This is a genomic window from Lactobacillus melliventris (assembly GCF_042679465.1).
GTDB lineage: Bacteria > Bacillota > Bacilli > Lactobacillales > Lactobacillaceae > Lactobacillus > Lactobacillus melliventris.
On sequence record NZ_JBHTMT010000009.1, the window covers coordinates 1 to 57,671 of the forward strand.

At 36.3% G+C, this 57,671-nt stretch carries 54 protein-coding genes (1 of these 54 running past the window's edge); 17 read left to right on the forward strand and 37 right to left on the reverse strand.

All coding sequences use genetic code 11. From position 1 onward, the window contains the following. Nucleotides 1-421: 421 nt before the first annotated feature. Nucleotides 422-1,546, forward strand: coding sequence for a serine hydrolase domain-containing protein (locus ACFQ32_RS09240; RefSeq protein ID WP_379907139.1), 1,125 nt, complete (start codon nt 422-424; stop codon nt 1,544-1,546). A gap of 106 nt (nt 1,547-1,652) precedes the next feature. Here the strand turns inward: ACFQ32_RS09240 and ACFQ32_RS09245 are convergent, their stop codons facing one another. From ACFQ32_RS09245 to ACFQ32_RS09260, 4 genes are all read right to left on the reverse strand, one after another. Beyond that, on the reverse strand, nt 1,653-1,742 hold the full coding sequence (locus ACFQ32_RS09245; protein ID WP_084619498.1) for an SLAP domain-containing protein: 90 nt from the start codon (nt 1,740-1,742) through the stop codon (nt 1,653-1,655). A 35-nt stretch (nt 1,743-1,777) separates the two neighbouring features. Then, the gene (locus tag ACFQ32_RS09250; RefSeq protein WP_046324090.1) at nt 1,778-2,029 is read right to left on the reverse strand and encodes a hypothetical protein; all 252 of its coding nucleotides are present in this window, start codon (nt 2,027-2,029) and stop codon (nt 1,778-1,780) included. Nucleotides 2,030-2,225: 196 nt separating this feature from the next. Then, a complete protein-coding gene (locus ACFQ32_RS09255) occupies nt 2,226-5,066 on the reverse strand; it encodes a DUF3427 domain-containing protein (RefSeq protein ID WP_046324089.1) in 2,841 nt (946 codons plus the stop codon). A gap of 117 nt (nt 5,067-5,183) precedes the next feature. Continuing rightward, nucleotides 5,184-6,011 (reverse strand): exodeoxyribonuclease III, encoded by an 828-nt coding sequence (locus ACFQ32_RS09260; protein WP_046324088.1) that lies wholly within the window; start codon nt 6,009-6,011, stop codon nt 5,184-5,186. Nucleotides 6,012-6,336: 325 nt separating this feature from the next. Here ACFQ32_RS09260 and ACFQ32_RS09265 point away from each other — a divergent pair, with 325 nt between their 5' ends. Then, a complete protein-coding gene (locus ACFQ32_RS09265; RefSeq protein ID WP_046324087.1) occupies nt 6,337-7,347 on the forward strand; it encodes a D-2-hydroxyacid dehydrogenase in 1,011 nt (336 codons plus the stop codon). Nucleotides 7,348-7,445: 98 nt separating this feature from the next. On the opposite strand, the gene ACFQ32_RS09270 is transcribed toward ACFQ32_RS09265, so the two are convergent. The 3 genes from ACFQ32_RS09270 to ACFQ32_RS09280 form a co-directional block, all read right to left on the reverse strand. Then, complete coding sequence (locus tag ACFQ32_RS09270) at nt 7,446-8,213, reverse strand: pyrroline-5-carboxylate reductase family protein (RefSeq protein ID WP_046324086.1); 768 nt, start codon at nt 8,211-8,213, stop codon at nt 7,446-7,448. A gap of 14 nt (nt 8,214-8,227) precedes the next feature. Continuing rightward, on the reverse strand, nt 8,228-9,091 hold the full coding sequence (locus tag ACFQ32_RS09275) for an aldo/keto reductase (protein ID WP_046324085.1): 864 nt from the start codon (nt 9,089-9,091) through the stop codon (nt 8,228-8,230). A 63-nt stretch (nt 9,092-9,154) separates the two neighbouring features. Continuing rightward, nucleotides 9,155-9,865 carry a YjjG family noncanonical pyrimidine nucleotidase gene (locus tag ACFQ32_RS09280; protein ID WP_046324084.1) on the reverse strand — a complete coding sequence of 237 codons (711 nt, stop codon included), beginning with the start codon at nt 9,863-9,865 and terminating at the stop codon, nt 9,155-9,157. Nucleotides 9,866-10,502: 637 nt separating this feature from the next. Here ACFQ32_RS09280 and nrdJ point away from each other — a divergent pair. The 5 genes from nrdJ (at nt 10,503) to ACFQ32_RS09305 (ending at nt 14,683) form a co-directional block, all read left to right on the forward strand. Continuing rightward, complete coding sequence (gene nrdJ / locus ACFQ32_RS09285; RefSeq protein ID WP_046324082.1) at nt 10,503-12,737, forward strand: ribonucleoside-triphosphate reductase, adenosylcobalamin-dependent; 2,235 nt, start codon at nt 10,503-10,505, stop codon at nt 12,735-12,737. A gap of 23 nt (nt 12,738-12,760) precedes the next feature. After that, entirely contained in the window at nt 12,761-13,147 is a 387-nt protein-coding gene (locus ACFQ32_RS09290) for a DUF4430 domain-containing protein (RefSeq protein ID WP_046324081.1), read from the forward strand. Between the two features lie 79 nt (nt 13,148-13,226). Then, the gene (locus ACFQ32_RS09295; protein ID WP_046324080.1) at nt 13,227-13,619 is read left to right on the forward strand and encodes a DUF4430 domain-containing protein; all 393 of its coding nucleotides are present in this window, start codon (nt 13,227-13,229) and stop codon (nt 13,617-13,619) included. Between the two features lie 6 nt (nt 13,620-13,625). Continuing rightward, nucleotides 13,626-14,144: an ECF transporter S component gene (locus ACFQ32_RS09300; RefSeq protein WP_046324079.1), complete on the forward strand. Its 519-nt coding sequence runs from the start codon at nt 13,626-13,628 to the stop codon at nt 14,142-14,144. After that, nucleotides 14,141-14,683 carry a cob(I)yrinic acid a,c-diamide adenosyltransferase gene (locus tag ACFQ32_RS09305; protein WP_046324078.1) on the forward strand — a complete coding sequence of 181 codons (543 nt, stop codon included), beginning with the start codon at nt 14,141-14,143 and terminating at the stop codon, nt 14,681-14,683. The genes ACFQ32_RS09300 and ACFQ32_RS09305 overlap by 4 nt, the downstream gene beginning before the upstream one ends. Nucleotides 14,684-14,759: 76 nt before the next feature. Here ACFQ32_RS09305 and ACFQ32_RS09310 read toward each other — a convergent pair whose 3' ends face one another. Then, complete coding sequence (locus ACFQ32_RS09310; protein WP_046324077.1) at nt 14,760-15,623, reverse strand: NAD(P)-dependent oxidoreductase; 864 nt, start codon at nt 15,621-15,623, stop codon at nt 14,760-14,762. A 682-nt stretch (nt 15,624-16,305) separates the two neighbouring features. On the opposite strand from ACFQ32_RS09310, the gene ACFQ32_RS09315 reads away from it, so the two are divergent. Next, the gene (locus ACFQ32_RS09315) at nt 16,306-18,051 is read left to right on the forward strand and encodes a 1-deoxy-D-xylulose-5-phosphate synthase (protein ID WP_046324076.1); all 1,746 of its coding nucleotides are present in this window, start codon (nt 16,306-16,308) and stop codon (nt 18,049-18,051) included. 31 nt (nt 18,052-18,082) lie between these two features. Beyond that, complete coding sequence (locus ACFQ32_RS09320; RefSeq protein WP_084619496.1) at nt 18,083-18,949, forward strand: alpha/beta hydrolase; 867 nt, start codon at nt 18,083-18,085, stop codon at nt 18,947-18,949. A gap of 5 nt (nt 18,950-18,954) precedes the next feature. On the opposite strand, the gene ACFQ32_RS09325 is transcribed toward ACFQ32_RS09320, so the two are convergent. Then, nucleotides 18,955-19,308: a MerR family transcriptional regulator gene (locus ACFQ32_RS09325; protein ID WP_046324075.1), complete on the reverse strand. Its 354-nt coding sequence runs from the start codon at nt 19,306-19,308 to the stop codon at nt 18,955-18,957. 292 nt (nt 19,309-19,600) lie between these two features. On the opposite strand from ACFQ32_RS09325, the gene ACFQ32_RS09330 reads away from it, so the two are divergent. Continuing rightward, nucleotides 19,601-20,479, forward strand: coding sequence for a LysR family transcriptional regulator (locus ACFQ32_RS09330; RefSeq protein ID WP_046324074.1), 879 nt, complete (start codon nt 19,601-19,603; stop codon nt 20,477-20,479). 80 nt (nt 20,480-20,559) lie between these two features. Here ACFQ32_RS09330 and ACFQ32_RS09335 read toward each other — a convergent pair whose 3' ends face one another. The 12 genes from ACFQ32_RS09335 to ACFQ32_RS09390 form a co-directional block, all read right to left on the reverse strand. Then, a complete protein-coding gene (locus tag ACFQ32_RS09335) occupies nt 20,560-21,339 on the reverse strand; it encodes an ABC-2 family transporter protein (protein ID WP_046324073.1) in 780 nt (259 codons plus the stop codon). After that, nucleotides 21,339-22,109 carry an ABC transporter permease gene (locus ACFQ32_RS09340; RefSeq protein ID WP_046324072.1) on the reverse strand — a complete coding sequence of 257 codons (771 nt, stop codon included), beginning with the start codon at nt 22,107-22,109 and terminating at the stop codon, nt 21,339-21,341. The genes ACFQ32_RS09335 and ACFQ32_RS09340 overlap by 1 nt, the downstream gene beginning before the upstream one ends. Next, on the reverse strand, nt 22,106-23,053 hold the full coding sequence (locus tag ACFQ32_RS09345) for an ABC transporter ATP-binding protein (protein ID WP_046324071.1): 948 nt from the start codon (nt 23,051-23,053) through the stop codon (nt 22,106-22,108). Before ACFQ32_RS09345 ends, ACFQ32_RS09340 begins: the two co-directional genes overlap by 4 nt. 134 nt (nt 23,054-23,187) lie before the next feature. Next, on the reverse strand, nt 23,188-24,081 hold the full coding sequence (locus ACFQ32_RS09350; protein ID WP_046324070.1) for an EamA family transporter: 894 nt from the start codon (nt 24,079-24,081) through the stop codon (nt 23,188-23,190). After that, on the reverse strand, nt 24,078-24,239 hold the full coding sequence (locus ACFQ32_RS09355; RefSeq protein WP_167334228.1) for a hypothetical protein: 162 nt from the start codon (nt 24,237-24,239) through the stop codon (nt 24,078-24,080). The genes ACFQ32_RS09350 and ACFQ32_RS09355 overlap by 4 nt, the downstream gene beginning before the upstream one ends. An 824-nt stretch (nt 24,240-25,063) precedes the next feature. After that, nucleotides 25,064-26,287: an ABC transporter permease gene (locus ACFQ32_RS09360; protein WP_046324069.1), complete on the reverse strand. Its 1,224-nt coding sequence runs from the start codon at nt 26,285-26,287 to the stop codon at nt 25,064-25,066. After that, nucleotides 26,280-27,176, reverse strand: a complete 897-nt coding sequence (locus ACFQ32_RS09365) for an ABC transporter ATP-binding protein (RefSeq protein WP_046324068.1) — start codon at nt 27,174-27,176, stop codon at nt 26,280-26,282. Before ACFQ32_RS09365 ends, ACFQ32_RS09360 begins: the two co-directional genes overlap by 8 nt. A 220-nt stretch (nt 27,177-27,396) precedes the next feature. Next, entirely contained in the window at nt 27,397-28,074 is a 678-nt protein-coding gene (locus ACFQ32_RS09370; RefSeq protein ID WP_046324067.1) for an NAD(P)H-binding protein, read from the reverse strand. A 106-nt stretch (nt 28,075-28,180) separates the two neighbouring features. Next, entirely contained in the window at nt 28,181-29,626 is a 1,446-nt protein-coding gene (locus ACFQ32_RS09375) for a glycoside hydrolase family 1 protein (protein WP_046324066.1), read from the reverse strand. After that, on the reverse strand, nt 29,619-29,963 hold the full coding sequence (locus tag ACFQ32_RS09380; protein ID WP_046324065.1) for a PTS lactose/cellobiose transporter subunit IIA: 345 nt from the start codon (nt 29,961-29,963) through the stop codon (nt 29,619-29,621). Before ACFQ32_RS09380 ends, ACFQ32_RS09375 begins: the two co-directional genes overlap by 8 nt. An 8-nt stretch (nt 29,964-29,971) precedes the next feature. After that, on the reverse strand, nt 29,972-31,198 hold the full coding sequence (locus tag ACFQ32_RS09385; RefSeq protein ID WP_046324064.1) for a PTS sugar transporter subunit IIC: 1,227 nt from the start codon (nt 31,196-31,198) through the stop codon (nt 29,972-29,974). Between the two features lie 12 nt (nt 31,199-31,210). After that, nucleotides 31,211-31,531, reverse strand: coding sequence for a PTS sugar transporter subunit IIB (locus ACFQ32_RS09390; RefSeq protein ID WP_046324063.1), 321 nt, complete (start codon nt 31,529-31,531; stop codon nt 31,211-31,213). 197 nt (nt 31,532-31,728) lie between these two features. On the opposite strand from ACFQ32_RS09390, the gene ACFQ32_RS09395 reads away from it, so the two are divergent. Then, on the forward strand, nt 31,729-33,624 hold the full coding sequence (locus tag ACFQ32_RS09395) for a BglG family transcription antiterminator (RefSeq protein WP_046324062.1): 1,896 nt from the start codon (nt 31,729-31,731) through the stop codon (nt 33,622-33,624). A gap of 104 nt (nt 33,625-33,728) precedes the next feature. Here ACFQ32_RS09395 and ACFQ32_RS09400 read toward each other — a convergent pair whose 3' ends face one another. Beyond that, the gene (locus tag ACFQ32_RS09400; RefSeq protein WP_046324061.1) at nt 33,729-35,708 is read right to left on the reverse strand and encodes a glucose PTS transporter subunit IIA; all 1,980 of its coding nucleotides are present in this window, start codon (nt 35,706-35,708) and stop codon (nt 33,729-33,731) included. 207 nt (nt 35,709-35,915) lie between these two features. On the opposite strand from ACFQ32_RS09400, the gene treR reads away from it, so the two are divergent. Together treR and treC are read left to right on the forward strand one after the other, a co-directional pair. Then, a complete protein-coding gene (gene treR, locus ACFQ32_RS09405; protein ID WP_046324060.1) occupies nt 35,916-36,647 on the forward strand; it encodes a trehalose operon repressor in 732 nt (243 codons plus the stop codon). Continuing rightward, entirely contained in the window at nt 36,644-38,296 is a 1,653-nt protein-coding gene (treC, locus tag ACFQ32_RS09410) for an alpha,alpha-phosphotrehalase (protein ID WP_046324059.1), read from the forward strand. Before treR ends, treC begins: the two co-directional genes overlap by 4 nt. Nucleotides 38,297-38,382: 86 nt before the next feature. On the opposite strand, the gene ACFQ32_RS09415 is transcribed toward treC, so the two are convergent. Together ACFQ32_RS09415 and ACFQ32_RS09420 are read right to left on the reverse strand one after the other, a co-directional pair. Continuing rightward, nucleotides 38,383-38,874, reverse strand: a complete 492-nt coding sequence (locus tag ACFQ32_RS09415) for a PTS sugar transporter subunit IIA (protein ID WP_046324058.1) — start codon at nt 38,872-38,874, stop codon at nt 38,383-38,385. Between the two features lie 297 nt (nt 38,875-39,171). Beyond that, the gene (locus tag ACFQ32_RS09420) at nt 39,172-40,065 is read right to left on the reverse strand and encodes a LysR family transcriptional regulator (RefSeq protein WP_046324057.1); all 894 of its coding nucleotides are present in this window, start codon (nt 40,063-40,065) and stop codon (nt 39,172-39,174) included. 120 nt (nt 40,066-40,185) lie between these two features. On the opposite strand from ACFQ32_RS09420, the gene ACFQ32_RS09425 reads away from it, so the two are divergent. Then, entirely contained in the window at nt 40,186-41,991 is a 1,806-nt protein-coding gene (locus tag ACFQ32_RS09425) for an FAD-dependent oxidoreductase (protein ID WP_046324056.1), read from the forward strand. Nucleotides 41,992-42,385: 394 nt separating this feature from the next. On the opposite strand, the gene ACFQ32_RS09430 is transcribed toward ACFQ32_RS09425, so the two are convergent. Further along, complete coding sequence (locus tag ACFQ32_RS09430; RefSeq protein WP_046324055.1) at nt 42,386-43,351, reverse strand: NAD(P)H-dependent flavin oxidoreductase; 966 nt, start codon at nt 43,349-43,351, stop codon at nt 42,386-42,388. A gap of 113 nt (nt 43,352-43,464) precedes the next feature. Between ACFQ32_RS09430 and ACFQ32_RS09435 the strand changes: the two genes are divergently transcribed. Next, on the forward strand, nt 43,465-44,019 hold the full coding sequence (locus tag ACFQ32_RS09435) for a TetR/AcrR family transcriptional regulator (RefSeq protein WP_052724606.1): 555 nt from the start codon (nt 43,465-43,467) through the stop codon (nt 44,017-44,019). A 142-nt stretch (nt 44,020-44,161) separates the two neighbouring features. On the opposite strand, the gene ACFQ32_RS09440 is transcribed toward ACFQ32_RS09435, so the two are convergent. From ACFQ32_RS09440 to ACFQ32_RS09455, 4 genes are all read right to left on the reverse strand, one after another. Further along, nucleotides 44,162-44,866, reverse strand: a complete 705-nt coding sequence (locus tag ACFQ32_RS09440) for an ATP-binding cassette domain-containing protein (RefSeq protein ID WP_046324054.1) — start codon at nt 44,864-44,866, stop codon at nt 44,162-44,164. Nucleotides 44,867-44,881: 15 nt separating this feature from the next. Beyond that, entirely contained in the window at nt 44,882-45,640 is a 759-nt protein-coding gene (locus ACFQ32_RS09445; protein WP_046324052.1) for a hypothetical protein, read from the reverse strand. 399 nt (nt 45,641-46,039) lie between these two features. Beyond that, the gene (locus tag ACFQ32_RS09450; protein WP_046324050.1) at nt 46,040-46,318 is read right to left on the reverse strand and encodes a DUF2087 domain-containing protein; all 279 of its coding nucleotides are present in this window, start codon (nt 46,316-46,318) and stop codon (nt 46,040-46,042) included. Then, nucleotides 46,308-47,906 (reverse strand): ABC transporter ATP-binding protein, encoded by a 1,599-nt coding sequence (locus tag ACFQ32_RS09455; protein ID WP_046324049.1) that lies wholly within the window; start codon nt 47,904-47,906, stop codon nt 46,308-46,310. Before ACFQ32_RS09455 ends, ACFQ32_RS09450 begins: the two co-directional genes overlap by 11 nt. Before the next feature lie 141 nt (nt 47,907-48,047). Between ACFQ32_RS09455 and ACFQ32_RS09460 the strand changes: the two genes are divergently transcribed. Beyond that, nucleotides 48,048-48,893, forward strand: coding sequence for a helix-turn-helix domain-containing protein (locus ACFQ32_RS09460; RefSeq protein ID WP_046324047.1), 846 nt, complete (start codon nt 48,048-48,050; stop codon nt 48,891-48,893). Here ACFQ32_RS09460 and ACFQ32_RS09465 read toward each other — a convergent pair. From ACFQ32_RS09465 to ACFQ32_RS09500, 8 genes are all read right to left on the reverse strand, one after another. Next, nucleotides 48,890-49,759 carry an ATP-binding cassette domain-containing protein gene (locus tag ACFQ32_RS09465; RefSeq protein WP_046324044.1) on the reverse strand — a complete coding sequence of 290 codons (870 nt, stop codon included), beginning with the start codon at nt 49,757-49,759 and terminating at the stop codon, nt 48,890-48,892. The two genes, ACFQ32_RS09460 and ACFQ32_RS09465, sit on opposite strands and share 4 nt — an antisense overlap. A 1-nt stretch (nt 49,760) precedes the next feature. Beyond that, nucleotides 49,761-51,023 (reverse strand): tellurium resistance protein TerC, encoded by a 1,263-nt coding sequence (locus ACFQ32_RS09470; protein ID WP_046324042.1) that lies wholly within the window; start codon nt 51,021-51,023, stop codon nt 49,761-49,763. Further along, nucleotides 51,020-52,138 (reverse strand): ABC transporter permease subunit, encoded by a 1,119-nt coding sequence (locus tag ACFQ32_RS09475; RefSeq protein ID WP_046324041.1) that lies wholly within the window; start codon nt 52,136-52,138, stop codon nt 51,020-51,022. Before ACFQ32_RS09475 ends, ACFQ32_RS09470 begins: the two co-directional genes overlap by 4 nt. 355 nt (nt 52,139-52,493) lie before the next feature. Next, entirely contained in the window at nt 52,494-53,921 is a 1,428-nt protein-coding gene (locus tag ACFQ32_RS09480) for a DUF4874 domain-containing protein (RefSeq protein ID WP_052724605.1), read from the reverse strand. 15 nt (nt 53,922-53,936) lie between these two features. Beyond that, nucleotides 53,937-54,947: a substrate-binding domain-containing protein gene (locus tag ACFQ32_RS09485; protein ID WP_046324040.1), complete on the reverse strand. Its 1,011-nt coding sequence runs from the start codon at nt 54,945-54,947 to the stop codon at nt 53,937-53,939. Nucleotides 54,948-55,229: 282 nt separating this feature from the next. Next, the gene (locus ACFQ32_RS09490) at nt 55,230-56,063 is read right to left on the reverse strand and encodes a PTS system mannose/fructose/sorbose family transporter subunit IID (RefSeq protein ID WP_046324039.1); all 834 of its coding nucleotides are present in this window, start codon (nt 56,061-56,063) and stop codon (nt 55,230-55,232) included. Next, nucleotides 56,053-56,886, reverse strand: a complete 834-nt coding sequence (locus ACFQ32_RS09495) for a PTS mannose/fructose/sorbose/N-acetylgalactosamine transporter subunit IIC (protein WP_046324038.1) — start codon at nt 56,884-56,886, stop codon at nt 56,053-56,055. Before ACFQ32_RS09495 ends, ACFQ32_RS09490 begins: the two co-directional genes overlap by 11 nt. A 1-nt stretch (nt 56,887) precedes the next feature. Next, on the reverse strand, nt 56,888-57,379 hold the full coding sequence (locus ACFQ32_RS09500; protein WP_046324037.1) for a PTS system mannose/fructose/N-acetylgalactosamine-transporter subunit IIB: 492 nt from the start codon (nt 57,377-57,379) through the stop codon (nt 56,888-56,890). A 165-nt stretch (nt 57,380-57,544) separates the two neighbouring features. Here ACFQ32_RS09500 and ACFQ32_RS09505 point away from each other — a divergent pair, with 165 nt between their 5' ends. Beyond that, on the forward strand, nt 57,545-57,671 hold the start of the coding sequence (locus ACFQ32_RS09505; protein ID WP_046324036.1) for a hypothetical protein. Its footprint extends 266 nt past the window's final position; the window shows 127 of its 393 coding nt (coding positions 1-127); the start codon lies at nt 57,545-57,547; its stop codon lies off the right edge, out of view.

A 57,671-nucleotide genomic window follows, 5' to 3' on the forward strand; every position in this document is an offset into this window, starting at 1 on the left:
TGCCGTCTTACCGGACAGCGTTTATTATCTTACTAAAACAATTGACTTTTGTCAACTGCTTTTGCTTGATTTTTTTAACGCTGTCTTCGTGCTCGCGCCTTGCGGCTCATTGCCCGACGACAGTTATTAATACTAGCAAGTATTTTTCTTTTTTGCAAGTCTTTTTTGCATTTTTTTGAAATAAAAATATTTCTTCATTATATTTGAATTATTTTTGCTCAATTAATTAGCCTAGCTTCGCCGTAATCTAGTTTGAATTGTCCCACAATTTCCTTGAAATATTTGTCTCATCTATTCTTTATTTGTCAAAATTTCGTATCTTAAAAATAGCAAACGTTATCTAAACTTAATCCTTTCGTATAACCTAATTAATTTAAAAGTTTTATAATACAACTATCTTTTTAAGGAGATTAAAACTATTTTGAAACATAAAATCATTACACTAGCCACTTCCTTAGTCATGGCCGCTACACCCCTAGCTGCTGTTTCTACTACACAAGTCAAAGCAGCACCAAGCAGCACGCAGACTGAGATGTATAATTTTGTCAGAAATACCTTGCAAAAACATCATGTTCGCGGCATTGTCACCGTTGTTAAAAACGGTGTACCACAGACAATTAGCTATGGTTATGCTTGGTATGGCAAGCGTATCGGTAACGGCAATAGCCAAGTTGTCTATCCGACAGCTTCTTTGCAAAAAGTAATAACTGCGGCTATGGTAGTCCAGTTAATTAACGAAACCAAGGGCACTAATAATTCCTTCACCCAATACACCAAAATATCTCGCTGGTACCCTAACCTCAAAAATGCGGATAATATCACTGTAGGCAATCTGTTAACTCATACATCCGGCATTATGGCGACTAAAACCGAAGTAGACAGGGGCCGAAACTATTCGGAAGAAAAAGCAATTAACTGGGTAGTTAACAACATTAATTCTTCTCCATCCGACACAATAGGTAATTATCATTACAATAATAGTAATTATATTTTACTTACAGGCATTATCAGACAAATCACCGGTAGATCGTATGCGGATAATATCCAGAGCCGAATTATTGACAAGCTGAACTTGCAGAATACATATCTTTACCAAAACATTCCTAAGGGTAAAACAGACCCTATTTCATACTATTCAAACGGTGGTAAAAATTATCAGCAAGCCGCTTATCTTAAAAAGAGTTTAGTCTCACAGATTCCAGGTGCCGGCAATCTATTTACTACAACAGAAGAATATTACAAAATGCAAGTTGCTTTAACAGATGGCTCTATTCTTAGTAAAAACGATTTTTATTATCTAACACACTTAAAAAGCAAGGTAGTTAATTATTCGGGCGGACTTTATTTATATAATAACGATAATATTAAAAACGCCTATGGGAGTTTTAAAGAGGTTCATTTTGGTACCTGGATGCAGCTAACTGCAGATAATCAAAACGGTATTGTAATGTTTTTAAATCAAACTGATGATAATGAAAATGACCAAAAAGATGTAGGCTACGAAATATTGCAGCACATCAAGCCTAATACTTTTGTAGCGCGTTAATTTGATTTAGCTTAACTTCTAAAATCATTTAATATGATGAATTCGGTTTAAAACAAATAAGAGTTAGGAGAATATCCTAACTCTTATTTTTTACTTGTAATATTTATTAAAAGTTACTCTTTTTGACGTATTGGTTTTTCCCTACGATATAGTATAGCTTCCGGTGGATCTTAACAGCTGCGCCATAAAGTTTCATTTATCTTGATTATTTTTAATATTTAAAAGTTAAAATTATTTTTCACGTTTCTTTTTGATTTTGTCATACAGATACATCGTATCAGAGATAGCGAAATAGACAAGTGTAATAAAAAATGCAACTGTAGCAATTTTAAGAGCCAAACTAAAATTAGTTAATGCTGTCCACATTAAAAAGACTACATATAGAGCCGCAATTGGTAAAACAACTCGATTAATTCGATGTTCTTGACGCATAGCATGAATTGCTTTATTTTGATCTGCATCTTTAAGGTTACGTTCTGCCATTTTGTTACCTCCTTTTTATGGCCTACTTATTTAAATTTTATGCTATTTTAACATAATATTGGTAAAATAGCTAATTTTATTAATATTTATTTAATATTTTTTATCTGTGTTATCAAGCAAAAATTCTAGAATGGCGACTCTTGAAGCGTTACAGCTAACAGAAAAAGTCTAAGAAAATTAATTCTTAGACTTTTTATTATTCATCAAATAATAACTCATACATTTTGGTACTCAATGGCTTTTCTAATAATAAATTCATCCCTACCGCTACTTTTTTCTTCGGCCCTAGCAATTCTTCTTTGACCGTATCTTTTTGAATATCTACCTGTCCTAAATAGTAAAACTGCTTGCCAATAGCATCACTCTTCTTAACAAAAAGCAACAGCTTCATTTGCGGCGTATTAAGCAATCTCTGCACCTCATCTGATTCTAGATGACGTGGCGATCGCGTATACCAGCGCAAACAGCGGCCGTCTTCTAGCGTATTATGGTATAAAGCATTGCGCTTTTTCTTTGAATCTTTTTGATAAGTGATAAAAATAGGAGTTTCATGTTCGTCCACACGGTAGCCATACATTGGTGCAGAAACATCTAAAGGCCAATTGAGCAACCGACAAGCATCTTTACGATCGTATTGCTCGTAAAGAGTGAATTGCTTTTGATTATCATATTTTTGATTCATTGCCAAACCGGTTTTAATCACATCAACAAACAATTTTTTAAAAGTATTATTTTGCTGAAGAGACTGCGTCAATTGCGGTGCTAATGCATAATCCAGTAAATCAGCTTTAACCACAAGCGGCTGGCCACCATATTGTTCTTTTTTGGTTGTCTTGCCCTGCTTAATGTCAAAAAAGCTTAATGAAAGAATGTCTTCAACTGAAGTTAACACTTTTTCATTAACATAAGCACCATAATCATACAATTTTTTTTCAAATTCTTCCTGACTAACCTGCTCTTTTTCTAAAAGTAGCTTTAAAAGCAGCAGTTCATGTGGCCTTTTGCCATTCAATAATTCTTTAGTAACAAAAGATAAAACCGCACTCTCATAACCATTCAATTTTACAGGCTCACCCATCTTGACCAGAAACTCGCCATAATGCCCAAGACTATGATTATTCGCGAAGACCATTGGTGAAGTTGAACCGTAATGATAAAAATCAAATAGCAAGGGTGGACGACCTATTTTTTCAGCTAATTCTTGGTAAGACTGCCGCAATTCTTTAATGCTGTCTAATTTAATCTTATCTAGCGAAGCCAAAATTTTGGCAGAAGCAATTTGGCTAAAGTTAATCGTTGAAACATCAATAAAGCTCGGGAGCACACTTTCTTCACGTGCCCTATCTTGTGAACGACTGTCATCCTGATTCAAAGCAATCGGAATTAAATAGTTATTTTTATAGTTACCAATAAAGTCAATGACCGTGACATAATCTTTGCCCGGATATTTACGTAAGCCCCGACCTAGCTGCTGGATAAAAACAATACTGGACTGCGTATTCCGCAACATAATAATCTGATTTAAAGCTGGAATATCAACTCCTTCATTAAAGAGATCAACGGTAATGATGTAATCAATTTTACCTTGTTCCAGCTGCCTGACCACTTGCAGTCTTCTTTTTTCACTGTCTTCATTGGTTAAGGCTACTGCCGGATGCTTGCGCTCTGAAAAAGCCTGTGCTAATTCGCGTGCTTCTTCTTGGCGGCTGCAAAAGACCAGTCCTTTAGCTTGAGAGCCACAGTAGCCGTAATAGTCCAGCTGTTTTAAGACATAGTCAACCCGCTCTGGCGCCAGTAATCTGCGCAAGTTGGCGGTCTCATCAATGCTTGCACCAGCAGCTTCATAGTCCGCAACTCCCACATAATGAAAAGGAGCCAGCATTTTTTCTTCTAACGCTTCCCGCAAGCGGATTTCATAAGCTAGATTATAATCAAACAATCTATAGACATCCTGATCGTCCATTCTTTCTGGCGTGGCAGTCATCCCCAGCCAAAACTGCGGCTTAAACTTGGCAAAAATTCTCTGGTAACTTGGTGCGGCTGCTCTATGAGCCTCATCAATCAGAATATAGTCAAAGGCTGTTGCACTTAGGCTGGCAAGGATATCCGGCTGACTTAAAGTCTGCACGGTCGCAAAAACATATTTGCGCTCAAGCTGGTGCTTATGTCCGGTTAACAAGCCATAATCGGCTAACTTCCCGCCAATTACCTGGTAAAAACTTTTTAAAGCTTTTTTGGCAATTTGTTCACGATGAACTACATAAAGAAACTTATGCGGTTTAAAATCTTTAACCGCAAAAGCTCCTAAATACGTTTTCCCAGTTCCAGTTGCTGAAACTACCAGGCCGCGTTTTTGACCATCTGCAACTAGTCCTTTTAGTTCATGCAGTGCTTCCTGCTGCATCTTATTTGGCACAATTTTAGCTATTTCATTAATATGAATCTGAGACTGCACCTGTGGCTTTACCCAATTTTGTTCATATTCTCTTATCCAGCTTGCGGATAATGGCATGCTCGTCTTTTTTAATTCATGCAACTGTTTAGCAATTTGTGTTGTCAGTGTCGCATTATTCTTTGAACTAATTTTCAAAGCCCATTCATAATTACTTAAAAGTGCCGCACGGGTAAAATTAGCACTGCCAATAACCAAAGTTTGCCAGTCATCATGGTCAAAGAGATAACCCTTAGCGTGAAAACCTGCTTGCGGCGTAATCTTTACCGTTAAGTTGCTAATCTTCATTAATTCCCGAAAGACTTTGGGGTTGTTAAATCCTAGATAGTCGCCTGTAATTAACGTACCCGTAACGTTTCTTTTAGCCAAATCAGCCATGACTACTTTAAAGGGAACGAGCATATCCTGCGTCACAAAAGCCACTGCCCAGGTAAAAGTGTTGCAACTGAGCAGCTCTTGCCGCAAAGTCAGCCAAATGTTTTCCTGTTTATTATTTTGCAGGAGCTTTGGTCCTAATACTTCATGTCCCGGATAACTGGGATCATACAGACCATTAAGAATGGCGTCTTGCAAGGGCTCATTCATACTCATCACCTCAAAATTATTTTACACAAAAGAAAAAGAAACCCAACCTGATGTGACCCTTAATTTGTCCTAATTTTAGGGATCACATCAACCCTTTGGCTCTCTTTTGTTAGCTATTTATAAGTCTATTTCTAATAAAATTGGGCAATGATCAGCGCGCGCTCCAGTGTCCATCATTTCAGAACGCTCGACCTTGTCAGCAACTCTATTGCTTGTCAGCCAGTAATCAATTCTCCAGCCTGAGTTGTTTGCTTTGGCAGTTCTTACCCTTTGAGCCCACCAAGAATAGACCCCTTCAACGTTGCCGTGAAGTTTTCTAAAAGTATCCGTAAAACCGGCTTTAAGCATTTTGGTAAAATCTGCCCGTTCTTCATCAGTAAAACCAGCAGAATGATGGTTAGTATCAGGGTGCTTCAGGTCGATTTCATGGTGCGCACAATTATAATCACCACTAGCCAAGACCGGTTTTTCTTGATCTAGTTGTTGCAAATATGCGATGTATTTTTCATCCCACACTTGCCGGTCATCTAGGCGCTTAAGGCCATTACCAGAATTGGGGGTATATACTTGTGTGACAAAATACTCAGGAAACTCTAAAGTAATGATTCTGCCTTCGTGATCCATTGGCTCTGGTGCTCCAATAATAGGATAAGTTACTTTAGGCTTAAGTTCTTTTTTATATAAAAACATAGTTCCGGCATAACCTTTACGAGCTGGTTCTTCTGATGAACGCCAGACTATATCATATTCAGGGAACTCTTTAGTTAATATTTCCACATGTTTTTTAGTAGGACCCGTGGAGCGTAATTTTGTTTCTTGAATGGCAACAATATCTGCATTTTGGGCATGTATTTTTTCTAAAACCTTACGTGTCTCCACTGCACGTGAGGAAGTTCCGGTCAAAGCAGCATTTAGTGAGTCGATATTCCACGAAATTAAGATCATATTCTTCTCCTTATTATTCATTTCTTTCATTATATAGTTTTTTCACGGGGACTCAAAATTTCAGTAATTTTACCAGTATTATTTTGACATAAAATTTAATCTGATTTGCTCAAAAATGCTGTTATTTTTTTCACGACCTCAGCAAAAAAATTCGTAATTTTTTTAATATTGCTTAATCCCTTGATACACAATATTGTAAGCGATTACTACTGCGGCGCGGTTTTTGCAAAAATTTATTTTTCACAATTTTATATTTTTAAATCATTTTAGGCAAGTGTATAATAGCACAAGAGATAACAATAATAATCTTTGGAGGTTAGATTTTATGACTAAAATTTATGCTTATGCCATTCGTAAAGATGAGGAACCATATGTACATGAATGGAAGGAAGCTCACAAGGATGTTGAGGTTGATTACACTGATCAACTTCTTACCCCTGAAACAGCTGAATTAGCTAAAGGTGCTGATGGTGTCGTAACTTACCAGCAACTCGATTATAAAGCTGATACAATTGAAGCTTTGGATAAATTAGGTATTCATAACTGGTCAATCCGTAACGTTGGTATTGACAATATCGACCTAAAGAAAGCTAAAGAATTAGGCTTCAAGATAACTAATGTTCCTGTTTATTCACCAGATGCCATTGCTGAACATGCTGCCATTCAGGCTGCCAGAGTTCTACGTCAAGATAAGGCAATGGACGAAAAAATCGCTAAGCATGATCTTCGCTGGGCACCTACAATTGGTCGCGAAGTACGTGACCAAACAGTTGGTGTTGTTGGTACTGGTCATATTGGTCAAGTATTCATGAGAATTATGGAAGGCTTTGGCGCTAAAGTTATTGCCTACGATATTTTCAAGAACCCAGAATTGGAAAAGAAGGGCTACTACGTTGACGACTTAGATGAGCTTTACGCTAAGGCTGACGTTATTTCACTTCACGTTCCTGATACTCCAGAAAATGTTCACATGATTAACGATGATTCAATCAAGAAGATGAAGGACGGCGTTGTGATCGTCAACGTTTCTCGTGGACCATTAGTTGATACAGATGCAGTTGTGCGCGGTCTTGATTCAGGCAAGATTTTTGGCTTCGTAATGGATACTTACGAAAACGAAGTTGGTATTTTCAACAGTGACTTTAGTGGCAAAGAATTTCCTGACAAGCGTCTGGCTGACTTAATTGCACGGCCAAATGTTTTGGTTACACCACACACAGCCTTCTACACTACTCACGCTGTACGCAACATGGTCGTTAAGGCCTTTGACAACAACTTGAAGTTAATTAAGGGTGAAAAAGCTGATACTCCAGTTGATTTAAATAAAGAGTTTTAATTTCTACACTTATTTCCCTTCTTAAATACACTTTTAACATTTCAAATAATACAAAAAGACACCAGATAAAATTATCTGATGTCTTTTTTAGGCTAAATTTAATTGACAGAAGCATTAACAGCTTGAATTAATGCGTTTCTAAAGCCCATTTCTTCCAGTTTGGTGACGCCTCTGATGGTTGAACCGCCTGGCGTAGTGACTTCATCTTTTAATTCTTCAGGCAGCTTCTTGCTAGCTAATGCTAATTTACTGGTACCCAAAAGCATTTGGTTAACTATTTCGTATGATTCTGCCCGCTTAACGCCATTTTGTACAGCGGCATCACTAAGAGCCGCAACCATCAAGTCAACGTAAGCAGGTGTGCAACCGGCTATCGTACCATAGATACCCAGTAAATTTTCGGGTACGACATATACTGCTCCCATTTGAGTAAAAATCTTTTTCACAGCAGCGATTATTTCCGGCTTTTCATCTGGCAGAAAACTAATAACAGTAATTCCAGCACCAACTTGAACCGGTGTATTGGGTACAACTTTGGCAAAGGTAGTGCCTTGCGGAAGATTTTCATTAATCTGCGTCAGGTCACCGCCACCAGTTGACAAAATTATGCCATGATATTTTTGGCCTAAATTTTTGATGATGGTTGCAGTAATTGAACCGCCCACTGCAACTACCACTGCTTGACAATCCTTAAAATCATCATAATTATTAATCAAGGTTAAGTGCAGCTTAGCTGCAAGTTTTTGCGCTGTATGGTGCTGTCCGCCGTCAAAAACATAGATATCTTCACTGGGATTTTTAGCATTTAACAAGCCCTTAATAATTGCGGCGCCAATCTTACCAGCCCCAATAAAGCCAATTTTCATCACTTATTCACCTTTTAAAAATCCGTCTGATCTGGATCGTTTGCTAACTTACCTGCTCCATGCAAACCATCAAGTTTAGCCATATCTTCTTCAGATATAGTAAAGTCAAAGACTTGTAAGTTGGATTCAAGACGCTCGCGGTGAACCGATTTTGGTAATGGAACAAAGCCATGTTGCAACGACCAGCGTAACAGGACTTGTGCTGGACTTTTATCATAGTGTTGGGCTACAGAAACTACTGTTTCGTTGGCAAATAAATCTCCTCTGCCTAGTGGTGAGTAAGCTTCACTGAGAATACCCAGCTCTTTGTTATAAGCTGTTACGTCTTCCTCCATATCACTAGGATTCAAGTAAATTTGATTTACAGCCGGACGAATTTTGGCAGTTTTCAGTAGTTCAGCCAAATGCTTGCGTCTAAAATTAGAGACCCCAATTGCACGAATTTTTCCTGCCTGCACTGCCTCTTCCATTGCCTGCCAGCTCTCCGCATTTAATTCAGCCCAGTGATCACGTACAGGAGCCGGATTAGGCCAATGGATTAGATACAAATCAAGATAATCCAAGTCTAACTTAGTCAAGCTTTCGTCAATGGCAGCTTTAGTTTTTTGATAGCCGTGGTGGTCGTTCCACAACTTAGTGGTCACAAACAAATCATGTCTGTTCACTCCACTTACTTTGATCCCCCGACCAATACTTTCTTCGTTACCATATGCGGCAGCAGTATCAATTAGCCGGTAGCCCAGATCTAGTGCATTCTCAACGGTTTTTTGAGCAACTTCACCGTCAGGAGTTTGCCAGGTTCCCAGTCCGATAACCGGTATTTTGACGCCATTATTTAGTTCATAAGTATCATTTAAAGAATGAATTTTGCTAGTCATAATTTTTCACCTCTCCCATCATTATACCGGATTGAACTATACTTCTACAGTAAAAGATAGCAGTTATTGCGGTTGTTTTTGGAAGTCGCTTTTAAGTAAAGCTACAAATTCAGGATAGGTAGTTACTTCGTATAACGGATGCAAGTTCATCGTATTTTTCCGTTTCCGGTGGTTATACCAAATACTGTCAAAGCCATATTTTTCTGCACCTAGTATGTCTGACTGCAAACCGTCACCAAAGAAAACTGTTTGTTCCGGGCCGATTTTAGTATGAGCAAAAAAGTAATCAAAGATACGGGTATCAGGTTTAGCAAATCCTGCTTCTTCTGATGTCACAATCAACGAAAAATAATTAGCGATTCCGGCTAATTGTAGCCGATGTCTTTGCATATATGCTTCGCCATTGCTTAAAATAGTCAATGCATAATTTTGTTTTTTGGCATAGCGTAAAGTATCAACTACACCCGGAAGCAGTTTGTGAGCTTCACTAAAATAAGAGCGGTATTCGTTCATTACTGCTAAGCCGTCAATTTCAATCCCGAATTTAGCCTGAATAAAATTGGCAAAAGCTATTTTACTCAGCTGCTCATAGTCGATCTTGCCCTGCTCAAGCTCACGCCACAGACCTTGATTATATGCATGATAGTCCCGCTGCAGCTCATCAGTTAACGGCCATTGGTGCGCTTTAAAAAGACTCTGCAGAGCAAAACTTTCTGTAGCAGCAAAGTCAATTAAAGTATCATCAACATCAAAAATTATTTGTTTATAACGCAAGCATGTTCTTCCTCTCCAACTATTCCTCAGAATATAACACGTATTCACTAAAAATTAGTGTGGAGATTCATTATAACAATATTTCACAGATAAAGAACAAAATTAACTATTTTTAAATTTTGGGTTACATTGCTACTGTAATTTCACAAAATCAGCTATAATATCCTTTAATTTTAGCAAAAGGGGTGATTGGGCATGTTTACACTATTATTGGTTTTGTTTCTCATTTGGCTTTTTATCAAAATGGGTCTTGGCTTTTTTAAAATTCTATTTTTCCTTCTGACCTGTGCTCTGACCTTCTTTTTCTTTGTTCAATTACTGATTCCGGTAGCTGTTTTTCTGGGAGTCATTTTTCTCATATTTACCCTAGTTAGACGCTAGTTTATCCCCAAAATTAAACATATATTCAAGCATAATAAGTGTCATTTATAACTTATTATGCTTTTTTATATCTGCGAATGCTATATGATTTTTTATTAACCTCGATAACTTACTCGCACATCACGTTATGACTTTTTCTTGTGTCCCAAAGCAAATCTTTCTCTCACAAGTACAAGATATTGTGGTATAGTTCTATTGAACACCATAGATAATGTGTCTGTGGAACAATAATCAATTTTAAGGAGTGACTTTGAATATGAAAAATACGAGCATAACGTTGGATCAGGGTTACATTGATCAAGTGAAACAAAATGTCACCCCCCATTGGGGAGAACTAGGCTGGGTTACTTATAAACGGACCTATGCCAGGTGGCTTCCTGAAAAAAATCGTTCCGAAAATTGGGACGAAACGGTTAAACGCGTAATTGAGGGCAACATTAACCTTGATCCTCGACTCAAAGGCACTCCTTCAAAAGAAGTAGTCGCTGAACTAACAAACGAAGCCAAGGATTTATTTAAACTAGTTTACGGTTTAGGAGCAACACCTTCTGGACGTAATTTGTGGGTTTCCGGCACCGACTACCAAAAGCGCAATGGTGACTCGTTAAATAATTGCTGGTTTATTGCTATTCGGCCGCAAAAATACGGTGATAGCCATATAGTTCCCGACTATTTAGGTCAAACGCAAGAAGCAGTTTCAATGCCTTTTTCATTTCTTTTTGACGAATCAATGAAAGGTGGCGGCGTTGGCTTTTCTGTTGTCCAAGACAATATTAAAAAGATTCCTACAGTTGATAATAAAATTGATTTAACGGTTGTAATTGATAAAAAGAGTGCTTCATACGCTGATTCAGTTAAACTTGGTGCAACGGATAAAGATGAGTGGGCCAAGCAAAGCAAGGACAAATCAGATTACGTTTATTACAATTTGCCTGATACTCGTGAAGGTTGGGTTTTAGCTAATGCCCGTTTAATCGACATGCACTTCAATCAAACTAATCCCGAGAATAAGACCAAGCTGGTACTTGACATCAGCAGAATTCGTCCTTACGGAGCTAAAATTCACGGCTTTGGCGGTACCGCTTCTGGTCCTATGCCCTTAGTGGAAATGTTTTTCGATATTAACAACATTATTAACAACCGGGCTGACGGCAACTTAACTTCTGTTGATTGTACAGATATCTGCAACCTGATTGGTAAAACAGTCGTTGCTGGTAATGTAAGAAGGTCAGCGGAACTAGCTTTAGGTACAAGCACCGACCAAAACTTTATCACTATGAAACAAGATAAAGACAAACTTTACCACCACCGTTGGGCCTCAAACAACAGTGTAGCCATTGATTCTAACTTTGATGAATATGAACCAATCGCAAACGGTATTAGAGAAAATGGTGAACCGGGAATAGTTAACCTGGATCTATCTCGTAATTATGGCCGGATCATTGACGGTTATCAAAAAGATATTGACGGTGATGTTGAAGGTACTAACCCTTGTGGAGAAATTTCCTTGGGTAATGGTGAACCATGCAACCTGTTTGAAGTATTCCCGTATATTGCCGAACAAGAAAACTGGGATTTAAAAGATGTTTTCAGATTGGCAACTCGCTTTGCTAAACGAGTAACCTTTAGTGACTACGACTGGGAAATATCCCGCAACATCATTTCCAAGAACAGGAGAATTGGTGTTTCAATGTCAGGCATTCAGGACTGGCTCTTAAATGATTTAGGTCACCGCGTTGTTACCGGCTTTGAAGACAGCGTTGATGAAGAAACCGGTGAAAAAATCAAGAAGCCAATTTACGATCCTCAAGGAATTAAAATGGTCACTTCCGCTTACCAAGCTGTCGTTGATGCTGATAAAGAATACAGCAAGACCTTAAATTGCAACGAGTCGATTAAACATACTACTGTTAAGCCTTCAGGTACTGTCGCCAAATTAGCTGGAGCTTCTGAAGGGATGCACTTCCACTATGCTGGCTATCTCATTCAACGGATTCGCTTCCAAGCTTCAGATCCACTGCTTAAAGCGCTCGATGCCTGTGGTTACTACTCAGAACCAGATATCTACTCACCAAACACAACTTGTGTTGAATTTCCATTGCGTGCAGCTCACGCCGACAGCAAGAACTTTGCCTCAGCTGGCACGGTTTCAATTGAAGAACAGTTTGCAACACAAGCATTCCTGCAAACTTACTGGTCAGATAACGCAGTCAGTTGTACGGTTACCTTCCAAAGCGATGAAGGGGACAAGATTACACCACTGTTTAAACAATACCGGCATGTGATTAAGTCAACTTCTTTATTGCCATATTATGGTGGCTCACTGAAACAAGCGCCAAAAGAACCTATTGACAAAGAAAAATATGAAGAAAGAAAAGCTGAGATCACCGGTGATGTTGCTCAAGTATTTGCCGAGCAAAACGATGATCAAAAAGATTTGGAGTTAGTCGATCAAACCGACTGTGAATCTGGTGCATGTCCTGTTAAATAAATTAAGTAGGCGAAATTTTAGTCATGAAAAAAAGTAAATTACCAGTAATTGCCAGCGTTGCCGCTATTTTTGCCTTTAGCCTATCTGGTTGTCAGAACAACCAGACAAAGCCAAAACCTAAGACAAATAATAATATTGCCGTTAGCTATGTTTTAGCTGCTAAAAATGATACTGAAAAAAAGACAGTTAAAGTGCCGCAAAAATCTACTGTAATGACCGGTTTGAAAAAGGCGTGGAAAGTTGACAGTAATAAAGGCTTTATCACGGCAATTGACGGTAAAAAGCAAAATGCTAAAAAGAAAATTTACTGGACTTACACTATCAATGGCAAATACGCTACCAAGGGTGCTAACCAGCAAAAAGTCGCAAATAAAGACAAAGTTAAGTTTACTTTAGCCAAAATGAAGTAAAACTATTGGCCGTGCAAGTGACTAAGTACGAACTATTTTAGTGCTTGCACAAAAATATTAATAGATTGGGAGTTTATATATGAAAAGAAGCAAATTATCAGTTTTGACCGGAATAGCCACCATTTTTACCTTTACCTTTGCAGGCTATGAAACAACTCAAAATGTCCAACAGGTTGATGCCAGCAGTAAGATCAAAGTTACTTACACTCTAAAAGTACATAATAAGACCTACAAGAAGAAGACTATTAAATTGCCAAAGCATTCAACTGTAATGCGTGGTTTAAAAAAATGCTGGAAAATAAAGAGTGACCATGGACTTATTACTTCAATAGCTGGTAAGAGCCAAAATCCAAGTAAAAAAATCTATTGGACTTACAAAATAAATGGTAAGTTCGCTCAAAAAGGTGCCGCAATCCAAAAATTGGCAAATAAAGATAAGGTTAAGTTTACTTTAGCAAAAGTTAATTTCTAATTTGTTATGGCACGTAATTCAACTAAGAAATTAGCATTACTAGCGATTTTAACAGCCATGTGCGTAGCGCTGAGAATTTTTAAAATAATTCCTGTGCCTAATGTCCAGCCGGTAACCGATATTTTAATGATTGTAACGTTGAATATCGGCTTCGGCTTTGGCTTTGCCTTAGCTCTTTTAACCATGGTGGTCTCCAACATTTACTTAGGCTTTGGCATTTGGACTGTGGCGCAAGTTTTAGCCTTTGGCGGCTGCGTCTTAACCGTTGCTTTGCTGGATAAATTCACGCCATTGAAAAAGCATTTTACTTTGCAACTGATTCTCGCCGTTTTTCTCGGTTGGGAATATGGCTGTTTTGTCGACTTTGGTATGTCTATTTTCGGCGGCTTTAACGCATTCTTGGCCTACTGGGCTGGTAGTTTAGTCTTTGATACCTACCACGCCATTGGTAATTTGGTATTCTACCCGATTCTCTACAAGCCACTGAATATTGCGCTTGATCATTACAAACGGAGGCTTTTATGACGATTAAAATTTATACTAAGGTAGGCGATCAAGGCTTTACCAAACAGGTTACCGGTAAAATGGTTCCTAAATATGACCTGCAAATTGTTGCTGTCGGTGATATTGATGAACTTGATTCATACCTCGGTGTCGTAATTGCCAATTTGTCTGCTAAATGCCAAGAATTGCATGATCCTATCCAAAACTTACAGCGGGACTTATATGAACTAGAAAGCGATATTGTTGTCAAAAGGCACGAAGAGATTACACCTGAAACAGTAACCAAGCTAGAAAAGGAAATCGACGAACTTAATAAGAAAATACCCCAAACAACCCATTTCATTTTGCCTGGCGGTTCGGTTACGGCAACTCATTTACATTATGCTCGGACAGTTGCCAGACGCGCTGAACGTTCCATGGTTAAATTAAACGCCGAAGAGCAAAAGTTAGCTCCTGCTTGTTTAAAGTATATCAACCGCTTATCAGATTACCTTTTCATTCTAGCGCGCTATGCCAACGTACTGGATGGCGTTCCTGAAGTCAAAAGTAAAATCAAATAAGTTTATTAGCATTTAAAAAAGTGAAGTAGTTCCAACCAAGAATTACTCCACTTTTTCTTTATCTTAAATTAGTATTTTACTGCCACCAGAGTTTAATTAAACCTTGTGTGCCCAAATCACCTAAGTGCTTTTCATCAACAAGTATCTCATATAACTTCTTAGCTTCTGCAGTAGCCGGCAAGTCAATTTTCATTTCTTTTGCTGTCTCTAAAGCAATGCGCAAGTCTTTCAAAAAATGCTTACTGAAAAAGCCTGGAGTATAATCACCCTTTAAGACGCGCGGACCGTAGTTACTTAAACTCCAGTTAGCAGCACTACCAGCACCAACAGTTTTAAGGACGGCTTCAAGATCAAGGCCGGCCTTTTTGGCATAAACCAGCATTTCTGTCATGCCAGTCATAGTGCCTGCAATCATGATCTGGTTAGCCATTTTAGTATTCTGTCCCGCACCAGCTGGTCCAAAATAGTGAACTTGCTTACCGAAATCCTTAAAAATAGGTTCCAAGTTTTGGTATGCGGACTCATCACCGCCAACCATGATGGTCAGTGTACCGTTTTTTGCTCCGAGGTCACCGCCTGAAACGGGAGCATCAAGGACTTTTGCACCCTGCTTTTCACCCGCAGCAAATATTTTTTGCGCTAAAGCCGGCTTGGAAGTGGTCATGTCTACCAGATTTTTACCCTTAACTTCAGCTTGTAAAATACCGTTATCGCCGAAATAAACTTGCTCAACATCAGTTGGAAAACCAACAATCGTGAAAATGGTATCAGTTTGTTCAACTACAGCTTTAGGATTTTCGCACCAAGTAGCACCTTTTGCAACCAGATTATCGGTCTTACTCTTTGTCCTGTTATAGACCCACAGTTTGTGACCAGCTTTTAATAAGTTAAGGCAAATTGCGTTACCCATTACGCCAGTGCCAATAAAACCTATTTTCATCATCAACATCTCCCTTATTAAAACGTTTTCTAAACAATTTAATCATACCACTAACTTATCTTTAATAAGCAGGTATTTAGATTTTGATTAATAAATAGTTCTGCCTGTCCACCATATTCCAGCATCCCTAATAAAGTAAAATTCTTGATGGCCCACTTGCACTTAGATATGCACTCTGATTTATGCACAAAATGATATTTGATTATATTTTCCAATAATACTAATACAGTTTGATAAAAAAAAGTTTAGGCCTCATTTTAATGCTTTAGCAGCTTTAACAAAATGCCGCGCTTCCTTATAAGCCTGTTGTTCAATGCAGATCATTAAGAGATTGTAAATTACTCTTAATAATTCTTCTTGCTGGCGCAGCCTTGAAGCGCCCTTTAATTTTTTAACTATTTTTTACCTATTAGCAAATTGCTTTTCAAATCATAAATCAGGATTAAATCAATTATAAACGCACCTGTAATTATAGTTTAAACGGTGCCATATCATTTTTAACTAAAAAATTAGGTTACTATTTGACTTAACCTTAACTTTAAGTACTACAATTTTGATAATTATAAAATTTATCCTGCTGAACATAGCAATTTATATAAATGTCAGCTCGTTACCACAATAAAGTATTTTATAATTATAATTAATAAATATGAAACAAATTAGTGCAGGGAGGCACTTTTATATGAACAAACATGAAGATTTCTTATTAAACCAAATTGCCGGACCCCAGGATCTTAAAAAATTAAGCATCCCTGAAATGGAAAAATTAGCCCAGGAAATCAGAACATTAATCTTAGAAAAAGATGCGGCTGAAGGAGGGCATCTTGGTCCCGACTTAGGAATTGTGGAGGCCACAATTGCCTACCATTATGTCTTTAATGCACCCGAAGACAAAATTATTTGGGACGTTTCGCACCAAACATATCCCCATAAAATGTTAACTGGACGGGCACAGGCCTGGCTTGATCCCGACCACTATGAAGATGTCACTCCGTATTCTAATCCGGACGAAAGTCCTTATGATTACTATTCAATCGGCCATACTTCAACCTCTATTGCGCTAGCAACAGGTATGGCTAAGGCCCGCGATTTAATGGGCAAGCATGAAAACATCATGGCTTTAATTGGTGATGGTTCGATGACTGGCGGTTTGGCTTTTGAAGGCTTAAACAATGCTGCAATTGAAAAACATAACTTGGTAGTTGTAATTAATGATAATCAATGGTCAATTGATGAAAATGTTGGCGGCTTAGTGACTGCTCTAAAGAAATTACGTGATTCAAACGGCCAGACTGCCGAAAATCCGTTTACAGCTATGGGCTTTGATTACCGCTATGTCGCAGACGGTAATAACCTGACTGATATGATTGCCGCTTTTAAAGCAGTTAAAGACGTTGACCACCCAATTTTATTACACATTAATACGCTTAAGGGCAAGGGCTATGAGCCCGCAGTTTCTGATGAAGAGGCTCACCACTGGGTATCACCGTTTAATTTACAAAATGATCAACCACTTGCTCCAAAAAGTCAGGAGCCTACCCCTAATTCAGTGGCGCTTGACGTGATTAAGGATGAGATTAAAGCAGGAAAAAGCGTCATGGCGATAGATGCAGCCATTCCGGGTGTCTTTGACCTGGAAGAGTTCAAAAAAGAATTTCCCGATCATTACACGGACGTGGGTATTGCTGAACAAGAGTCTGTTGCTTTTGCCACGGGGTTTGCCAAAGAAGGTGGCATTCCGGTTCTAATGGAAAATTCTACTTTCTTACAGCGTGCTTTTGACCAACTTTCTCACGATACGGCTGCCAACGACCTGCCAGTTGTAATGCTAGTAGCTGGCGGGCGAATTTCTAACCAATCAAAAACGCACTTGGGAATCTTTGACCAAGTAATGGTTTCTAACTTACCTAATTGGATTTATCTTGCTCCTACTACACTAGAAGAAGAAAAAGCAATGATTAAGTGGGCCATTAAACAAAGAAAACACCCCGTTGCTATTAAAATGCCGGCTAATGTGCCAGATGCAGACGAACAAACTGTAGCAACCAACTACTCAGAAATTAAATATCGGGTTAAACCAGGTAAAGATGTAGCAGTTTTGGCACTAGGAGATTTTTATCAATTAGGTAAAGACGTGGCACATAAGTTAGGAGCTACCCTAGTCAATCCACTCTCTGCCAATATTTTAGATAAACAAGCACTGGACCGGTTAGCAGACAATCATCAAGTAATTGTTACGCTTGAGGATAATTCGTTAGATGGTGGCTTCGGGCAAAAAGTGGCTTCTTATCTGGGCAAAGAAAAAGTTAAGGTGCTCAATTACGGCCAAAAGCGCGTTTATACCGATCAAACTCCAGTTAAAGAAATTTACCAGCAAAATCATTTAACTACTGCTCAAATTGTGGCGGATGTACAGCAGCTTTTATAATTGCAAACTATGGCTGCAAGGAGTTTTAATAATGACTAAAAAACATAAAACTATCATAGCAGGCACATTGCTATTAGTGTTATTGCTACTTGCGGTTTACATCTTCAAAAACAACTACCAGAAAGAAAATGGTGCCAGCATTCGCATCGCTACGCCGACACTTTTTGTACACGGCTGGGGCAGCAGTTACCACGCTGAAGAAAGTATGGTGGCTTATGCCCAAAAAAGTCATGCTACTAATTCTGTCATACGCGCTGATGTTAGTCCTGCCGGTAAAGTTACTTTACTAGGGACAATTAAAAAACGGGCCAAGAACCCGATAGTTGAAGTCAACCTCCAAAATAACAAGAGCATTTTTGCCGGATTAAGTAATCAAACTTCTGCCATGAACAAAAGCAGCAATTATATTAAAGATGTAATCACTACACTGCAAAAAAGATACCGTTTTAACCGCATTAATTTAGTAGGTCACTCTATGGGTAATTTACAGATTGCTTACTACCTACGCAATAATGCCACTAATGCGCACATGCCTCACTTAAATAAACAGGTTTCGATTGCTGGTCATTATAATGGCTATGTTGGAGAACAAGGAGCACCAAATAAAACCGTCTTAAACCGGGCTGGCAAACCCAGACAGATGAGCACGGGGTACCGCACACTTTTAAATTTAAGAAAAAAATTTCCTCAAAAAGCTGCAGTTTTAAATATCTATGGTGATATGGGGTCTGGCAGTGATGGTGATGTCACCGTTAACTCTGCCCGTTCTTACCGTTACTTAGTCAGTAAACGCGCCCGTTCATATCAAGAAAAAGAAATCAGAGGTCCTCGCGCCCAACATAGTAAATTACATGAAAACACACAAGTTGACCGTTTGCTAGTTAACTTTCTCTGGTAATTAGCTTACTGTATTTTACCTTGATCGTATAAACTTATTTTGTTTTTTAACCGCGCAATGGTAACTTGAATATTTTGATCTTGCTTTTCTAGCCTATGCAATTCTTTGACTAAAATTTGCCGTCTGGGTTTCTTAGTATCACTGCCCTGCTGCATCAATTTAGTATATTCCAGCAAATCATTTACCGGAATTTTCACTTGACGCATGCACTTAATAAAACTAATCCAAGTAAGATCTTTTTCTTCGTAGTTTCTGACGCCATGTTCCTTCTTTATCGCAGGTATTAAGCCCATCTTTTCATAGTATCTGAGAGTTACAGGAGTCAAATCTACTTTTTCAGCCACTTCCGATATTTTCATTATTGTTCCTCTTTCTGATAGACCTAAACTTAGATCTAAGTTTAAGCATTAGCTAAAAAAATATTGAGTTAAACACAGCGATTGTTCTTGCTTGTTTTACCTAATACTGATTGAAAAGTAACCTATAATTAATAGTTATAGGCGCTTTTTATCTTTCGATTTTACCGATTAGTTAAAATTTTAGTCATACTACTTTTTTATGTAAAATACTTTTTAAACATGACCTAGTATAACTCGTTTGCATTAAAGGGACTTTTTAGCGGCAAAAACTATTTAGCAAGGAGAAGATAATATGGAACTAAGAGTTTTAAATTACTTTGTAGCCGTGGCCCAAGAAGGCAATATGACCCGTGCTGCCAGAAAGCTGCTTATCTCCCAGCCAGCTTTATCAAGACAAATTGCTGAACTGGAAGCTGAACTTGGCGTTAAATTGTTTAGCCGTAAGTCGCGGCATTTAGCTTTAACTCCAGCAGGTCATTATTTACTTGAACAGGCACAGGAAATTTTAGATTTAACTGCTAAAACGAAAAGAAACTTGACAAAAGCTTCTTTTATTAGTGGCGATTTAACCATCGCTGCGGGAGAAAGCCTCGGGATGCAGCGGGTCATGAATGTGGTCAGCGCAATTATTAAAGAGCATCCTTCTGTTAAAATTCACTTATTAAGTGGGGACTACAGTTATGCCGAACGCAAGTTAGACAACGGGACAGTTGACTTTGCAGTCATTATCGGGAACGTTCCTTTAGCTAATTACGCCTCTTTAACTTTACCCGAAAGAGATACTTGGGGAATTTTAATGCCTGCTAATGATCCTTTAGCGCAAAAAGCAGTGATCAAACCAGGAGATTTACAAGGACGCTCTTTATTAAATTCACAGCAAGCGCAAAAAATGCACCTTTTTCAAAACTGGCTAGGAAATTATTATGATTCAGTCAATTTTATTGGCAGTTATAATTTAAATTTTAACGGTACTTTGATGGTTAAGAATCATGCCGCATTAATGCTTACTCTAGATAAATTAGCTGATACTTCGAAAAATTCGGGCATTACGTTTAGAAAATTACAGCCAGAGCTGCACCAAGCTATCAGGGTAGTTTGGAAACACGGTGTTAATTTATCACCAGTCGCAGAATTATTTTTAAAACTATTAAAAGAATCAATTTTTGAGTAATAGAATTTAATGCAATAAAAGAAAAAGAGTTTAAGAGACTTAAAAAGCCCTGTAGCCATAAGCTACAGAGCTTTTTAGTGTTAACTGCCAGTACTTTGGTATTTTTGTAAAAATACCCGCCATAACTGATAAATTAGGATAAAAAAGAATACACACGCGGTAGGAACTAACAGTAGCCAGACCCACTCATGCTTAACTGCAATTTTTTCTTGTGGAATTAAAGCAACCCAGCCGATTGGCAAGATAAAGGTCATAATTAGCCTTAAAGCCGACGAATAGATCGCTAACGGATATTTACTCATGTCAAAAAAGTCAAATGTTGTTTCTGCCAAGTTGGCTAAACCATTAGAAAGTAGTGCAACGATATTACCTAATACGGCCAATCCCAAAAAGATGAGCGAAGTAAAAAGTGAGATAAAAATAAACATGACCGTGATATACCACGGATTATGTAACTGCATATCCACAATTATCAACAACAAAAGCGCAACAATTAAATCGCCCCACGCATCTTCATCGACTCGTTCATTAACAAGCTGAAATAAAGGATTGACGGGTTTAATTAAGATTGTATCTAAGCGCCCGTCATGAATATAATCAGAAATGTTGAGTGCATTGATAAAAAAGCAGCGAAAAATAGCAAAAGCTAAAGTTGCCAAGGCATAAGTTAAAAGCAGCTGTGCAAAACTATAGCCTTTAATGCGGGGCACAATATTAAAAATAAATCTTAAAGCGAGGATATTAAGCAAGTTTTGAATGATTATCCCTACTAGTGCAAAATAAAAGTCCAGGTCATAAACAGCAAGTGATTTTAAATTGATTTTTAAATAAGTACTTAATAATTTTAAATATCTCATTATTAACCCCCTTGAATCACAGTTGAAACAACGGAGCGCTTAAACAAGAATTTAAAAAGCACGTTGAACAGGGCAATATAGGTTAGCTGGATCAAAACTACTTGAATAAATAAACTCCACGATGGCTTTTGCGCCAGCATTCCTACTGCACCAAATGAATATTGAAATGGCAAATAAGCGGCCAACTTTTTGATCACTGCCGGATAAAAATTGGTCGGAAAAATATTGCCAGCTAATACCAATAGTATTGCTTCTTTAAAAGTGGAGATGCCCCAAATACTATAAGTATAAAAAGAAAATGTCCCTAAAAGCAGTTCCAGTTCAAAATACAATAAATACGCCAAAGTGGTTGTTACTAAGACCATTAAAATTGTGCTCACTGCAATTTGAAAATTCAGAATCCATAAACAAACTAATAAATCCACTGTACCAATCACTGCAAATTTGACAACTGAATAGCCAATGCTTTCCCACAGTAGCTGCGTTGCAAATGCTACTGGTTTTAACAGGTCAAGTGCAATATCACCAGAACGAACTTTATCATTCACATCGTAGCTGGTTTTAGGAAAAAGCACGGTCAAAAGCTGCATTAATACCAAATAACTAATTGTTTGTTTAAATTCACCGTTTGGCTTGCCAGTTAGAACAGCTTGCCACAAAAAATACTGTACGGTAAGCGAAATTAAAGATGAAAACAGCCAGAAAATCAAAGCATATTTTGAGGCTAGACCTTTTTTTATTCCTATTTTAATGAGCATTAGCCTATATTTCATTGCTGCACCTCCTGCTGTTTGAGGTGCGCCAATAAATATGCCAATTTATTGCTCTTAACTTCAATATTGGCAACTGGGATGCGGGCAGTAATTGTACTTAACACTTCTTTCAGATTTTCTTGCTTAATGCCTGCAATCTGATATGAGCCGTTTTCAAGCTGCACCATGTTTGGCCACTGCTTTATTAAATCAGCGCTCAATTTATCCGCACTAGTAAAAGTGACTGTTGTGGGCACATCTAATTCTGCTAGTTGTAGACTACTTTGATCTAATACCAACTGACCTTTATTCAAAATTAAAATGCGTGAGCATACTTTGGCTACTTCATCGAGATCGTGCGAAGTGAAAATGATCGTTTTATCAGTTAATTGTTGTAAAAATTGCGTAATGCTATTTTTAGTCAGAACGTCAAGTCCAATTGTGGGTTCATCTAAAATAAGCAGTTCAGGATCGTGAATAAGAGCTGCAATAAATTCAGCTTTCATCCTTTGACCCAAACTAAGGGTGCGCACCGGTTGCGTTAAAAACTCGGTAGCCTGCAACATCCGCGCTAACTTTGTTACCCGTTTTGTAAAAATATCCTCCGGTACTTGATATATTTCACGGTTGAGTTTGAAGGTGTCTATTGCGGGCAAGTCCCAACGTAATTGGCTTCTTTGCCCGAATACTACTCCTATTTTAGCCGCATTTTTTTGTCTGTTATTAAGCGGATCTCTACCAAAAGTCTTGATACTGCCGCCATCAGGCTGCAAAATACCTAAAATCATTTTGATCAAGGTTGACTTGCCGGAACCATTTAACCCCACTAAGCCAACATGATCTCCTTGATGAATCTCTAGAGAAACATTTTTTACTGCGTCAAAAATGCGATATTCTTTGTGAAACAGCTTAGCTGCTTTCACCTTACGATACCGTTTCGCCAGGTTCTTGGTTTCAATTATCATTAATTATTCCCCAATACTTAATTCAGAGTGCAGATTTCTTCCCCAATATAGAAACCAACACTCACCTTGAACCGGCGTTTCCAAATCATAGCGCCATTATAGCGCTTAATTCTTATTTTTCCAAACTCTTGCAGTTACTTTGAAAATAAAGCCAAGATAAAAATGGCCACAATTACCAAGATATCTGCAAATTTCATCTTTTCTTTAAGGAAAATATCGCCAAAGATGACGCTGTACAAAGAGGTCATATTTAAAAAGATCCAGGCAATGCTTGAGTTGGGTGAAGACGTTGCCAAAGTATAAGTTACTTGCGCTAAAAGAGTCAAAACCGCCCGGGAACCATAAATTAGATAAACCTTACCTTTGAGAGTTTCAGCGCTGATCTTGAGAGTCTTGTTTTTATAAATAAAAGTAATTAAGGTAATTAAACAACGCACATAAATTGTCATGATAGTAAAAAAGACCAGATCAATCGGTTTGATAAGGCCTTTAGTTAATAACGGTGAAAGTGCTGCTTGAATAATCAATAAGGGCGCAATTACGGCAAAAGTCGTCAACAGGTTTTTCAAATTTAAATTATTGTGACGCTGTTCGAAAACAATATAAATAACCACGATCACCGTGGAAATAATAGAAACTAAATATGAGGATTTGCTAAAGTAACCCATTGTCAGCAAAATGGCCCAAGGAATGAAAAGATCGGTCACCTTACTCAATAGCACAGACTGCATGATTGAAACTTTTTTAAAGACATAGCTGTAGCCGTAGGCAACTATCTGCGCCAGAAAAGCATATAAAAGGACTTTGATAAGATAGTTGTTGGTTATTCTGGGACTGGGAAAACTGTGCAGGACGTAAATCAGGAAGAAAGTCACTAAAACCGAGCTGCAAATATTATTTAAAAAGTTCACATCAATTGAGCTTTGCTTCCGATACCCCATTTGATAACGGTCAATAACTGATATTATTCCTCTAGAAAATGAAGAAATAGTGGCAAAAATAATCAACCAAATATTACTGATAATCATGGTTCCTCCAAATGACAAATTTTGTTTAAAACTATTATTAATATTTTGGTCTTTGCAGCCACAATTAAAAAGTCAGAGAAATAGTTATTACCAGTAACTAGGAGCTGTTCAGTTACTAAAATCCAGCCATTGGACATACAAAGTTTAAATGTATTCAAATGAAATCCACTTAAGACTAATCATAAAAATACAGTATTTGGTTTGAATAGTACTTTATTATACATCAAGTTTAACATTCAAAAAATACTAGGATTTTTTGATATTAACTCCAAAATTAGGACACTTTAATAGAACTCTTTTGATACAAATAAATTAGATTATTTTACCATAAGAAATGATTAAATATAAAAGAAGTATAAGCACTTTTCTGTATTGACAAAGGTAAATACTAGGATTAAATTATAAAGAGTAAATAATTCATTATTACAAATTAATAATAGAGTATCTGAGAAGGAAAGATAGTATGAAAAGAAATAAAAAGAAGTTAACTATATTATTAACTCTTAATTTTATGGTGTTGCCATTTCTAGTACTTAATCCTGATCAGAAATCAAATAGTACTATTAGTTATCAAATATCTATTAAAGTAATTTACAATAATACTCCTATTATTGACAATATTAGATAAGTTTAGAGACTTGCTTAACATTTCTCATTAATTCATTATTGTTTTAGATGGTTGTTAGATCAATAATGACTTACCTAATTTGTATGATAAATTATTTAATCATAGCTCAGGACTAACTTCTGGTTTTTGATCGGAGTTAGTCCTTTATTTATTGAATTACAGCAAGACTTTATCTGTAGTCTTTCCCAATACCAAACTTTGGATGCATTAGTTGTTTTTTATTATCAAAGACCACCTTAATAATCATGTAATGATGATAGATTTTAATTTTATTTAGCCACAAAAATACCCCCAAATTTGTCCTAAATTTGGGGGTCATATCAGCATATCATTCGTCCTAGTCTTTATTATCACTTACGCCTTACTATATTCCAGCCCTCGTTTTAATCTCTGCCAAAAGCTGGTATCTTCAGTTTGCAAAATTACGCCTTGATAGATTTTACTAATATATACTGTCATGCCAATAATACTTACTATTAAAATTACCAGTGACAGAATAACTTCCATATTACCCACATGACCATTAATTATCCGAATTGGCATCATGAATGAAGAAAAGAATGGCACATAGGATAATACTTGTGGCAGAATTTGTTCGGGGTTAGAAATAAAGGCAAGCGACAGGAAAAAGGCAATAAGGGAAATCATCGTAGTGCCTTGAGCAGCTTTTGAAGAATCTTCTGGCTTAGCCACTAAAGCCCCTGAAAAGGCTGCTAATATCGTATAAATAATTACACCCAGAATCAGGAAAATGAGATTGACATTTACCAAATTGCCCAGAATTTTATTTATTACTACCTGGTTGTCATGCATGAAAGACGCCGTAATTTTTGCATGTAAAGCCCAGCGGTAAGTGGCCCAGCCGCCAACAATATAGATTAAAAGTTGCGTAATAATTACACCAAAAATGCCCAGAATTTTGCCTAAGAAATATTTTGCCGCAGTTGTACTGGAGAAAATGATTTCCATAATCTTCGTACCCTTTTCAGAAGCTATTTCTTGAGCTGTAATGCTACTGTAGGAAAGCAAAACCATGTAAACGACCATAATCACTATAATTAATGACACCATTTTAGCCAGTTTATCGCCCAGCTGCTTTTTCTGGAGGATCTCACTATACTGCGGTTGCTGTTGTAAGGCCTTAAGCTGATGTGGTGCTAATTGCGCCTTTTGCAAATTCAGTTGACTCTGCAAGACTTGTAAATAGCTTTTTACTTTGGGCTTTAGTTCATCATCAATGGGTGACGCTCCGTGATAAACCGCCTTAACCTGATTTTTTTGCGTTTCAAATACCAAGTAGCCATCAACTTTTTCTTTTTTGACAGCCTTTTTAGCAGATTCAACGGTTTTAATTTTAGCATCAACATATTTATCATTGTTTTTAATAAAGTTTTGGCGAACTTGCTCATTGGAACTGATAACTGCAATCTGGCTGTCTGGATCAGAACTAGCACCGATAGCTCCTCCTAAAGCACTACATCCAATTATGAAAAATGGGCCCAGAATCAAAAGCAGAAAAGACCAAGACTTAACTTGATGCCAATAAGTTTGCAGCGTTACCGTCCATAACTTATTCATGTTGTTCACCAGCTTCCATTCTAAATATTTCGTCAAGCGTTGGTGGCTGTTGCCGGAACTCCTCAACATATTCGCCATTTGTCAATGCGTCAAAGACTTCCGCACCACTATTTTCATTGTCAATTCGCAAAAGATATTGGCTATGCGCTTTCTTTTCCACTTTTTTAACGTGAGGGAGCTGCAGCAATTCTGCAAGCGACTTATTTGTTTTGCAGTAAATTTCCGTTTTACCAAATGAGTCACGAACAGCGTCAACTGTGCCACTTAAAACAACTTGTCCCTTTTTCAACATGATTAAACTGTCGCAAATTTCTTCGACATTTGACATATCGTGACTGGAGAAGATAATTGTTGCATTATTCTTTTTTGCTTCTAAAACTGCGTTTTTGAGTAAATCTGCATTTACCGGATCCAAACCGCTAAAGGGCTCATCCAAAATAATTAATTGGGGTTGATGAATTAAGGTACAAATTAATTGCACCTTCTGTTGATTACCTTTTGAAAGTGTTTTAATTTTGTCACTTTTTTTGCCCTGGACATCAAAGCGTTTTAACCAATCATCGATTTGCGGTTTTATTTCTTTTGCCGAGCGGCTTTTTAGCTGCGCCAAATAAATAATTTGCTGTTCAATAGTCATTTTGGGCAGTAAACTACGTTCTTCTGGTAAGTAGCCGATAGTATCAAAAGTTTTTTCAGTAATGGGCTGATCTTCCCAAGTAATTTTTCCTTCATAGTGCAGAAAGTTTAAAATACTATGGAAAGTCGTAGTTTTCCCTGCGCCATTTTGACCAATCAAACCCATGATTTCACCAGGCTGAATGGTAAAGTTAACGTCTTTAAGAGCCTGAAAATCACCAAAGCGCTTACTTAAATGTTCTACTTTTAGCATAGCTCCCTCCTTTATTCTAATAACAATATAAGCAGATTTTACTATATGCACTAATATAAGCGCAATAGTTTTTTAATTTAAGCAGACTTAAAGCAACAATATTTGCAATACTACTTTCATTCATCTTTTACTGAGTTTTAGCTCAAAGTAAAAAGACTAATAAATCATGTTAACAAAACATTAATTTATTAGCCTATTAAAATTTTTGATCAAAATATTTTTACTGGAAGTTTGTAATTGCCTGTGCAATAGGTACTGAGCCATTAGCAATATCAAATTCCTTTTGGTGTAATTTTCCCGTTAAAATAATGTCAGCAACTGTTCGGGCCACATCTTGACGAGTAATTGTCATATCTGCAATAGAATCAGTAAAATGATTTGCCACTTTGATCTTTCCCGTTCCCTTTTGATTAGTCAGTGCCACTGGTCGTAAAATTGTATAGTCGAGTGAACTGTGCAATAACCACTGATCAGCATAATATTTTGCCGCATAGTAATAATTTTGCGGTCCTGCTGCTGGCGCATTATCCGACCAAAAGCTGCGATCGTCAGATTTAATTGCACTAATCATGATAAAACGGTGAACGCCAGTTTCTTTTGCCGCGTTAATTGCTTTGACTGCTCCATCAAGGTCAATCATCATCGTTGCATCAGCACCGGTTTTGCCACCTGAACCCGCCGCAAACACTACTACATCGACCGTTTGCATGGCTTTTGCCAATTGCCGTTGCGGTCCTGCTAGATCAATAAATGCGGTAGTAATTCCCTTTTCTTGATAGGCTTTTTCCTGCTCATGGGAGCGCAAACCGGCAATGACCTGGCAAGTCGTACTTTCTTGTAGCATTTTTACCAATAATTGCCCAATCTGTCCGTGAGCACCAATTATCAGAACTTTCATTTCAATCACTCCAACTTTGATAGTCTCTTTATATATTTTAGCTGGATAAATTATTTAAACACAAAAACTGATACAACTTAAAAAAATCGTATCAGTTATGCTTTTACTATTTATCTTCGTTAAACAAAAATGTACCACGAGTATCAATTACTTTACGATACCAGTAAAAAGAATCTTTAGGAATTAATTTTCCAGAGCCATTGCTATAGTCATCATAATCTACAAATATAAATCCATATCGCTTACTCATTTCTGCCGTCCCAGCACTAATCAGGTCAAAAGGCGCCCAAGAACAATAAGCAAATACTTCCGCACCATCATTAATTGCTTTCAACAAAGCAATTAAATGTTCATTAGTATAATCTATTCGATAAGAATCATGCACTTTTTTATCTTTTGTCAAAACGTCATTATAACCAAAGCCATTTTCACCGATCATCATTGGCAAATGATATCTATCCCAATAAGCTGAAATGTGTTCATATAAACCATTAGGGTTAATACCCCATCCCCACTCGTTGGCTTTAATATATGGATTCTTTTCAACTTCTGCAGGTTCCATTGAGTCTTTAGTTGCATCAACTGTATTTGTATAATAATAACTAACACAGAGGAAATCAGCAGTATTTTCTTTAATTACTTCCAAGTCTCCTTCTTTTATCTGAAGATCAATATTATTCTCTTTAAAATAGTTCAGAATAAACTGCGGATATTCTCCGCGAATTGGCACATCACCAAAGTAATACTGCAAGCGATTTCTCTTGAACGCCAATAAACTGTCTTGTGGTGAAGGAGTCATTGGATCCACCAATGAATCTGCTAGCATTACACCCATTTTCAAGCTATTATCAAGCTCATGTGCATATTTAGTTACCATAGCCGAAGCTACAAATTCATGGTGAACTGCTTGATATTTAGCTTCTTGATAATTATCAACCTTGTCCATCAAAATTCCTAAAGAAGCAAACGCTTCAAAGTGAATCAGATTAATTTGGTTAATGACTATCCAATATTTTACTTGCTTATGATACCTATCAAGTATGACTTTGCTATAATTTACAAATAGTTTGACTAATTTACGGTTATACCAGCCTCCATATTTTTGTACTAAGTTAAGCGGCAGCTCATAATGATTAATTGTAACGATTGGTTCTATACCCTTTTTCAGCATATAATCAAACAAATCATCATAGAATTCAAGCCCTTTCTCGTTAGGACTATCTTCATCTCCATTAGGGAAAATTCTTGTCCATGCAATCGAAAGACGTAAAGTCTGACAATGCATTTTGGCTAGTTCATCAATATATTCTTGATAGCGTTCATAAAAATGAACTCCCTGCCGTTTAGGATAATAATAATCGCCCTGAATATATTTTTTTAAGGTTTCTGAATCCATATCATTAAAATGTAAGTCCGTTTTTGGGACGTTCGGTAAATAAGGCTGTACGTCAGCGGTACTCAGTCCCTTACCGTCCTGTTCAAAGGCTCCTTCCGCTTGATTAGCGGCTATTGCCCCGCCAAACATAAATGAATCTGGAAAAATTTTATTCATTACTATCTTCCTTTCTTGATAAAAATATTTTTAATAATTCAATTAACTTTTCATCACAATTAATCTCACTAGAAATAGTCATTAAAGTGTCCTGTGCGTGTGCAAATAATGGGGAGTATTTATAAGTCACACCGTTTGCTTCACTTTGAATAATATGTGTTTGTGAATTATGTGCCTCCGTTATTTCCTTATGTGCTAATTCCATTTTTTTACTTGCCTTTGTAAATTCAGCCTTTTTTGCACATTCAAAAGCTTCGTCTGCATAATTTCTAGCATTACCAGCAGACATAATTATTTTCATTGACACTGAAATTAACTCTTTAGATTTATCTTCCATTCTTCCACCTAACTTTCTTCCTCTACTAATTGGTGATCATAAACTTTAAAAAATGGATACCAGGTTGCTAAATAAACTATAAATAAAACAACATACCAAATTACAGCTCTTAGATCTTCTGTAATCATTACCGAAGAAAATGGAGCAGGAATTTGTCCAATTTGGATCATTTTTGAAGGAATATTTAACCAATGCAGTCTCATTACAATCCAAACAATTATTGGTCCAGTAATAGCATTAATCCATGTAGGTATCATTAATATTGGTGTCATAACAACAGGAGTCGAAAACATAATCGGTTCATTGATGTTAAAAATTGATGGAATAATACAGATTCTGCCAATGGCTTTTAAACGAGTAGACTTAGCAAATAGCATTAATATATTTAAAGTTAAAGTTGCACCCATTCCCCCCATAGTAATCAAGGCCGTGGTGAACATTACTTCACTAGTAGAAATATTGGTTGCGGGCCTACCTGCAGCAACAGCCGTAATATTGGCAGTGATACCAGCCATAAATATTGGCGTTGAAACAGCATTAAACGACCATGAAGAAATTCCCAAAGTATATAGGAAAGTCGGTATTAAGCTTAATAGTAAGAATCCCGGTAGAGTTTGACCAAAGCTTTGCAATGGGCTGAAGACCAAATCGATTAACTTAAACGGATCAAGCTTATTCATAAAAACGATAATGCTAAATAAGGCAACATTCAGCAAAATAGGAATGATAGTATTAATCCATCCCACAACGAAATCTGGTATACTTGAACTTTCTAAAAGGTGTAGTTTGCCCCATAAATTAAAAATGATCGCTACCATCAGACCTGTTAACATTCCTACTAGCAAACCAGTTGCTCCAAATCGACTAAATTCAGCTGTAAAAATACCTTTAGCATCAATTTTAGGGTTAATCGCAATCAGGAAAGTGGCAACAGCTGTTAACCCAGCTGTTTGTAAATATTGTGGATGATTTAGCTTTTCCATCGCCTCACTAGCAATTAGATATGAAATTAATATGCCTAGCATACCAAAAGTAAAATTAGAAATATTACTTAAATCTGGTAGTGCAGGAATATAAGAACGAAAAACGTTATAAAGAAAAATCAAAGATCCCGCTAAGATAAAAGGAATAATTTTTTGCATTGAATCTGCAATGGTTGCAACCCAAGGTCTATCTACAAATTTTTTCATTGAGGGTGCAACTTTATTAGATAGCCAATCAATGACACTATGCATAATTGTTTCCTCCTATTCTTTAAATAAAGAGTTTTGAATAAATTCAATTAACCCTTTTCCATCAATCATTCCATAAATTTGATCTGGAATGACTTCTACGGGAACATGATATGGTTGCGCTTGTTTCCGAAATGAGTCTAATTTTTGAGAATAATGCGGTCCAATCAGCAATCCATCAATAGAAGATAAAAATGATGAAACTTCTGTTTCACTTCGTGCTTCTATCTGATAATTCTTGCCAAGTTTTTTTGCTGCTTTGCGTGCACTAGTAGCTAAAAAACCACTGGACATTCCCATACCACAGACTAATAAAATCTTTTTCGTCTCAGACATGTTGAACCTCCTAAATCTTTCAAACTTGTTTGATCAACTTTATTATCCTAAGCTTCCGAAATTTATTCATCCTAAGCTTTTCCACTGTAGCGGAAATACTTTATTTCCTACACTGATGAAAAAGTAGAGTTGATGCCTATTTTCTTTAGCATAAAATAACTAATATTGGGAGTCAAATTTACAGGGGGAGATTCATTATGCATGATAAACTAAGCGATCTAATAAGAATACTGTTAAAGTCAGAAAGCACCATAGTCAGCAAAGATTTAGCTAATCAGCTAAAAGTTTCAGCAAGAACCATAAGAAATTATGTTCATGAAATTAATGGTTTAAGTGACAGTCAAATTATTTCTGCAAATAATACTGGATATTACATTACTGACAGACTTGCTGCCACAGAACTACTCCGAATAAAACAAGAAGTGGGATCACATATACCACAAAATAGCGAGGAAAGATTTACTTACATCATCCAAAAGCTTCTGCGAAACAGTTCTTTGGATTCATTCAGTTTAGCTAATGAACTTTATATTTCATATACGACATTAAAAAGAGCAATTAATTTTATTAATAAAAGGTTGAATCAGTGGCATTTAAAAATTGTATCCTCTCATGATCAATTATCTTTATCAGGGAAAGAATACAATAAGAGACAATTATTTAGTTACTCAATCTATCGCGAAAATACTGGTAATCTATTAAATAGTGCTTATTTAGAAAAGTCATTTGGCAAGGAAACAACTGATAAACTACAAACTATGATAGATCAAATTATCAAAAAATATGATCTGCAACTGAATGAGTTTTCTTATAACAATCTTTTGTTACATCTATTAATCCTTGTGTCTAGGCTATCTATTGGAAAGACAATTAATCAATCTTCTTCACCTGACGGCAGCAAAGTAGGAAAGTATACAATAGATTTGGCTAAATCAATCAAAAAAACATTTTCCGCCAATATATCTGCATCAGAAATTCAAGAAATAGATATTTTATTTAAATCCAATGCAAACTTATATTCAGAGATTTCTAATCAAAAATATTTTGATAAAGCATTTACTAAAAATATTCAATTGATTATTAGTAAAGTTGCTAATATGTATTTAGTAGACCTTAGTTCCGTTAAGTTTATCCAGCCCTTTTCTATCCATCTTTATAATCTTCTTTTTCGTCTAAAGCATCATCAAACCCTTCGTAATCCAATTAAAATTAATATAAGTAATAATTTCCCCCTAATCTATGACATTGCTACATATGTTGCATTCCAAATTAACAAAATTTGGCAAGTTAAAGTTTCGGAAGATGAAATTGCATTCATAGCACTTCATATTGGCGCAGAAATTGAAAGGCAGAAACACAATCCTGAAAAACTAAAAGCAGAGCTGATTGTTCCTACTTATTTAAATATCAGAGAACAAGTACACGATTTTTTTAGACGCAATTTCACTAAAGATATCACGATTGTAAAAGAAACTGATGAAACTGATAATAATAGTGACTTTAATTCTTACGACCTTATTTTTATAATTATGCTTCAAAATGAAAAGAGCCAGACAAATCAAAAATACATACAATTAAGTCCATTTAGCTTAAATAAACAAAAAGCAAAAATTCAAGCCGCAATAGATGAAGCATCTTTACAGAAAAAGAAAAACTTATTTAAAAAAAGGTCTCTGCCATTTTTTTCAAATGACTTATTTTGGAATATTGATACTAAAACCACGAAAGAAAAAATAACAAAAAAAATTTATTTGAAGATGAAGTCCTTAGGCATTGTTAATACAAGCTTTTATAGTGAAATTTTACAAAGAGAATCTATGGGATCAACTGCTTTTAATAAAATTGCTATCATTCACCCTATGAATTATAATTCTCCTCAAACAAAAGTTGCTGTTTTACTATCTCAACAAGGAATTGAATGGGATGACAAATTAGTTAACATGGTATTTATAATTTCAATTTCTGAAGAATATAAAGACATATTTCGAAATATGTATGAAAATTTAATGGAGTTTCTTTCAGATGAAAAAACATTTGCCAAAGCTCTTAATGCCCAAAGTATTGATGAGTTTTACAAAGATCTATTATCATAAAATATAAAATCAATCAAAAAAGTGCTCCTGATAATTAGATTATATATCTAACTATTTAGAAGCACTTTAATTATATAAATTTATTTACCTTTTAAAGTCTTTAATTATAAATCAGCTAAATTCTTCTTCTTGGGAGCATTCTTAGGACTATCAGCGTCATTCTCCTTATAGCCAAAGAAGTAAGTTAAAGCAAATGCTGCAACAATAGTCACAATGGAAGCAATCCAGAAGTTTAACAAGTTGTTTGGATTGCCTTGCCCAGCTTTAGGAACAAAGGATGGAAAGCCAATCAGGCTGCCAGTAAAGCCATACATATCAACTTTAAGCAGACCGTTGACCAGACCACCAATGGCAGCACCAAGACTTGAAGTCATAAATACACGACCATACTTTAAGTTAACACCGTACATTGCCGGTTCAGTAATACCAACAGCCGCGGAAATAGCAGCACTTAAAGATAAGCCCTTTAGGTCAGGATTGTGCTTAGTCTTAAACCAAACTGCAAGGGCGCCGGCACCTTGTGCGATCATTGTTACTGAAACAATACCGTTTAAGATACTGTGTCCAGTAGCTGCTATATCATTCGCAATAATTGGCACTACCGCCCAGTGCAGTCCGAAGATAACCAGTATCTGGTAAAGGCCACCGATAATGAGACCAGAAAGTGCAGTGTTGACAGTTAACAGCCATTGCAATACTTTGGCAATTCCCGTAGAAATAAATGAAATTACAGGACCCACAATAATTAAGACCGTCATCCCTACTAGAAAGATTTCTACTAGCGGAGTGAAAATTTGTCTTAATGTGACTGGCATCCACTTCTTAATCCACGGTTCAATCTTAGCAGCCATCCAAGCCGCAAAAATCATTGGGAAAATCGAATAAGTATATTGCGGAATATGAATTGGAATACCAAAGAAATTGGCATTAATACCAACGCCAGCTAAGTAGTAACTAAATTTACCGCTGGCATAAATCTTTACTAAATCAGGATAAATCAGAAAGCCGCCGATAATAGAGACAACTACCGGGTTAGAACCTAATCTTTGAGCAGCAGTAAAGCCAACGATTAAAGGCAGGAAGTAAAACGACGCATCCCCCATCGCATTGATAATAGTGTAAGTTGGAGAAGCCGTAGACATGTGGCAAAAGTTAGTTAAAATGTTAAGAATACCTTTTAACATACCACTGGCGGCCAGCAAACCAATCACAGGCATCATAGAGCCGGTAATTACGCCTATTAACTGGAAGAAGCCATTTTTAATCTTGCCACTAATAGATTGGTTAGCTGCTGGAGCTGGAGCAGCAGGTGCAGGCTCACCTTGTCCAGCATATTCAGGCCCAAGTAGTTTAATTAGCTCGTCGTAAACATCTTCTACCGTTTGCCCAATTACTATCTGATATTGGTTATTAGCACGAGTAACATCTATTACTCCTTTAATGTTGTTAACTTCATCATCATTCGGAATGCTATCATCGTTTAAAGTAAACCGCAAACGAGTAAAACAGTGCATAACGTTTTTAACATTATCGGCGCCGCCAACAGCCTGAACAATTTCACGCGCTGTAGTTTGATATTTATTTTCATTTTTATTAGCTGCAGCTGGTGCTGCTTTAGCCTGTTTTAATGTAATAGTAGCAGCTGATTCGCCAGCAGCTTTAGTACCCAGAGCAAGGTCAATGCCAGCTAGAACATCTTGAGTATTTGTAATTGCCAAGATGACGGTATCATCTTTTTGAGCATCTTTAATTGCCTGCAGATCCATTGTCCCCAATTGCTGTCCCGCTTTTACCTCAGAGTTTGCTGCTACTTGCAAATCAAATGGTTTACCGTCAAGTTCGACAGTATCTATGCCCAAGTGAAGCATAACTTCCACACCGTCTGCAGTCTGCAATCCAAGTGCGTGCTTAGTTTCGGCCACCATTATCACTTTACCTGTTACAGGCGAGACAATTTTCCCAGAGCTAGGTTTAACGGCAAAACCTTCACCTAACTTCTTCTGAGAAAAAACCGGATCATTAACATCCTCGAGGTTAATGACCTCACCGGCAACAGGTGCCAGTATTTTTATCGTATTACTCATAATTACGCCTCCATGAAACTACCATATAGCAGGTCGTCATATATATTGATAACGCTTTCCTTAAGATTATAGTTCTTGTATAGACAGGTGTCAACAAATTGCTTATTATATTGTTGTAATAAATAATTTTGTATTATTTTCCAGACTAGACAGGTTAAAAATTAACATAAGGTGGTATGATTAATGTTAAAAGGTGGATAACAAATAATGAGAGCTAAATATTTACAAATTGCGGCAGATTTAACGAATAAAATTAGGCATGAGCAGTATGTTGCCGGTGATTTCTTGCCAAGTGAACCAGCACTATCAGAGCTATATAATGTTTCACGTGAAACCATCAGGAAATCTTTAAATGAACTCTTAGATGCTGGCCTAATTCAAAAAATAAAAGGTAAAGGTTCAGTAGTTATTAATGCCGCGCGCATTGCCTTCCCAATTTCTAATATTGAATCCTTTGATGAACTTAATAAACAAAAGCAAATGCATGCTACGACCAAAATATTGGAATTAAAAGACACGCAGGTGCCTTTGACTATTATTAAGCATTTATCTTTAACAGAAACTGCTGCAACTTATGTGTCCCGTTTACGATTAATCAATGATGAACCAATTGTGGTTGATGAAGATTATATTTTAAAAAAATATGTACCTAAAATTTCCGCTAAGCAAGCTCAAAGCTCGTTATATCAGTATTTTGAAGATGATTTAGGACTTGAAATTGATTATGCCACTAAAACTATTACCGTAGAACCAGCCAGTCAAAACGTAATGAAGCAGTTGCAGCTTACCGATACCAACTTGGTTGTAGTAGTGCGCAGTTTAACCTATTTAAAAGATACATCTTTTTTTCAATATACTATTTCCCAACATCGGCCCGACAAATTTAAATTTGTAGACTTTGCACATAGAAAAGCACAAAATGGAGGACTTATATTATGAGTTTAGCTGACAAAGTGATTTACCAAATATATCCCAAATCATTTTATGACAGCAATGGTGACGGGATCGGTGACTTAAGGGGGATTATCCAAAAAATTCCTTACTTAAAGAAATTAAACATTGACATGATTTGGTTTAATCCTTTTTTTGTATCTCCTCAGAATGATAATGGCTATGATATTGCCGATTATTATAGTATTGATCCACTATTTGGTACAATGGCTGACTTTGAAGAACTAGTCACAAAGCTTGGACAAAATCATATTGGTGTGATGCTCGATATGGTCTTAAATCATTGTTCTACTGATCACATTTGGTTTAAAAAAGCCTTAGCTGGAGACGAATATTATCAGAAGTTTTTCTACATTAGAAAGCCTAAAGTAGATGGCAGTATGCCCAACAATTGGACATCTAAATTTGGTGGATCAGCCTGGGCACCTTTTGGAAATAGTGGTAAATATTATCTTCATTTATACGACAAAACTCAAGCTGATTTGGACTGGCACAATCCTGCAGTTAGAAAAGAACTGTTTAAAGTAGTTAACTTTTGGCGCGACAAAGGGGTTAAAGGCTTTCGCTTTGACGTGATTAATGTTATTGGCAAAGATGAAAAACTTACTGACGCACCCCAGAACACCGCCAGTAAGCTAATGTATACTGATCAGCCCATAGTCCATCAATATCTAAAAGAATTAAATCAAAAAACTTTTGGTCAGCAGCCAGATACAATTACTGTCGGGGAAATGTCATCGACGACTATTGCTAATTCTGTTGCTTACACCAGAAAAGATAATCATGAGCTGTCAATGGTTTTCACTTTTCATCACTTAAAGGTTGATTACCAAAATGGCCAAAAATGGACCAGGATACCTTTTGACTTTTCCGCTTTAAAAAATGCTCTTAACGAGTGGCAGATTGGAATGAGTCAAGGTGGCGGCTGGAATGCTCTCTTTTGGAACAATCATGATCAACCTTGGGCCTTAAGTCGTTTTGGTGATCCTGTTAATTTTCGCGAAAAATCTGCTGAAATGCTGGCTACCGTAATGCATCTATTACGTGGTACACCTTATATTTATCAAGGTGAAGAAATTGGCATGATCAATCCTAATTACCAGACAATCACTGACTATGTAGATGTAGAAACGCTTAACGCTTATGACGAGCTTAAACAGGAAGGCTTAAGTGACGCCCAAGCTCTGGCAATCATTCAGGCTAAGTCGCGCGATAACAGCAGAACCCCCATGCACTGGGATGACACTGTTAATGCCGGTTTTACTACAGGAACTCCTTGGCTTAGGCCTAAAGATCAAGATAAAATTAATGTTGCAGCTGAATTGGATCACGGTGAGATTTTCCCTTATTATCAAAAACTGATTTACTTGAGAAAACATTATCCCATTATCGCCAAGGGAAGTTACGAACCGCTTGACTTGGATCACCCACAAATTTTTGCCTATTGCAGACTTTATCACGGGCAAACCTTACTGGTAATTAATAACTTTTATGGTAAAAAAATTACTTATAGCTTACCTGACACTTATCAAGGACAACAAGCACAAACATTGATTAGCAATTATCATAAAAATTTACAGGAAGTACCAAAAACTTTAGCTTTGCATCCCTATGAATCACTGGCCTTGTTAATATAGATTAACGCAAAAACACCTCCAAATTTAGGACAAATTTGGAGGTGTTATCTTTGAAAATCGAATCTATTTTTGTTTGTCAAAAACGTCTAGCCAATAAGTAAATCATTAGCTTTAACTTCTGCACCGTCGTCCTGGTTCAGTTTGATTTCTTTTTCATATCCACTAGTGAACACAACAATGACAGTAGGGTCTAAATTGTTATCCGTTACTACGTTCTTATCAAATACTTCTAATTTTTGACCTTGTGTTACCTCGTCATCTTGGTTTACCATCACTTCAAAGCCTTCTCCTTTTAAGTTCACAGTATCAATCCCAATATGAATAAGAATTTCGACACCTTGTGCAGTTTTAATACCTACAGCATGCTTTGTCTTGGGAAGAGCCTCAATTTTGCCTGCTACAGGTGCATAAACGGTTACTTTATCCTCATCAGGAATAATGGCAAAACCATCTCCCAGCATTTTTTGTGCAAAAGCCGGATCGTTTACTTTTTCAATCTTTTCAAGTTTGCCACTAATTGGTGCAGTGACCGTAAAGTCTTCCTGCTTCTCTTGTTTCTTACCAAACCACTTAAACATTCTTCTGACCTTCTACTTTCATTAATCTTAAGTAATTAATTTCATGTTTTATTACAATTTTAGCTTTCTAACTATTAACAAATATATACTTTTAATCAAGAAAAACTAGTAATGAAAAAACATTTTCCTGTTTTTTAAGAAAATCTCTCCAAAAGTGCTTTTTCCGTTAACTCTCGATATAGCAGCTGTTCATATCTAACTCACAAAAACGTTCAATATATAAAAATAAAGGGTCTTCTCTTTATGCACATCTTTAGCAAGTGAACGTTGTCAGTCTTTATTTTTCAATTTACCTCACTATTCAAAATCAAAATTAAAATCTTGAATAAACTTGATAAACTGATAAACAATTCTTTTTTTATTATCTTTCTGCGTAATGGCTACTAAATCAACTTGCGGTTCCCAGTCAAGTGGAACATAAACAGAATTTTTATTTAAATGAGGATAAAGGCAATACAGTCCAAAAGCAATGCCCTGTTCAGCTTTAATTAAAATGTTAAGAGCAGATAAATCATTTACATATGTAATATGCATTTGATTATTTATATGCATTACCCTATTTTGTAAATTAATTAGATCCTCCGCTGCCCAATTATTATCAAGAAAAAGCATTTTTTCATTTTGGAAATCCTCTAATTCAAGTTTATTCTTCTGACATAAAGGATTCTTTTGAGGAATAATTGCTTTAAATGACTCAGTCTCAATATGATAACTTTTTACATTATTCAAATCTGCTGCATCTCGTCCTGTAGTGATAATAATATCTATTTCTCCCGCTAAGACTTGCTGCTTCAATTCGTTATGATTCAAACTAATAATTGAAAACTTAGCTTGGGGATAAATTTGCTGAAACTTTTTAATCCAGATTGGAATGTACATGTCATTAAAAGGTGTATATGAATAACCTATTATTATTTTATAATTCTCAGCTAAATCTTTCTTTTGGATATCTTGTACAGCTGAATAATAATTATTAATTAGAGGTCTGATTTTTTGGTAAAAAGCTTTGCCGTCTTGGGTAACATTTACATAACGTTTATTACGATTAAATAGTTTCACACCAATTTCATTTTCAATCGCCTTAATATCATGAGAAACCGTCGGTTGAGTCACATGAAGTGCTTTTGCTGTTCTAGTATAATTGCGGGTTTCAACTAAATTAATAAAAGTCTCTAGTTTTTTTATATCCATTTTTTCTTATAAATAATTTCTATTATTAATAACTGATATTTATTTTACTTATAAGTATAAATAAAATATACTAATTCCGAAAGCGATAACGATAAAATTAAATATTTTAGAGGTAAAACTATGAGTCAATATAGTGCAGAAGAAAAAGGGTTCCACGGCGTAATTAAAGCTGTGATTGATGTCGATGAAAATAAAGGCAAAATTAAGCAAATTTGGGCTGAAAATGTTACGCCCAATACGGTAGGTGCAGCGGGAATTCAAAATTGGTTGGAAAAAGCCAACAAAGAAAACTCTGTTGAAGTTGATGCCATTTCAGGTGCTTCAATTTCAACTGGTGCTTTAAGAAAGGCTGCCATCAAGGCTGCTAATGAAGCAGGAATAAAGACGAAAGCCAATGTAGATGCAGTTTCAGGTGCTTCGCAACCGAATTCTCACACAAAAGAAAATGGTATTCCCGAGCTTGCAAATTATCCGTTACTTAAAGAAACGGTTACCGATTATGATGTAGACGAATATGACGGTGAATATGACTTGATTGTTGTTGGCTCCGGTGGTGCCGGTTTAGCCGCTGCTGCTACTGCGGCAGAAAATCACGCTTCCGTGATGGTAATTGAAAAGCAAGGCATCGCTGGCGGTACAACTAACTATTCTGGTGGTGTCATTCAAGCGGCAGGTACGAAATTACAAAAAGAAACTACTAAATATCAAAATGATTCTCCTGAAAATCATGAACAAGAATATTTAAAAGCAGGTGAAGGTCGTGTTTACCAAGATTTAGTACATGATTTTACCCAAAACTCTCCGAAAAATATTGAGTGGCTAGCCAACATGGGCATTAAATGGACGAATGTCTATGGCCACACTGAGATTCCTTATGCTAAAGACCATTTTGCGGATCGAATTCATGTTTATGAAAATGGTGGTGCCAGCGGCAACGGTATTATTTTAACCCAGCATCTACTTAAATATGCTCTAAAACAGGGAGCAGAAATCACCTATAACACTGCTGTGATAGGATTAATTACAGCTGGAGACGGCACTGAGCGTAAGGTGATCGGTGTTGTTACTGAAGGAAGAGACCATCAGCTTAAATATCTAAAAGCAAGACGCGGCGTCATTTTAGCAACAGCCTCGATTGACCAAAATGTAGCATTAGCTAAGGACTTGAGTCCTCAACATTATGAAGACGTTAAAGCCCATCATTGCTGGTCTGTCTTAACAGATCAAGGTGATGGCATCGTGATGGGCATGGCAATTGGTGCAGCTGTTACCGGCTTTGGCGGGACAATTGACTTTGATGCCAGAACCGGCAATGGTACTGATGATCGCGTTCCTACAATTCCCTCAATTTTTGTTAATGGCAATGGCTTAAGATTTGTTAATGAAGATGCAACTTATGCTTATGAATTCCGGGCAATTTTTAACCAGGAAAAGCAATTAGACAAACCGACTTATCAGATTTTTGGTGCAGATTCTATTAACGAAAAAACTAGCCCATGGAACCCAGAATCATTAGAGAGCGATGTCAAAAGCGGTTTGGTAGTTAAAGCCGATTCACTCGAAGAATTAGCAAACAAAATTAATGTTCCTGAAGCAAACCTGGTTAACAGCGTTAATACTTGGAATAAAAATGCCGCTAATGGCGCAGATCCAGAATATAACAGAACAAATGGTGTAAGACCTTTTTCCGGACCTTACTACGCATACCGCAATACGCCAGGTAATTTAGGCGCTTTAGGTGGACTAAAGATTAATAAGAAATGCAACGTACTTGATGTTTATAATCAACCTATTACGGGTTTGTACGCAGCAGGACTCAATGCTGGCGGCTGGCTTGGTTCATACTATCCTGGTTCTGGGACAGCCATCGGTGGCATCGTTCATCAAGGCCGACGTGCGGCAAAGTCAGTTTTAGGTTTAGAATAGTCACATAAATATAAAACTGTTCTTACTTTATATTAAAGTAAGAACCAAAATTAGTAAGTTTCTTAGATTCTAACTAAAAACTGACTCTTTAATAATTAGCAAACAAAAAAGCTCTATTGTTGGGATAGAGCTTTTTTCTGTGATTCCAGTGGAATCGCTAAACTATTCATACATTTATACTTTAGCATAAAATTTTTGCAAAAAGAGAATTACCAATTTTCAAAGTAATAGTTCTTAATCAGCAACTTTATTAAGATATTTTTGGCTTTATTTAGCTAAAAGCATAAGAGCAGCTTCACGGCTAGACATATTATTAAATTCGCATGACGCCTGACAGCATCACCCTGTGCCGCAATCATTTCCTTATTTTTGCAGGGGACAATTAGTACTCAATCTACAACTCTACATTTTCCAATGAGTGCAGAACATTTTTAGTATCTTGTAACACATCCGCAATAATCTGTTTAACAGATTTTGTTTCTTTAATTAGGCTCAAATCTTGACCAACCATAATTGCGCCATTTTGTGTATCACCTTGATACATCCCCATTTTAATGGTTTTAGCATCAAGACCAGCTTCTTTTTGAGCTGCTTCAGCCTTCAAATGAGTAGCTTCTAAGTCTTTGATCTGATCAGAAAGGTTATTAGCGATCATTCTAAAAGGCGCATCATTAGCATAAGAAACTTCGGCAGTAGCCATATCTCCTGCAGCAATAATTGCTTGTTTTGCTTTATCACTAATCGGTAACTCATCTGCTACTAAAAAAGCAGTGCCCATTTCTATCCCTTCGGCTCCCAAAGCAAATGCTGCAGCACCACTATGGCCATCTACAATACCACCAGCAGCTACTACAGGAATATTAATTGCCGCTACCACTTGTGGTACTAAAGCCATTGTGGACTCAAAAGAAACATGGCCGCCACCTTCCCAGCCTTTGACAACTACCAAATCAGCTCCTGCTTTTTCTGCAGTGACCGCATCGGCCAAATAACTGGCCTTGACAATTATTTTCATACCGAGTTTATGCCAACGGGGGAAATACTTTTGGCATAAAGCGCCATTAAGTCGCATAGCATCAGCATAAACTACAGGCGGCCTGGTTGCTGTCAACACTTCATCCGCTTGCTGAACAATTCCGTCCTGCATGATTGCGTTAACGGCAAACGGCTTTTCAGTCAATTTTTTAGTCTGGTTAATTTCTGCAATGCTTGCATCTTTAGGCATATAACCTAAGCCCAATACGCCCAAACCACCAGCGTTTGAGACTGCAGACACTAAAGGAGAAAGTGAAGTAAACGCCATTGCACCCTGAATTACGGGCTTTTCAATTCCTAATACTTCTTTTACTCTATTTACCATTTAGTTTTTACCTCCATCACTTATAAATTTGCTAAAATTAGCATAACGATTCCTTGGTTAAGGTGTAATGACAAATATTTAAATTTTGTCGAGTCAGAAGAAGGCATTACTTAATGGAAAAGCAAAATCCCAGTTTAGAGTTACGCCTAAGTAACGCGTTATTTAGCTTGTTAAGTGATAAAGATTATGAACAGATCACAATCTCAGATATCACCAGAAAAACTAAAGTGGCCAGAACAACTTTTTACATTTGTTTCGACAATAAAGATGAATTGCTGCGCTTTTCTATTAACCGGTATATGATTCCGTTTGTAGCCGGTTTGCGCAACTCACTTGAACTTAAACCTAAAGACAACATGACTAGAACTATCGCGGCACTGAGCGACATAGCACCACAAATTAAATTTCTACCACTTTTACTTAGCATTAAAACCACAACATTTAATCCCAGTCGCGAAATCGAAAATAATGTTAAAAACGAAATCAGACAGATATTACAAAAACAACAAATTGATCCCGCTATTTTAGAATACTTTGCCAGTCTCTATTTTGTCAGTTTATTAGAAACACAAAAATGGTGGGCCCAACATCCAAAGGTTGCTCCCGCCAAAGTCGCTCAACTAATTCACCAAAGCTGCTATCACGGACTTATTTCACTTCTTAATTAACAAAAAAAGAACCAAGTAGTTATTAGCTTCTTAGTTCTATTTGTTAATATATAGTAATGCATTGCTGATTAATACACCTTGCAACCAAAATAGTCTGTTCAGCTTAATCAGTTTTATTACCTCTTATAAATCAAAAGGATAGTTACTCTTGATTTAACAAGATATTGCCTGATCGCATTTTCTTAAATGCAATATCAATATCATCTGTATCTGCAATGTGTAACATTTCACTGTAGGTACCTTGAAAAACACATTTTTTGTTCCCAACGAATACAATATGCGCCTGCATGGAATCTAATTTATCCAGCTGGTGTAAAGTCATAATGACTTTTTTCTTTTTCTCAACAACTAAAGATACAATTAAGTCTAGAATTAAATTTTCAATATAACTGTCAATTCCACTAAGAGGTTCATCGAATAAATATAATTCCCGCTCCATTATGCTAGTACAATAAACCATAACAGATTGGTATTCCCCACCAGATAAAGACCTTAGTTTAGTATTTGCCAGGCCTTTTATAATCTCATTATAAAAACGAGTTTGCGCATTAGTAATTGTAACAGTATGATCATTCATTGATTTAAAAAAATTTATTACTTGTTTTACCGTTAGTTCATCAAAGAAAGACATATTTTGAAATTTATAAATAATATTAGGCATAGAAGGAAAATCTATCATAGCTGTAGCAGGACGATCAATAAAGCCGTAAATTAGATTAAGTAAAGTCGTTTTACCAGCACCATTACCGCCAATTATTACATTTAACTGATCGGCAATAAATTTTGCGTTAAAATCGGCAAAGATTTCTTTATTTTTATAAGAAAAGTTTAAATGCTTAATTTCCATATTGTCTCCTTACAACTATTTTTCAAAAACTGTAGAAATATTTTGTTTCGCAATAAAAATCATCCCAAATACGACATAAATTAGAATAACGATCAACAAATTAACAAAAGTAGCCCAATTTACTCTAGAAAACATCATTTGCATTATTACTTCATACCCCTTCATTAGGTATTTAACAGGTGTACATAGCAATAACAAATTTAATAGTTTGTTTTTTGCTTCAACAGCTGACACCATGAATGAGGCCAAAATAATTAATGTAATAACAATATTGTAAGTTTGCAACTTTAATTTTGTTGTTAGCAAAAAATACAAGCCCATAGTTAAAGGCAAAACCAACACAGTCGCAGCTATGATAGTGGTTAACAGTAAATAACCTAGATAGGCAAAAGACTTAAACATTAGTGCGGTAATTAAGTTAAATAGAAATAATTCTATTATTAAAAACGTCCATTGCGATAAAAATTGACTAATCAGTACTAGATATTTTGAATTGGTTACCATGTAAATAACTTTATAATAGCCATAGTCACGATACTCAACCATTGCCAGAATCACTGAGTTTAGAACAGTTGTTAAAGCAATATAGGCAAAATAGTATGCACTGCCGCTAATTAGTTTACTCTTACTGACAGTATAGTTATTAATAAAAACCGGAGCGTTAGATATAGCAAAATATATAACTGGAAAGACAATGTTAAACATTAAAGCAATTTTGTTGCTAAAAGCATTAATAAGGAAAATCTTGTAGAGCGAATAAAACTTTTTTTTCATATAGAAATCTCCGTGAATATTACCTAATATTTTGAAATAGTTTAAGCTTATCGCCTAAAAGGTGTACTCAAATTTAACTAAGAATCAAAATTCAGCTAATTTTCATTTCAAATAGATTCTCAGTTTAGCAACAACAGTCAATTTTTTAGTCTTCACTGTACGATAATTATGAAAATTATATGTTATTTTTATATACCAGTCAATTAAATTTCATATTTTTGATATTTAAAGTTATAAACATACTCCTTTTAGTCTTCCTAGATTATTTTATATTGCAGTTGCTATTACACAAATTAAGTTTTACTACAAAGTCTACTAAATTAACCTGTAGCTTTTTGCCAAAACAAAAAGAACAAGCGGTTAATGCGCCACTTGTTCTTAATTATATTAAATTAAATCCTATTCCTTTACCCCAATTTCTTCATTCAACCAGTAAGTTCTACCATCATCCGTTCTCTTTAAAAGATGATTTTCAATTAGGTCTCGTCTTCTAGTAACATAGTCTGACACAAAGTGCATTAAAATCAGGTTCACTTCCTGCTCAGAATATTTTTTAGCTGGTTCAAATTTAGTTGCCAAATATTGTAAAATCAACAGCCGGTTTTTAGCCTTACCAGGCCATACTTTAACAACTCCATCATCATCAATATAGCGCATTAATACTTCTTTATTCTTCATTTTCTCCATTTAAATTAATTATTCGATCAAACAATGATTTTTCAGTAGCAGAAATTTTATGAGCCACTTCAATTACTGCCAAATTAGGCTTTTTTAATAACGTTTTATGAATTGCAAGTGACAGCTCTGGATCAAGGGCACTAGTAGCCTCATCTGCCAGCAATACGGACCGTTCAGAAAGAAAAGCACGTGCAATTTCAATTCTTTGGATTTGTCCTCCGGATAAATTTGCCCCCTTTTCACCAACTTGATAGTCCCAGCCTTTTTCATCTATGAGCTCTGTTAGTCCCGCCGCTTCGACTGCTTTAGCCAAACTTGCTGGGGAAACCTTTCGACCTAATAAAATATTAAATTTGATTGTATCATCAAAGATAAATGGCTTTTGGTTAACGTAACTAAAATTATCGTGAGCTTCAGCCCAATTACCGGTAACATCTTTATCATCAATAAAGACATGCCCCTCGCTTGGCTTAATTTTACCCAACATTAAGTTTAACAGTGTAGTTTTACCCCAGCCACTAGGTGCCATGAGTAAAATTTTTTCGTTAGGTGCTACCGTCAAATTAAGATGAGCAAAAATCTTTCTTCCACCTTGACTATAAGTGGCATCTTCAACTTTCAAGCCAGTAAATTGACCAGTTTTCGCACTTTTAGTACTGTCAGCTGAAAAAGACAGAGCCTGCTCTACTTTATCCCACATCGGCTTAGTAGACTTGATTGCATTCAATTGTTCAAAAATATTAACTATCGGGTTAATAAATTCATTTGATAGTTGCACTATCATAATTAAAGTACCAACACCAATTTGACCTTGCAGCATTAAGATGGCACCTACTAGAAACGGTAAAATAAAGCTGAAAATATCTGCGAAAGCCATAATGACTTCTCCCGCTGCAGCTTGTGTGAAGTTTAATGACTTCAATGCCTCTTCCATTCTTTTGGCACTGTTAACGACTTTACTAATAGTCGAACTTTGAGCATCATACAATCCAACAGTTTGCGCTCCGTTTAGCCCGTCATTCACACTCTGGGTATACGAAACATTATTTGTCTCCCAGACTTTTGCTTTGGCTTGAATAGTTTTGGTAAATGCCCTTTGCACCAGTCCGGGAATTAAAGTAGTTACCATAAAAATTAATGTTAAAATCCAAGAATTGATTAAACCAACCACAACTGACAGTAGAAAAGAAGCTAATTCTGCAATGATCATTAGTTCATTTGTAGTCTTAGACGTTTCAATTTGTTTAAGATCGTTGGTCATCAGGCTTAAGCCGTCCTTTTGTGAATCACTGCGTTGTTCAATCAGATAACCCATCGTTTTCTCTTTAAGATAAACATTGACATCTTGAATAATAGAACACTTGATATAGCGGTATACAAAATTAGACAACATAATAATTAAGATTGTTGCAGCACCAATGCCAGCAATTTTAATTAAATTACTACTGTCGCCTTGACGATATTGCGCTGCATTTAACATGATCTTGGTGACATAAGCAATCACAACATTGCCAAATGCACTGATCATTGCTAAAAGTGTGTAGGCACCAAGTTTCCATTTAGGCGCAAATTTTAACGAAGATTGCATTTTGTTACTCCTTTTTTACTATTAAAAACGATTGTAATGTTTTAAATTAAGCATATTAAAGCATGAATTATTTTTGAGATTTTTTTACTTCTCATATATGAGAAAAAAGTGCCATAATATCTTAAAAAGGACAAAAACATCATGCAATCTGGAAATGAATTTAAACAATTAAGAAGAAAACAGCATATTACGCTTAAAGAAGCAGCTAAAGGTATTTGTTCCATTCAGATGCTATCCCGGTGGGAAAATGATCAAGGCCATATGGACTTTAACCGGGTATTAAAACTATGCGAAAGAATCAGTTTATCAGCAACTGAATATATTGCGCTTGCCAAACTAGACCCGCAGGATCATATTGCACTTATTTTAGAAGAATCTTGGAGCAACCACGATAAAGACTATTTGGAAAAACTGGCTCAATCGGCATTAAATAAATACAAGTTAAGCCAAGATCCTTTTGACCTGGACTATGCAGCAATTGCCTGCAGTTTGTATTATAAAACTTCACAGCACAATATTTTTCCTATAGCCCAGCAAAATGAATTAAACCAGCAATTAAGTAAAATAACTGTTTGGGGTCATGAATTTCTCTCACTGTTTGCCAATGTTATCCCTATTATTAGTCCCAGAATCATTTACCAAATTTCTGTTCAGGTTATCAATCATATTTCTTTTATTAGAAAAGCAGGAGAAGGTACATTTCATTTTGGTATAGCAGCACTATTTGAAGGTGTAATCGGCTTAATTACAAATAATCAGTTTAAATTTGCAGATAAACTGCTCACACAAATAAATCAGATTGACTTACCAGATAACGAAATGTTGCTAATTGTTGGACGCAAATTTTTAAATGCAATTCTCACCTTTCACAATACTGCCAATGATGATCTAGCTGTTTCTATCATTCATTTTTTAACCAGTATGAACATGCAAACTACGGCTACTTACTTTTTACAAATATTAAATCGGGTTAAAGCTCTAAACTAATTATAAAATTTGTTAAATAAGTCTTCGATATCAATTCTTTCAACCGAGTACTGAATATCGACTTGCACTAGGTTTGCTAGCAGCTGAGTCAACTTATCTGGAGTAATTTCTGCCAAAGGAACCAGTAGCAGATTATTGGGCAGAGTCTCATAATGATAATCAGATAGCAGCTGAGTAGCTTCAGGACTAGACTGCATTTTTAAATAACGCTTTTTTTGCTTTTTATTGTCTAAATCTTCAATGATATGTCCCTTACCCATAAATAAGACTCTATCAGCATACTGCTGCAAGTTGGACAAAAGGTGTGAGGCCATAATGATCAGCTTCTTTTCTTCTTTTAATTTAAGAAGTATTTGTGAAATTAAAGCCACATTCTGAGGGTCGAGTCCATTCATTACCTCATCTAAAAGCATTACTGGAGAATCAGCTGCTACTACCATGGCAAAGCAAAGTCTCTGTTTCATTCCCAAAGAATATGTCTGCACTTTCCGATCAACATAACTTTTCATTTGCAAGTCAGCGATAATTTGATCAACAGGTTTAGCAGAATTGTGCCAAAGATCAGCATATAAATTAAGATGATCCCGCCCCGTCATGAAAGGAAATAAATCGCTTTGCTCGGGAAAAGAGCAGATTTGCTGGTGCAATTTTATCGTATCTTTTTGACTTTGATAACGTGTACCTTCATACTCAACAAACCCTTTTTGCGGTGTTAAATTATGCAAAATAACATTAATCAGAGTTGACTTACCTGTTCCATTAGGAGCAACCAAGCCAACTATTTCACCTTGTTTAAATTTGAGGTTAATGTCATCTAAAACAACATTTTTCCCAAAAGCCAATCTGACATCTTTTAGTTCTAACATTTTAATCACCCCGCCTAACTAAAGGAATACTTTTAATTTGGGTAAACAGAAACAGTAATATTTCAATGGCAAGCATAGCTATAAGTAGTGGCCCTAGTCCTGAGTTAAAGCCCCAACCAGGAGTATCCATTAAATAAGCTAAATTGCCTGTAGTGCTGTCACCAATTGAAAAATAAGTCATGGGCAGCTTCTCCAACACCGGATGAACAAAGCCCATTCCGAATGAGAAGTACAGTACTTTGGCACTGATGGCAAACAGACTACTGAGCATCCCTGCCACATATTCATTACGTAGAGTCAAAGACAGCAAAATTGTGAGCCTGATAAAAATAAAGGAAACAATGATTGCAAAAATAATGAATTGCAAATAATACATACCCAGCGTTTCCGTTTTAAAGATAAGTTTGAAGTCAATCCGCCCTAAATAGGCGACTGTATTCAATTTTAATGACCCCATACCATATTTAGGTGCGATACAGAGAAGAGCTATTACACTAGCTACAATAAAATCTAGTAGCACTCCTACTTCGACAACCCCTGTTTTAAGCCAGAGAATGGTTCGTTTACTTAAGGGAATATTTTCCAGTACCGTATAATATTTCCGGTCATTAGTCACAATATCAGCTGTAAAGAAGCAAACTATTACTACTAATATTAGAACTGTCCAGCCAGAAAGCGAATTTTGCATTACCTGCAAAGCCGTGCGCTCTTCTAGAATATTTTTATTCAGCGGCGTTTGCCTGTTCTTTTTACCAGCTAAAAGTGCATTGTATAAATGACGCGTGCGTTGATAACCAAAATGCCCATCCTGCTGGTAATTATTACTTTTATTATAAGCAGCTGGATACAAGAAATTTTGGTTTCCTTCTATATGAATCAGATTATCAATATATTGATAACGTTTGCTAGCATACTTAGTATATGTTTGCAAATCATTTTTCTTTAAAGCCCTTAAAAGCTGTTTATCGTATGCTAAAACTTTGGGATATGTACCAACTGCATCTATCGCACCCTTACTGGGAAAATAAAAATAACCCGGTTTATTGGAATAAGCTATCTCTTGCCGTGCTACTTTGAGAAAAGCTGTGTCGTCAATATATTCTTTTTGAATTGGTTTAGCATCGACTTGCTCAATTACTTCATGATTGGGCACACTGACCAAACCAAAATAAAGAGACATAATAATGGTAGCAATAAATAGACCAATATTTTTAGGATTGAGCAAAAATGCCTTTAATTGGAAAAGAAAATAGCGCCATCTCATCGTGCAGCCCCCTTTTTATTAACCAAATACCTAAACCAAACTACACAGACAAGTGACCAAATTAGCAATATTACTGCTGCGGTGGCAAAATTTAGTCCTGCAAATCCAGTTTTACTTGCCACAGTGCCGTTAAGCACATCATTAACGTTTAAGTATACAGACGGTAGCCAAGTAATGGCTTTAAGCAACTTGCTCGGTAAATAAGATAAAACATAAAGAGCAATACCAATAAAGGTACTTAAATAAACGTTTTTGGTTAGTTGGTTAAGAAGCAGAGTCAGACTGGTCACAAAGACCACTAAGACCGCTGTATAGAACAAAAAAATTAAGCAATCCAGCCATATAGGAATTGCCCTAATTTTATTAAAATAAAAAACATTAGGATAATTCAAACTGCGAAAGCCGTTAAGAAGGCCGGCAAACAGATACGCGCCAATTAAACCAATAATTAATGGTATTAAAGTTAAAACCAGATTAATCATTGTTTTACCTTTTACTTCATCTTCTACGCGATACGGAATGTTACGTAAAACCGTTTCATGATCTAATTTAACCATCCACACATCATTAGCAATAAGCAAGATATAAAAGAAGATCAGGACAGCTATGAAGTTCACAATATAAATTAAATAAGTTACAGATACTTTTGAGCTCATTGCAGGTGGTATATGATGCCGGTAAAGATATTTATATGTAACCAGTCCCTGATGCAGTTGGTATTTAGGGGGGACATTTAAGGTGCTGGCACCTAAATAATTATTTTGATAACCATCAAGCATAGTTTGAAATAAGTTAAGTGAACTCTCTAAATATGTTTGTGGTGACTCTAAAACTTCACCATTTTGCAGGCTGGCAATACAACCTTCCTGGGCGTTTAAATTGTCATAAGTTTGTTTATATTTTTGCTTACGTAATAAGTTACCGTTAAAATAGCTGATATTAATTTCCAGTGAGTCATAGTATGACTGCCACTGACGGTAATTGTCGCCCAGATTCTGATTTCCAACTAATAAAACGAAGAAAACCATGAACACAATTAAGGCTCCCATTAGCAGAATGTTTTTCTTAGATTTGCGTGCAATATTGAAATTGGCTTTAAAATACGTGCTCTTCATGAATAATAACACCTGACTTTATGAAACTCACTAGAAACCGGTAAAAGTAATTAATAATGATTTTATCATATTTTAATCAAATTTATTATGGGTTTTAAAGGATAGTGGCTAAATTTAAAACAAAAAATAATCTCGTTTTTTAATTATAAATCAATTAAAAAAGCCGCTGAATTAACGTTTTAAGACGTAATCCAGCAGCTTTTTAATGTTCAATTATAGTAATACAATATTTAATTAAGTGTCAGCAAATAATTATAGCCATCTGCAAAATTAATATTATTGGCTAAGCGGTTTCCCGTATTACTGTAACCAGTAAATTTAAAGGCTAAATGCTTTTTTCATGATAATTCCTCGGTCATAATTTAAACCAATTGATGCCATCTGCCCACTGACATTCATTAGCCAGACGTGCCGTACTACCATTAGTAGCAAGCAGTTTGACTCCGACTTTGTCAGGCTGATCAGATTTAGTCAATGGAATAACCGTAGTTATTTCATTGTTAGTTTGTAAAGTACTTTTTTCTACTAAAGCTTTACCAATAACATCCTGCTGTTTATTCACAGCCAGCAATTCTATTTTTGCCAAAGCTAAAGGTGCAGCAAAACCTGTATTTTTCAGTGTCAGGTAAACTGCGGCATTTAAAGCGGAATTATAGCTAATTTGTGTAGTCTCTAGGCGATAGCCTAAATAATCACGTAAATATTCAAAATAATTTCGTTTAATTGGCTGCTTTTTCTGATCCCAAAACCATGAAGATTGATATGGCCAATGCTTTTCATCTAATAAATCCGGTGTAACAGGAACATGCTTCCAATATTCAAATGAACCTGTTTGAGGGAATTTAAGCCCTTCTGGCTTGCCAGTTCTCTTTAATTCATTTTCCAGCGTTACATTAAAATATGAATTAGTTTCTATTTCATGATAATTATGCGCAATACTCAAAGTAGTGAAATGATTCTCAACCATTCTTTGCGTCATCAATTGAGGAGCGACATATTTTGTTTCTAAATACATAGGATTGGCAAATAACCAAATGCTTTCCCCATCAACAACTGTATTTTTTGATTCTCTTAATAGTTGCTGGTATTCATTAGATTCATGATTTTTACCAGCCGTATTCCATTCGTGGTCAATACCAATTAGAAAATCATCATGAAAGCCAATTCGCTGTTCATTCCATTTTTCAGTAACATTTATATTACGGTTTTTAATATTTAAGTAGCGTACTTGAACCGTCAAATCTTGGGGAGAATTTAACAACAAACTATGAAGAATAGTTGATTCATCAGTAGTATCACGAGCATGTTGCGACCACTCACCCCAAGGGCCAATGATTCCTGCTTGTAAAGCGTGAATCTGCCTGCGGTGTTCCTGCAGCCAACCTGATAACTGCTCCAAATGCTGCTGTACCCTGTGCACACTAGGAGCTTGTCTATAAGGCCTCTTATCTTCAGAAATATATGCAAAACGCAGCAGTGCCTTTAAGTTTAACTTAGCAAGTTCGTCAAAAAAGGCATTCATGTGGTTAAAAGCTTGTGCATCCAGCGGTTTATGTTGATAACCTGTTAAGTAAAAATAAACCTGCACTATTCGCGGCTGATCATCGGTATACAGTGACGCTTCTCTTTTCAAAGCAGCGATAGCATCTTGATCAGCATATTCATAAATGCTCTTACCTGTTTTTACATCTAAATAAACTTCAAAGCGAAAGCCACGATCAGGATTTATTAATAAAGTCTTAGTCTGATCTCCACTTAACTGCTTGGGATAATAATTTGACATCATTGGCCTCCAATATTAATTGCCAGTACTTTCTCGCAAAATTAGTTTAACTTCTAATAATGTTGTAGCGGCGCGCGTCTTTTTTTCTATTATGTCTTCTCTAATTAAATGGACAGCAGTTATACCCAGGTCTTTTTCCGGAACAGAAACTGATGACAATCTGGGAATATAATATTGCGCCATTTGAATATTATCGAACCCAATAATATGGTAATCGGCAGGAGCATGAAAACCTTTTGTATGTAATTCCTGCATTATTCCAATTGCCAATTGATCATTTCCAGCTAAAATTCCTTTGGGTAAAGTAGGTAATTGTGCAATTTCTTTACCCGCCTGGACGCCATCTTCAATGCTCCAACCCGGAGTAAGAATTGAACACTCATCTTGATCATGCAGTTTCATCCACTCCCGGTAGCAATTTAAACGAACCTCACCTTTTGCTTGCGTTTTTTCTCCCTGCAAATTAGTCATATAACGGGGACCACCAACATATACAATATTGGTTTGAGCAAATTTTTCTAGTTGTGTTAAAGCTTCTTTTACTCCGGCAGTTAAATTAGCATTAACCAGCTTGACGGAATTATTTTTATATCTTGCTTCAATAATGACGATATTAGAGTTTAATTTTTTTAGTTCGCTAATGGCTGATTCGGACAAGCCACCGATAACAATCACGCCGTCCCAATAATACAGTCCATCCCAAAATGAACTATCCAAAGAGTTATTTAAATAATAGATAGAACTCAATGTCATTTTTTCTCTTTTGAGTTCTTCAATGATTCCCTGTTTTATTTGTTGGTAATACGTATATTCTGCTACTTGATCCAAGTCCATAGTTGTTAATACACCAACAACTGGACATTTTTTACTTTTATTTTTGATATGATAATTTAATTTTTTTGTAGCCGCTAAAACTTTGGTCCGTGTTTGATCAGTAACACTTAAAGAAGTGTCATCATTTAATATTCGTGAGACTGTACTTGCTGAAACACCTGCTAACTTAGCTACCTGTCTGATATTAGCCATCTTATCTTCTCGTCTTTCATATTTGGATGTTATAACAGGTGCTATTAATATAAATTTCTTAAAAATATAAACTTTTAGAACCTGATATTCTACACATAATTGTTGCTATTACGGCATTTTTGCAATTATGATAACAAATATTTTTTGCAGTTCAAAGAAAAGACGGTTGTATTATTATTGAAAAATACATCCGTTTTTTCTTACTTTACCTGCTTAAATTTAGTAATATGCTTTTTCTCAGCAGATAATCTGATTACTTATTAATTTCTATATTTCATGCTATTAGGCAACAACTTTCAAGTTGAACAAAACAATAGCCAAGATTAGAACAAACCAAGTTGCTCTAGTTGAGTTCATATGTTTGCGATCCAGTAGCCAATAAATAAAGGCAACTAGTAAAACTGGCAGAAGCGATGGCATAATCTGATTAAAGATATCCTGCAATTTCATCGAAACTTTCCCAGCTCTAAAGATGAACGGAATCTTTAACGTAATAACAGTTGGAATCAAAGCTCCTACAACCGTTACCCCCAGCAAAGTTGCTGAGTCAGTCAGTGCATTAAGCTTAGAACTCATTGAAGTAACTAAGTTGACACCTTGCTTGTAGGCAAATGGCATCCAAGTATAAGCCCAAATGTAGAGAACGCCTAGTGCAACCATCCATAAAATAGCACCAAACGGATTACCTTTAAGGGCCATGTATGATGCAATGGCACCAAAGATAGTTGATTGAACGGTACCTAATAAAGTATCACCTACAGCAGCAAATGGTCCCATAAGACCAGTTTTAATACCTCTTACACCGTCAACTGACTTAATCCCCTCTTTTTCTTCAAGAGCAATATCGACACCTTGGATAATAGAACCCATATGCGGACTAGTGTTAAAGTATTCAGACTGCACCCGCATCATTTTCTTCATATCTTCAGGCTTGTCACCATACAACTTACGTAAGATTGGCATTTGTGAACCAACATAACCTGGAGCCATCATAGTTTCGTAGTTCCAGCTTAATGCAGAGGTAAAAATCCAGCGTAAGTTAGCGCTACGAATATCTTTTTTAGTTAACTTATGACTTTGCTCCGTCGTAGTTTTTTCTGTAGTATTATTCTTCATCACCGGTAATTACTCCTTTATCATCAATACCCATTTCAGCAGCTTTTTGTGTATCTAAGCCATTACTGTCGCCACCAGATTGGTTCTTATTATGAATGATAGAATTATAATGATTAATGGCAAAGCCGACTCCGATCAGCGCTACACCAAGCATTGGCACATTTAAGTAAGCAGCTGCTACAAAGCCAAAAATCATGTACGCACCAAATTTCTTAATAGGCAGATAATGCATTAAGATGGCAATACCAACAGCTGGTAACATAGTTCCGGCAGATTTTAATCCACCCATTAACCATTGTGGCATGTAATTCAGCACATTTTTAACAAACGCTTCACCAAAAATTAGCACCAATAATACGGGCACTGACCGTGAAAGCCCCCACGGAATAGCCCCATAAAGACTATTTCGTACAACAGCTTTATCATCGTTACGATCGATTGCCTTATCAATTCTGTGTGCAAAGTAGGTATTAGCAAAACGAGCCAAAATATCAAGTTGCACCATCAATAGGCCAACAGGAATAGCAACACCAATACCGTAGTTAATTCCTTTTCCTGAAATATGTGCAATTGCAGTACCTATGATTGCTCCAGTGGCATAATCAGGAATCGAAGCACCACCAAAAGTACCGACTCCCAATATCATTAACTGTAATGTTGCTCCTACGGCCAAACCTAATTTCATATCGCCGACAATTAGTCCTGCAATTAATCCAGCATTAACTGGGTTACCAAAACCAATACCAACTGTGATAATTTCATTGATTTGGAAGAAAGCGAACAAAGACAGCAAAATTATTTGAACTACACTCAATGAATTCATATTATTTCTCCATCCGTTTATTTAATTCAGACATAAAGTCTTCTCTAGAATCGTTCGGGACCATCTGGTGGTAAAGCTTTACTCCCCGAGCATCAAGTTCTTTAAAAGCCTTTATTTCTTCGTCATTTACTCCCACGCTCTTGAACAGTTGCAGTCTGCCTTCACCACTTGGCAAGTTACCAACGTTAACTTCTTTAATTGGTACTCCTGCATCAACCATCTGAACCAGAGCTTCCGGTTCACGTGTAATAATAAATATTTTTTGGTCGGCGTAGCGGCCCTGAACAATATTGTTACTTGCACGATCCGGTGGCAAAATACTTAAAGCTGCCTGGGTAGGACGAGCTAATTTCAAAGCAGTTTTTTCCAAGTCATCTTTAGATACTTTATCGCCAACGACCATTAATCTTTCTGCTCCTAATTGCCCAGTCCACACACGAGCTACTTGACCATGAATCAGACGGCTATCAACTCTGACATTTACTAATTGCACAATTCATTACCTCCTTCTTGTTATCGCTTACATCACTTACACTAAAATTATAGTTTATATATTTTGTTTTGTAAACATTATTTTTTTTAGTAAACAATATTGACATTGATTTGTTTTATTAATAAGCTAATCTTAAACAACTATTATTAAAGAAAGTGTACCGGTATGATTACAGTTCAACGATCAAAGAATAATATTTCAATGGGTAAACCAACAACTGTAATAGTCAATGGTTTAAGGGTAGGCAGTATCGCTGCTGGTTATGCTTTAAAACTAAACTTAAAAAAAGGAG

Excerpts from the sequence above, each read along its gene's own strand:
- ACFQ32_RS09440 (WP_046324054.1), bottom strand. The coding sequence starts at position 44,866 with ATGGAAATTAAGCATTTAAACTTTTCTTATAAAAATAAAGAAATCTTT.
- ACFQ32_RS09340 (WP_046324072.1), bottom strand. The coding sequence starts at position 22,109 with ATGAAATATAGGCTAATGCTCATTAAAATAGGAATAAAAAAAGGTCTA.
- ACFQ32_RS09275 (WP_046324085.1), bottom strand. The coding sequence starts at position 9,091 with ATGACTAGCAAAATTCATTCTTTAAATGATACTTATGAACTAAATAAT.
- ACFQ32_RS09370 (WP_046324067.1), bottom strand. The coding sequence starts at position 28,074 with ATGAAAGTTCTGATAATTGGTGCTCACGGACAGATTGGGCAATTATTG.
- ACFQ32_RS09315 (WP_046324076.1), top strand. The coding sequence starts at position 16,306 with ATGAACAAACATGAAGATTTCTTATTAAACCAAATTGCCGGACCCCAG.
- ACFQ32_RS09250 (WP_046324090.1), bottom strand. The coding sequence starts at position 2,029 with ATGGCAGAACGTAACCTTAAAGATGCAGATCAAAATAAAGCAATTCAT.
- ACFQ32_RS09470 (WP_046324042.1), bottom strand. The coding sequence starts at position 51,023 with ATGAGATGGCGCTATTTTCTTTTCCAATTAAAGGCATTTTTGCTCAAT.
- ACFQ32_RS09480 (WP_052724605.1), bottom strand. The coding sequence starts at position 53,921 with ATGTCAAATTATTATCCCAAGCAGTTAAGTGGAGATCAGACTAAGACT.
- ACFQ32_RS09485 (WP_046324040.1), bottom strand. The coding sequence starts at position 54,947 with ATGGCTAATATCAGACAGGTAGCTAAGTTAGCAGGTGTTTCAGCAAGT.
- ACFQ32_RS09460 (WP_046324047.1), top strand. The coding sequence starts at position 48,048 with ATGCAATCTGGAAATGAATTTAAACAATTAAGAAGAAAACAGCATATT.
- ACFQ32_RS09420 (WP_046324057.1), bottom strand. The coding sequence starts at position 40,065 with ATGGATATAAAAAAACTAGAGACTTTTATTAATTTAGTTGAAACCCGC.
- ACFQ32_RS09255 (WP_046324089.1), bottom strand. The coding sequence starts at position 5,066 with ATGAATGAGCCCTTGCAAGACGCCATTCTTAATGGTCTGTATGATCCC.
- ACFQ32_RS09260 (WP_046324088.1), bottom strand. The coding sequence starts at position 6,011 with ATGATCTTAATTTCGTGGAATATCGACTCACTAAATGCTGCTTTGACC.
- ACFQ32_RS09330 (WP_046324074.1), top strand. The coding sequence starts at position 19,601 with ATGGAACTAAGAGTTTTAAATTACTTTGTAGCCGTGGCCCAAGAAGGC.
- ACFQ32_RS09475 (WP_046324041.1), bottom strand. The coding sequence starts at position 52,138 with ATGAAGAGCACGTATTTTAAAGCCAATTTCAATATTGCACGCAAATCT.
- ACFQ32_RS09300 (WP_046324079.1), top strand. The coding sequence starts at position 13,626 with ATGGCACGTAATTCAACTAAGAAATTAGCATTACTAGCGATTTTAACA.
- nrdJ (WP_046324082.1), top strand. The coding sequence starts at position 10,503 with ATGAAAAATACGAGCATAACGTTGGATCAGGGTTACATTGATCAAGTG.
- ACFQ32_RS09290 (WP_046324081.1), top strand. The coding sequence starts at position 12,761 with ATGAAAAAAAGTAAATTACCAGTAATTGCCAGCGTTGCCGCTATTTTT.
- ACFQ32_RS09325 (WP_046324075.1), bottom strand. The coding sequence starts at position 19,308 with ATGAAAATATCGGAAGTGGCTGAAAAAGTAGATTTGACTCCTGTAACT.
- ACFQ32_RS09445 (WP_046324052.1), bottom strand. The coding sequence starts at position 45,640 with ATGAAAAAAAAGTTTTATTCGCTCTACAAGATTTTCCTTATTAATGCT.
- ACFQ32_RS09430 (WP_046324055.1), bottom strand. The coding sequence starts at position 43,351 with ATGGTAAATAGAGTAAAAGAAGTATTAGGAATTGAAAAGCCCGTAATT.
- ACFQ32_RS09465 (WP_046324044.1), bottom strand. The coding sequence starts at position 49,759 with ATGTTAGAACTAAAAGATGTCAGATTGGCTTTTGGGAAAAATGTTGTT.
- ACFQ32_RS09295 (WP_046324080.1), top strand. The coding sequence starts at position 13,227 with ATGAAAAGAAGCAAATTATCAGTTTTGACCGGAATAGCCACCATTTTT.
- ACFQ32_RS09365 (WP_046324068.1), bottom strand. The coding sequence starts at position 27,176 with ATGCTAAAAGTAGAACATTTAAGTAAGCGCTTTGGTGATTTTCAGGCT.
- ACFQ32_RS09310 (WP_046324077.1), bottom strand. The coding sequence starts at position 15,623 with ATGAAAATAGGTTTTATTGGCACTGGCGTAATGGGTAACGCAATTTGC.
- treC (WP_046324059.1), top strand. The coding sequence starts at position 36,644 with ATGAGTTTAGCTGACAAAGTGATTTACCAAATATATCCCAAATCATTT.
- ACFQ32_RS09425 (WP_046324056.1), top strand. The coding sequence starts at position 40,186 with ATGAGTCAATATAGTGCAGAAGAAAAAGGGTTCCACGGCGTAATTAAA.
- ACFQ32_RS09360 (WP_046324069.1), bottom strand. The coding sequence starts at position 26,287 with ATGAATAAGTTATGGACGGTAACGCTGCAAACTTATTGGCATCAAGTT.
- ACFQ32_RS09400 (WP_046324061.1), bottom strand. The coding sequence starts at position 35,708 with ATGAGTAATACGATAAAAATACTGGCACCTGTTGCCGGTGAGGTCATT.
- ACFQ32_RS09375 (WP_046324066.1), bottom strand. The coding sequence starts at position 29,626 with ATGAATAAAATTTTTCCAGATTCATTTATGTTTGGCGGGGCAATAGCC.
- ACFQ32_RS09305 (WP_046324078.1), top strand. The coding sequence starts at position 14,141 with ATGACGATTAAAATTTATACTAAGGTAGGCGATCAAGGCTTTACCAAA.
- ACFQ32_RS09415 (WP_046324058.1), bottom strand. The coding sequence starts at position 38,874 with ATGTTTAAGTGGTTTGGTAAGAAACAAGAGAAGCAGGAAGACTTTACG.
- ACFQ32_RS09450 (WP_046324050.1), bottom strand. The coding sequence starts at position 46,318 with ATGAAGAATAAAGAAGTATTAATGCGCTATATTGATGATGATGGAGTT.
- ACFQ32_RS09455 (WP_046324049.1), bottom strand. The coding sequence starts at position 47,906 with ATGCAATCTTCGTTAAAATTTGCGCCTAAATGGAAACTTGGTGCCTAC.
- ACFQ32_RS09390 (WP_046324063.1), bottom strand. The coding sequence starts at position 31,531 with ATGTCTGAGACGAAAAAGATTTTATTAGTCTGTGGTATGGGAATGTCC.
- ACFQ32_RS09320 (WP_084619496.1), top strand. The coding sequence starts at position 18,083 with ATGACTAAAAAACATAAAACTATCATAGCAGGCACATTGCTATTAGTG.
- ACFQ32_RS09350 (WP_046324070.1), bottom strand. The coding sequence starts at position 24,081 with ATGATTATCAGTAATATTTGGTTGATTATTTTTGCCACTATTTCTTCA.
- ACFQ32_RS09345 (WP_046324071.1), bottom strand. The coding sequence starts at position 23,053 with ATGATAATTGAAACCAAGAACCTGGCGAAACGGTATCGTAAGGTGAAA.
- ACFQ32_RS09395 (WP_046324062.1), top strand. The coding sequence starts at position 31,729 with ATGCATGATAAACTAAGCGATCTAATAAGAATACTGTTAAAGTCAGAA.
- ACFQ32_RS09490 (WP_046324039.1), bottom strand. The coding sequence starts at position 56,063 with ATGAAGAATAATACTACAGAAAAAACTACGACGGAGCAAAGTCATAAG.
- ACFQ32_RS09265 (WP_046324087.1), top strand. The coding sequence starts at position 6,337 with ATGACTAAAATTTATGCTTATGCCATTCGTAAAGATGAGGAACCATAT.
- ACFQ32_RS09435 (WP_052724606.1), top strand. The coding sequence starts at position 43,465 with ATGGAAAAGCAAAATCCCAGTTTAGAGTTACGCCTAAGTAACGCGTTA.
- treR (WP_046324060.1), top strand. The coding sequence starts at position 35,916 with ATGAGAGCTAAATATTTACAAATTGCGGCAGATTTAACGAATAAAATT.
- ACFQ32_RS09385 (WP_046324064.1), bottom strand. The coding sequence starts at position 31,198 with ATGCATAGTGTCATTGATTGGCTATCTAATAAAGTTGCACCCTCAATG.
- ACFQ32_RS09380 (WP_046324065.1), bottom strand. The coding sequence starts at position 29,963 with ATGGAAGATAAATCTAAAGAGTTAATTTCAGTGTCAATGAAAATAATT.
- ACFQ32_RS09270 (WP_046324086.1), bottom strand. The coding sequence starts at position 8,213 with ATGAAAATTGGCTTTATTGGGGCTGGTAAGATTGGCGCCGCAATTATT.
- ACFQ32_RS09495 (WP_046324038.1), bottom strand. The coding sequence starts at position 56,886 with ATGAATTCATTGAGTGTAGTTCAAATAATTTTGCTGTCTTTGTTCGCT.
- ACFQ32_RS09245 (WP_084619498.1), bottom strand. The coding sequence starts at position 1,742 with ATGAAACTTTATGGCGCAGCTGTTAAGATCCACCGGAAGCTATACTAT.